51 protein-coding genes and 1 pseudogene (2 of these 52 only partly in view) are annotated in these 57,322 nt (G+C 73.8%); 27 read left to right on the top strand and 25 right to left on the bottom strand.

The window, feature by feature from the left end:
• Both RB614_RS16800 and RB614_RS16795 read right to left on the bottom strand, forming a co-directional pair.
• Positions 1-1,270: the 5' portion of a dynamin family protein gene (locus tag RB614_RS16800; protein WP_308713443.1), read on the bottom strand. The gene continues 584 nt to the left of window position 1, outside the view; only the first 1,270 of its 1,854 coding nucleotides appear in the window; the start codon lies at positions 1,268-1,270; the stop codon falls past the left edge of the window.
• A 76-nt stretch (positions 1,271-1,346) separates the two neighbouring features.
• Entirely contained in the window at positions 1,347-2,849 is a 1,503-nt protein-coding gene (locus RB614_RS16795) for a dynamin family protein (RefSeq protein ID WP_308713442.1), read from the bottom strand.
• A gap of 157 nt (positions 2,850-3,006) precedes the next feature.
• Here RB614_RS16795 and RB614_RS16790 point away from each other — a divergent pair, with 157 nt between their 5' ends.
• Entirely contained in the window at positions 3,007-5,448 is a 2,442-nt protein-coding gene (locus RB614_RS16790; protein WP_308713441.1) for a helix-turn-helix transcriptional regulator, read from the top strand.
• A 67-nt stretch (positions 5,449-5,515) separates the two neighbouring features.
• The gene (locus RB614_RS16785) at positions 5,516-6,040 is read left to right on the top strand and encodes a LuxR family transcriptional regulator (protein ID WP_308713440.1); all 525 of its coding nucleotides are present in this window, start codon (positions 5,516-5,518) and stop codon (positions 6,038-6,040) included.
• 68 nt (positions 6,041-6,108) lie between these two features.
• On the opposite strand, the gene RB614_RS16780 is transcribed toward RB614_RS16785, so the two are convergent.
• Positions 6,109-6,774 carry a lysophospholipid acyltransferase family protein gene (locus RB614_RS16780; RefSeq protein WP_308713439.1) on the bottom strand — a complete coding sequence of 222 codons (666 nt, stop codon included), beginning with the start codon at positions 6,772-6,774 and terminating at the stop codon, positions 6,109-6,111.
• A 75-nt stretch (positions 6,775-6,849) separates the two neighbouring features.
• On the opposite strand from RB614_RS16780, the gene RB614_RS16775 reads away from it, so the two are divergent.
• Both RB614_RS16775 and cydB read left to right on the top strand, forming a co-directional pair.
• Positions 6,850-8,211, top strand: coding sequence for a cytochrome ubiquinol oxidase subunit I (locus RB614_RS16775; RefSeq protein WP_308713438.1), 1,362 nt, complete (start codon positions 6,850-6,852; stop codon positions 8,209-8,211).
• On the top strand, positions 8,211-9,206 hold the full coding sequence (gene cydB / locus RB614_RS16770) for a cytochrome d ubiquinol oxidase subunit II (protein ID WP_308713437.1): 996 nt from the start codon (positions 8,211-8,213) through the stop codon (positions 9,204-9,206). Before RB614_RS16775 ends, cydB begins: the two co-directional genes overlap by 1 nt.
• A gap of 453 nt (positions 9,207-9,659) precedes the next feature.
• Here the strand turns inward: cydB and RB614_RS16765 are convergent, their stop codons facing one another.
• From RB614_RS16765 to RB614_RS16750, 4 genes are all read right to left on the bottom strand, one after another.
• A complete protein-coding gene (locus RB614_RS16765; protein ID WP_308713436.1) occupies positions 9,660-10,118 on the bottom strand; it encodes a pyridoxamine 5'-phosphate oxidase family protein in 459 nt (152 codons plus the stop codon).
• A 13-nt stretch (positions 10,119-10,131) separates the two neighbouring features.
• Positions 10,132-10,845: a hypothetical protein gene (locus RB614_RS16760; RefSeq protein ID WP_308713435.1), complete on the bottom strand. Its 714-nt coding sequence runs from the start codon at positions 10,843-10,845 to the stop codon at positions 10,132-10,134.
• A gap of 207 nt (positions 10,846-11,052) precedes the next feature.
• Positions 11,053-11,922 (bottom strand): phytanoyl-CoA dioxygenase family protein, encoded by an 870-nt coding sequence (locus tag RB614_RS16755; protein WP_308713434.1) that lies wholly within the window; start codon positions 11,920-11,922, stop codon positions 11,053-11,055.
• Positions 11,923-12,140: 218 nt separating this feature from the next.
• A complete protein-coding gene (locus RB614_RS16750) occupies positions 12,141-14,918 on the bottom strand; it encodes an Hsp70 family protein (protein ID WP_308713433.1) in 2,778 nt (925 codons plus the stop codon).
• Positions 14,919-15,125: 207 nt separating this feature from the next.
• Here RB614_RS16750 and RB614_RS16745 point away from each other — a divergent pair, with 207 nt between their 5' ends.
• Genes RB614_RS16745 through RB614_RS16735 form a run of 3 tightly spaced genes read left to right on the top strand, consistent with a single transcriptional unit; the run spans position 15,126 to position 19,320 of the window.
• Entirely contained in the window at positions 15,126-16,595 is a 1,470-nt protein-coding gene (locus RB614_RS16745; RefSeq protein ID WP_308713432.1) for an IucA/IucC family protein, read from the top strand.
• A 21-nt stretch (positions 16,596-16,616) separates the two neighbouring features.
• Positions 16,617-18,191, top strand: coding sequence for an IucA/IucC family protein (locus RB614_RS16740; RefSeq protein ID WP_308713431.1), 1,575 nt, complete (start codon positions 16,617-16,619; stop codon positions 18,189-18,191).
• Entirely contained in the window at positions 18,181-19,320 is a 1,140-nt protein-coding gene (locus RB614_RS16735; RefSeq protein ID WP_308713430.1) for an alanine racemase, read from the top strand. Before RB614_RS16740 ends, RB614_RS16735 begins: the two co-directional genes overlap by 11 nt.
• Before the next feature lie 84 nt (positions 19,321-19,404).
• Here RB614_RS16735 and RB614_RS16730 read toward each other — a convergent pair whose 3' ends face one another.
• Both RB614_RS16730 and RB614_RS16725 read right to left on the bottom strand, forming a co-directional pair.
• A complete protein-coding gene (locus tag RB614_RS16730; protein WP_308713526.1) occupies positions 19,405-20,061 on the bottom strand; it encodes an HAD family hydrolase in 657 nt (218 codons plus the stop codon).
• A 114-nt stretch (positions 20,062-20,175) separates the two neighbouring features.
• Positions 20,176-20,874 carry a neutral zinc metallopeptidase gene (locus RB614_RS16725; RefSeq protein WP_308713525.1) on the bottom strand — a complete coding sequence of 233 codons (699 nt, stop codon included), beginning with the start codon at positions 20,872-20,874 and terminating at the stop codon, positions 20,176-20,178.
• Between the two features lie 68 nt (positions 20,875-20,942).
• On the opposite strand from RB614_RS16725, the gene RB614_RS16720 reads away from it, so the two are divergent.
• Positions 20,943-21,479, top strand: coding sequence for a GNAT family N-acetyltransferase (locus tag RB614_RS16720; protein ID WP_308713429.1), 537 nt, complete (start codon positions 20,943-20,945; stop codon positions 21,477-21,479).
• On the opposite strand, the gene metH is transcribed toward RB614_RS16720, so the two are convergent.
• Positions 21,466-24,981: a methionine synthase gene (metH, locus tag RB614_RS16715; RefSeq protein ID WP_428983028.1), complete on the bottom strand. Its 3,516-nt coding sequence runs from the start codon at positions 24,979-24,981 to the stop codon at positions 21,466-21,468. The two genes, RB614_RS16720 and metH, sit on opposite strands and share 14 nt — an antisense overlap.
• A 115-nt stretch (positions 24,982-25,096) precedes the next feature.
• Between metH and RB614_RS16710 the strand changes: the two are divergent.
• Together RB614_RS16710 and RB614_RS16705 are read left to right on the top strand one after the other, a co-directional pair.
• Positions 25,097-25,957: pseudogene (locus RB614_RS16710) on the top strand (PAC2 family protein); the annotation flags it as partial.
• A gap of 151 nt (positions 25,958-26,108) precedes the next feature.
• Complete coding sequence (locus tag RB614_RS16705; protein ID WP_308713427.1) at positions 26,109-26,900, top strand: GntR family transcriptional regulator; 792 nt, start codon at positions 26,109-26,111, stop codon at positions 26,898-26,900.
• Positions 26,901-26,982: 82 nt separating this feature from the next.
• Here RB614_RS16705 and mshC read toward each other — a convergent pair whose 3' ends face one another.
• The 6 genes from mshC to RB614_RS16675 all read right to left on the bottom strand — a co-directional run bounded on the left by mshC (position 26,983) and on the right by RB614_RS16675 (position 33,132).
• Positions 26,983-28,230 (bottom strand): cysteine--1-D-myo-inosityl 2-amino-2-deoxy-alpha-D-glucopyranoside ligase, encoded by a 1,248-nt coding sequence (gene mshC, locus RB614_RS16700; RefSeq protein WP_308713426.1) that lies wholly within the window; start codon positions 28,228-28,230, stop codon positions 26,983-26,985.
• Between the two features lie 761 nt (positions 28,231-28,991).
• Positions 28,992-29,810 carry an SCO1664 family protein gene (locus tag RB614_RS16695; RefSeq protein ID WP_308713425.1) on the bottom strand — a complete coding sequence of 273 codons (819 nt, stop codon included), beginning with the start codon at positions 29,808-29,810 and terminating at the stop codon, positions 28,992-28,994.
• A gap of 4 nt (positions 29,811-29,814) precedes the next feature.
• Complete coding sequence (locus RB614_RS16690) at positions 29,815-30,411, bottom strand: DUF3090 domain-containing protein (RefSeq protein WP_308713424.1); 597 nt, start codon at positions 30,409-30,411, stop codon at positions 29,815-29,817.
• Positions 30,412-30,454: 43 nt separating this feature from the next.
• Positions 30,455-31,150 (bottom strand): MSMEG_4193 family putative phosphomutase, encoded by a 696-nt coding sequence (locus RB614_RS16685; RefSeq protein WP_308713423.1) that lies wholly within the window; start codon positions 31,148-31,150, stop codon positions 30,455-30,457.
• A gap of 28 nt (positions 31,151-31,178) precedes the next feature.
• The gene (locus RB614_RS16680) at positions 31,179-32,012 is read right to left on the bottom strand and encodes an undecaprenyl-diphosphate phosphatase (protein ID WP_308713422.1); all 834 of its coding nucleotides are present in this window, start codon (positions 32,010-32,012) and stop codon (positions 31,179-31,181) included.
• Positions 32,013-32,079: 67 nt separating this feature from the next.
• Positions 32,080-33,132, bottom strand: coding sequence for an LLM class F420-dependent oxidoreductase (locus RB614_RS16675; RefSeq protein WP_308713421.1), 1,053 nt, complete (start codon positions 33,130-33,132; stop codon positions 32,080-32,082).
• A gap of 85 nt (positions 33,133-33,217) precedes the next feature.
• Between RB614_RS16675 and RB614_RS16670 the strand changes: the two genes are divergently transcribed.
• A complete protein-coding gene (locus RB614_RS16670; RefSeq protein WP_308713420.1) occupies positions 33,218-34,189 on the top strand; it encodes an aldo/keto reductase in 972 nt (323 codons plus the stop codon).
• A 62-nt stretch (positions 34,190-34,251) separates the two neighbouring features.
• Positions 34,252-34,953 (top strand): DUF6082 family protein, encoded by a 702-nt coding sequence (locus tag RB614_RS16665; protein ID WP_308713419.1) that lies wholly within the window; start codon positions 34,252-34,254, stop codon positions 34,951-34,953.
• Between the two features lie 20 nt (positions 34,954-34,973).
• On the opposite strand, the gene RB614_RS16660 is transcribed toward RB614_RS16665, so the two are convergent.
• The gene (locus RB614_RS16660) at positions 34,974-35,222 is read right to left on the bottom strand and encodes a hypothetical protein (RefSeq protein WP_308713418.1); all 249 of its coding nucleotides are present in this window, start codon (positions 35,220-35,222) and stop codon (positions 34,974-34,976) included.
• Between the two features lie 366 nt (positions 35,223-35,588).
• Here RB614_RS16660 and RB614_RS16655 point away from each other — a divergent pair, with 366 nt between their 5' ends.
• From RB614_RS16655 to RB614_RS16640, 4 genes are all read left to right on the top strand, one after another.
• On the top strand, positions 35,589-36,287 hold the full coding sequence (locus tag RB614_RS16655) for a sigma factor-like helix-turn-helix DNA-binding protein (RefSeq protein WP_308713417.1): 699 nt from the start codon (positions 35,589-35,591) through the stop codon (positions 36,285-36,287).
• Between the two features lie 14 nt (positions 36,288-36,301).
• Entirely contained in the window at positions 36,302-38,626 is a 2,325-nt protein-coding gene (locus tag RB614_RS16650) for an ABC transporter ATP-binding protein (protein WP_308713416.1), read from the top strand.
• Positions 38,626-39,645, top strand: coding sequence for an ABC transporter transmembrane domain-containing protein (locus tag RB614_RS16645; protein WP_308713415.1), 1,020 nt, complete (start codon positions 38,626-38,628; stop codon positions 39,643-39,645). The genes RB614_RS16650 and RB614_RS16645 overlap by 1 nt, the downstream gene beginning before the upstream one ends.
• A 121-nt stretch (positions 39,646-39,766) precedes the next feature.
• Entirely contained in the window at positions 39,767-39,961 is a 195-nt protein-coding gene (locus RB614_RS16640; RefSeq protein ID WP_308713414.1) for a DUF5703 family protein, read from the top strand.
• A 58-nt stretch (positions 39,962-40,019) separates the two neighbouring features.
• Here RB614_RS16640 and RB614_RS16635 read toward each other — a convergent pair whose 3' ends face one another.
• From RB614_RS16635 to RB614_RS16625, 3 genes are all read right to left on the bottom strand, one after another.
• Positions 40,020-40,688 carry a hypothetical protein gene (locus RB614_RS16635; protein WP_308713413.1) on the bottom strand — a complete coding sequence of 223 codons (669 nt, stop codon included), beginning with the start codon at positions 40,686-40,688 and terminating at the stop codon, positions 40,020-40,022.
• Positions 40,689-40,716: 28 nt separating this feature from the next.
• Positions 40,717-42,021 carry a M20/M25/M40 family metallo-hydrolase gene (locus RB614_RS16630; protein ID WP_428983027.1) on the bottom strand — a complete coding sequence of 435 codons (1,305 nt, stop codon included), beginning with the start codon at positions 42,019-42,021 and terminating at the stop codon, positions 40,717-40,719.
• 203 nt (positions 42,022-42,224) lie between these two features.
• Positions 42,225-43,097, bottom strand: a complete 873-nt coding sequence (locus RB614_RS16625; protein ID WP_308713411.1) for a GDSL-type esterase/lipase family protein — start codon at positions 43,095-43,097, stop codon at positions 42,225-42,227.
• A gap of 175 nt (positions 43,098-43,272) precedes the next feature.
• On the opposite strand from RB614_RS16625, the gene RB614_RS16620 reads away from it, so the two are divergent.
• From RB614_RS16620 to RB614_RS16610, 3 genes are all read left to right on the top strand, one after another.
• Entirely contained in the window at positions 43,273-43,869 is a 597-nt protein-coding gene (locus RB614_RS16620; RefSeq protein WP_308713410.1) for a hemerythrin domain-containing protein, read from the top strand.
• A gap of 101 nt (positions 43,870-43,970) precedes the next feature.
• On the top strand, positions 43,971-44,942 hold the full coding sequence (locus RB614_RS16615) for a LysR family transcriptional regulator (RefSeq protein ID WP_308713409.1): 972 nt from the start codon (positions 43,971-43,973) through the stop codon (positions 44,940-44,942).
• A gap of 131 nt (positions 44,943-45,073) precedes the next feature.
• Positions 45,074-46,549: a S1 family peptidase gene (locus RB614_RS16610; RefSeq protein ID WP_308713408.1), complete on the top strand. Its 1,476-nt coding sequence runs from the start codon at positions 45,074-45,076 to the stop codon at positions 46,547-46,549.
• 86 nt (positions 46,550-46,635) lie between these two features.
• On the opposite strand, the gene RB614_RS16605 is transcribed toward RB614_RS16610, so the two are convergent.
• The gene (locus RB614_RS16605) at positions 46,636-46,866 is read right to left on the bottom strand and encodes a hypothetical protein (protein ID WP_308713407.1); all 231 of its coding nucleotides are present in this window, start codon (positions 46,864-46,866) and stop codon (positions 46,636-46,638) included.
• Positions 46,867-46,972: 106 nt separating this feature from the next.
• Between RB614_RS16605 and RB614_RS16600 the strand changes: the two genes are divergently transcribed.
• From RB614_RS16600 to RB614_RS16575, 6 genes are all read left to right on the top strand, one after another.
• Positions 46,973-47,194: a hypothetical protein gene (locus tag RB614_RS16600; protein ID WP_308713406.1), complete on the top strand. Its 222-nt coding sequence runs from the start codon at positions 46,973-46,975 to the stop codon at positions 47,192-47,194.
• On the top strand, positions 47,191-47,565 hold the full coding sequence (locus RB614_RS16595) for a PIN domain-containing protein (protein ID WP_308713405.1): 375 nt from the start codon (positions 47,191-47,193) through the stop codon (positions 47,563-47,565). The genes RB614_RS16600 and RB614_RS16595 overlap by 4 nt, the downstream gene beginning before the upstream one ends.
• A 248-nt stretch (positions 47,566-47,813) precedes the next feature.
• Positions 47,814-48,074: a hypothetical protein gene (locus RB614_RS16590; protein WP_308713404.1), complete on the top strand. Its 261-nt coding sequence runs from the start codon at positions 47,814-47,816 to the stop codon at positions 48,072-48,074.
• 7 nt (positions 48,075-48,081) lie between these two features.
• The gene (locus RB614_RS16585; protein WP_308713403.1) at positions 48,082-48,963 is read left to right on the top strand and encodes a hypothetical protein; all 882 of its coding nucleotides are present in this window, start codon (positions 48,082-48,084) and stop codon (positions 48,961-48,963) included.
• Positions 48,956-51,646, top strand: a complete 2,691-nt coding sequence (locus RB614_RS16580; RefSeq protein WP_308713402.1) for an FtsK/SpoIIIE domain-containing protein — start codon at positions 48,956-48,958, stop codon at positions 51,644-51,646. The genes RB614_RS16585 and RB614_RS16580 overlap by 8 nt, the downstream gene beginning before the upstream one ends.
• Positions 51,643-52,293: a hypothetical protein gene (locus RB614_RS16575; protein ID WP_308713401.1), complete on the top strand. Its 651-nt coding sequence runs from the start codon at positions 51,643-51,645 to the stop codon at positions 52,291-52,293. Before RB614_RS16580 ends, RB614_RS16575 begins: the two co-directional genes overlap by 4 nt.
• 96 nt (positions 52,294-52,389) lie before the next feature.
• On the opposite strand, the gene RB614_RS16570 is transcribed toward RB614_RS16575, so the two are convergent.
• The 4 genes from RB614_RS16570 to RB614_RS16555 form a co-directional block, all read right to left on the bottom strand.
• The gene (locus tag RB614_RS16570) at positions 52,390-53,649 is read right to left on the bottom strand and encodes a cupin domain-containing protein (RefSeq protein WP_308713400.1); all 1,260 of its coding nucleotides are present in this window, start codon (positions 53,647-53,649) and stop codon (positions 52,390-52,392) included.
• Positions 53,649-53,903 (bottom strand): BatC protein, encoded by a 255-nt coding sequence (locus tag RB614_RS16565; RefSeq protein WP_308713398.1) that lies wholly within the window; start codon positions 53,901-53,903, stop codon positions 53,649-53,651. The genes RB614_RS16570 and RB614_RS16565 overlap by 1 nt, the downstream gene beginning before the upstream one ends.
• A gap of 197 nt (positions 53,904-54,100) precedes the next feature.
• The gene (locus tag RB614_RS16560; protein ID WP_308713397.1) at positions 54,101-54,241 is read right to left on the bottom strand and encodes a hypothetical protein; all 141 of its coding nucleotides are present in this window, start codon (positions 54,239-54,241) and stop codon (positions 54,101-54,103) included.
• 158 nt (positions 54,242-54,399) lie between these two features.
• Positions 54,400-55,413: a LacI family DNA-binding transcriptional regulator gene (locus RB614_RS16555; protein WP_308713396.1), complete on the bottom strand. Its 1,014-nt coding sequence runs from the start codon at positions 55,411-55,413 to the stop codon at positions 54,400-54,402.
• A 187-nt stretch (positions 55,414-55,600) separates the two neighbouring features.
• Between RB614_RS16555 and RB614_RS16550 the strand changes: the two genes are divergently transcribed.
• A complete protein-coding gene (locus RB614_RS16550) occupies positions 55,601-56,734 on the top strand; it encodes an endo-1,4-beta-xylanase (protein ID WP_308713395.1) in 1,134 nt (377 codons plus the stop codon).
• Between the two features lie 96 nt (positions 56,735-56,830).
• Positions 56,831-57,322, top strand: partial view of a glycoside hydrolase family 43 protein gene (locus RB614_RS16545; protein ID WP_308713394.1) — the start only. 978 nt of this gene lie beyond the right edge of the window; only the first 492 of its 1,470 coding nucleotides appear in the window; its start codon is at positions 56,831-56,833; its stop codon lies beyond the right edge, outside the window.

Raw genomic sequence — 57,322 nt, 5'->3', positions numbered from 1 at the left:
ACTGCAGCTCGTGCGGCCCGAACACCTGGGTCAGCGTCCGCTCGGCGACCTTGCGGAAGCGGAACTCCAGGTCGTGCGAGAGCCGCACGGACAGGGCGTGCAGGGCGCGGTCGACCTCCTGGGGCAGCGCCTTGATGTCGTCGCCCTTCGCCTTCTCGATCTTGTTGAGGTACTCCTCCTGCAGCGCGGTCACGTAGTTGCGCAGCCGTCCGGTCGCCTCGACCCGGGCCCGCTGGGTCTCGGTGTTGAGCGCCAGGCTCCACTGCCGGGACTCGGTGCGCTTGCGGGCGGCCAGCGCGGCCCGGTCGGCCTTGGCCCTGGCCATGTCCTGCGGGTCCGGGTCGGTGGCCTTCATCCTGTCGCCGACCTGCAGGTCGAGGCGGATGTACTCGGAGCGGACCGCGCGCAGCACGTTGGCCTGGCCGAGCAGGTGACCCTTGCCGGCCAGGTCGATGAGGGCGTGCTGCAGCTCGGCGATCCGCGACTCCTTGATCAGCTCCGGGGCGGCCTCGCGGGGCAGGGTCATGGCCAGCTCGGCCAGCCGCGCCGAGACCGGGTACCAGGGGGCCGAGCCGAACCGCGGGGCGTGCGCCTGCAGCTGCGCGCGGTCGTCCTCCCAGATGGTGCGCCAGCCGGGGTAGGCGTCCACCTTGGTCAGCGCGAACACCACGAAGTTGACCCGCTTGGAGGCCTCGATGAGGAACTCCAGCTCCGGCTTGGCGAACGGGGCGGCCGCGTCGACGACGAACAGCAGCGCGGTCGCCTTCTCCACCGCGTCGAGGGCCACCTCGGCGTGCACGGGGTCGAGGCCGCCGGTGCCGGGGGTGTCCACGAGGGACAGGTACTGCAGCAGCGGCGCCGAGTGGGTGACCTCGATCCGCCGCGGCGGGCGGGCCCCGTCCGGCAGCCGCCCGAACGGGGTGGCCCAGTCACGCAGGTCGGCCTGGCGCAGCGGCACCGGATCCTCCCGGCCGGGCAGCCACGCCTTGGCGGCGTGCTCGGCGCCGTGGCTGAACTCCAGGTAGGCGGCGGTGGCCACGGCCGCGTCGACCGGCGAGAGCCCGGGTACGCCGATGAGGGCGTTGACCAGGGAGCTCTTGCCGCGCTTGGTCTCGCCGACGACGACGATGGCGGGGCGGCCACCGTCGCGGCGGCGGACCGCGTCCAGGTCGGCGGCCGCGTCCGGGTCGGTCTTGCGCAGGAACGCCAGGGACGTGTCGACCGCCCCGGTGAGCAGCTTCTGCAGCGCGTCGGGATTGGGGGAACTCACGGCCGCCCTCGCTTCGCTGCGGGCGGCCGCGAGCCATAGAACGCGCTGTATCTGACGATTCGCTCGCTCCGCTCGCTCATGCCGTACCCCGGACTTTCTGGCTGAGCAGGTAGAAGCCGCGGTGCGCGACCAGGGCGACCCGGGACTGGGACGGGCTGGCCCCGGCGACCGCGTACACCCGCCATCGGGTGGCGGCGTCGAGGGCGGCCTTGACCAGCTGCTCGGTGCCGGCGGTGGGCAGGTTGAGGATCCACTGTGGATCGTTGGACAGGGCCAGGCGGGTCAGTTCCTGCTCCATCGGCTCGGGCAGCTCGACCGACCCGGTGCTGACCAGCTGGGCGACCTCCAGCAGCCGCAGCCGGTGGTAGTCGGGCTGCTGCAGGACCCGTTCGATCGCGTCGCGCAGCAGCTCGCGGTCGTTGGGGCGTTCGGTGTGGCTGGCGACCTTCTCCAGGCTGGACAGCGCCCACCCGGCCTTGATGGCGTCGGTGCGCCACCGGAACGCCTGGTCGAGGGTGTGCCGCAGCCGCGGGAAACCGGAGGCCTGGAACAGCATCCGGACCAGGTCGCCGGAGGCCAGCTGGGGGCGGGCGGCGAGCTGGGCCATGGCGAACCCGATCCCGTACAGGTCGAGCAGGCGCAGCAGCCGTTCGCGCTGCTCGCGGGGGACCTTGCAGTCGCGGGAGGTGAACAGGTCGACCGAGGCCATCAGGACGAGCCGCTCGGTCTCCGGCAGCTGGGCCAGCGAGCGCAGGGCCTCGCAGTCGGCGGCGGTGAGCCGGCCGGCCTCGGTGGTCTCGGCGAGCAGCCCGACCACGGGTACGACGTCGGAGACGACCCGGCGCAGCACCTTGGTCTGGTCGGCGGCGAGCGGCCCGGCGACCGGCCACGGGTCGGCGACGCCGGCGACGAGCTTGTCCACCTTGTTGAACAGGCCCAGCGAGTTGATCGGGTTGGAGGCCAGCCGGGCGGAGATGGACCGGAACGCCTCCAGGGCCTGCAGGTCGTCGTCGCGGACCGACTGGGTGAACACGTAGATGATGGCCTCGGCGCCGGAGATCGCGCCGACCGAGTCGTCGTCGATGTCGTCGTCGATGGGTGCCTCGTTGAACAGGAAGCGCCGTGCCCCCGCGCTCACCGAGGTGTTGGTGGAGGAGAGGCCCGGGGTGTCGACGACGGTCAGCTCGCGCAGGTGGTCGCTGGTGAGGGTGACGTCCACGTACGAGATGTCGTGGCGGGGCACGCCGAGCCGCTGCGGGATCATCCCGGACTCGTCCAGCGGCAGGCTGGAGCGGGAGCCGTCGCGGCGGACCACGTCGACCCGGTCCGCGGTCCCGTACCGGAACTGGGTCACGATTCGGGTGCATTCGCCGACTTCGGTGGGGGCGACCCTTCGGCCGATGAGCGCGTTCACAAGTGTCGACTTTCCGGCTTTCAGTCGTCCGGCGATGGCCACCCGGAGGGGTTCGTCGAGCCGTCTGCGCACGCCGAGTACCTGCGTCTGGGCCGCGGGACCCACCCGCGGGCCGACGTCGTCACACAGCGCTGCCACCCGGGCACTGAGCGGACCTGGTCCCATGACTCGTCAGCCGGCGGTACGGTCGGCGACAATGGCGTGGTTCCAGCGGTCGTGCTCGCTCATCGTGTCGGTGTCCCTCCTGCCGGATCCACACTATGAATATCCTGCCGGCGCAGGATCCCATGTTCGTGCCACGGTCTGACGCGGGAGGCTCCAGTTGCGTCACGCGCCCGCCGCCACGGCGCCCGGCGCCCTCGTCGAGGAGGCGACCGCGCTGCTGGCCGCGCCCGCGCTGGTCGTCGTCGCCGGCGGGCCGGGCAGCGGACGCTCCACGGTGCTCGCCCAGCTCGGCGCCGCCTTCCGCGGCCCGGTCCTGGCCGGTGGCGGGCTGGCGATGCTCCAGGCCGTGCCGGCGTTCGCCCTGGCCCGCGCGGTGCGGGTGCGGCTGCCGGCCGCCGACCCGGCGCTGCTCGCCGAGGCGGTCCGCTCCCGGGTGCGGGGCGGGCTGCTGCTCCTCGACGACCTGCAGTGGGCCGACCCGGCCACCCTATCGGCCCTGCCGGCGATCGCCGCGCACTGCCGCGTCGCGGTCGCGCTGCGCACCCCGCACCGGCTCCCGCCGGCCACCGTGGCGGCGCTGCGGGCGGCCGCGGCCGGCTGGCTGGCGGTGCCGCCGCTGCCCGCCCGGGACGCCGCCGACCTGGCCCGCCGGGTCGCGCCAGGCCTGGACCCGGCGGCGGTCACGGCCGTCGTCGCCCGCGCCGGTGGGGTGCCCCTCGCGGTCGAGACCCTCGCCCGCCACGCCGCTTCCCGGGGTACCGCCGACGTGGCCGAGGACGCCGCCCAGGTGGAGTACGCGGTGGCCGCCGCCCTGGCCGACCTGACCCGCCCGGCCCGCACCGCGATGGCGGCGCTGGGGCTGCTCGGCCGCCCGGCCACCGCCGCGGTGCTCGGCGCCGGCGTCGAGGAGCTGCTCGAGGCCGGCCTGGTCACCGCCGTGGACGAGGAGCTCGCCCCGGTCTCCGCCTACCTGGCCGAGGTGGCCGCGGGGCTGCTCGACCCGCCGGGGCGGCAGGCGCTGCACCGGCGGCTGGCCGGCCTGGTACCGCCCCGGGAGGCCGCCCGGCACCTCGCGGCGGCCGGGGACGGGCCGGCCGCGTACCAGGTGGCCGTCGCCGCGGCCGGCCGGATGACCACCGCCGGCGAGCGTGCCGAGCTGCTGCTGCTCGCCTGCGACCTGCCCGGCGTCGACCCCGACCCGCAGGTGCGGGTGGCCGCCGCCTCCGCCGCCCTCGCCTGTGGACGGCCCCGCGCGGCGGTGAAGGCGCTGACCGGCGGGCCGCCGCTCGGCGTCGACGCGGCCGTGCTGCGCGCCGAGGCGCTGCTGCAGGTCGGTGACGTGGCCGCCGCCCGGGCCGCCGCCGCCCCGGTCCCGGACGGCGCGGCCCGCGACGTCGTCGCCGCCCGCGACCGGATCCTGCTGCTGGCCCGCCTCGCCGAAGACCCGGCCGAGGCGACCGCCGCGGCCGCCCGGATCGCCGACCGGCACGGCGACCCGCCCGCGCACGCCGGCCTGCGCGCCGCCCTCGCCGCCGTCCGGGCCCACGCCCGCGCCGACGGCTGGGAGTACGGCCTGGCCTCGGCGACCGCCGCCGCGGGCGCCGCCGGTGACCTGCTCGCCGCCAGGTGGAGCGCCTGGCTGCTGGTGGAGACCCTCGCCGCCGACGGCCGCCTCACCGAGGCCGCGCAGGCGGCGGGCAGCGCCGCCCAGGCCTGCGCCGCCGACCTCGCCTACAGCTGGCAGACCCGGTTCCTCGCCGCCGAGCTGTGGTGCGTGGCGCTGCGCGGCGCCGCGACCGACGACGTGGTCCGCCGCGCCGGCGACCTCACCGACCGCACCCTGCCGGCCCTGGCCTGCGGGTACGCGACGGCGGCCGCCAGCCTCGTGGAGGCCGACGGCGGGCTGCTCGCCCCGGCCCGTTCCCGGCTGGCCGGCGTCTCCGCGCCCAGCGTCCTGCTCGACTGGGTCGGCCGCGAGGCGGCCTGGCTGGACGGGCAGCCCGACCTGGCGCTGCGCCCGGCCCACGCCGACCTGGGCCGGGCCGGCGCGCTCGTGGCCGGGCTGCACGAGATCACCGCCCGGTGGGCCTGCGCCGACCTGGGGCTCGCCCCGCCGCCGGGCAAGGCCGCCGTCGACCGGGCCGCCGCGGTCGCCGCCACCCTGGCGGCGTGGACCGCCGCCGGCGGCTTCGACCGGGCCGCGGCCGCCTGGCACGACCTGGCCGTGCGGGAGGAGGTCCGCTGCCTGCTCGCCCAGGGCCTGCACGAGACCGACCCGGCGCTGGCCGTGCCGCCGCTGCTGGCCGCCGAACGCCTCGCCGAGCAGGCCGGCCTCGTCGTGCTGCTCGGCCGGGCCCGGCGGGCGCTGCGCCGCCACGCGGTCCGCCGCGACCAGCGCGGCCCCCGCGCCGGCACCGACCTCACCGACCGGGAACGGGACGTGCTGCGCCTGGTCGCCGCCGGCGAACCGACCCGCCGCATCGCCGGGCAGCTCGGCATCTCCGGCGAGACCGTGGAGACCCACATCCGCTCGGGCATGCGCAAGCTGGGGGCGCGCACCCGCACCGAGGCGGCCGCCCGGCTGGGCCAGCTGACATGAGCGGGCGAATCATCCGGCACAGCGCGCCCGGAGCCTCATGCCCGCCCGCGGCGAAGCGAGGACGGGCATGAGCGACACCCCGCGGTACGTGGTGCCGACCTCGGCGGACGCGACCAGCGTGCTGCGCCGCCTGGCCCGCTCCGGCTGGCACACCCGGGAGGGCTTCGCGCTGGCCGAGGCGGCGTGGGACATGGCCGAGGCGCGGCTGGTGCTGTTCGGGCGCGTACCGGACACCGAGACCGCGCACCTGGCCGTGCTGGCCGCCGCCCGGGGCACCGGGATCGTGGCGATCACCGACCCGGCGGGGGAGCTGGGCCGGGCCCTGGTGGCCGACCTGGGGCGGCTCGGCCCGGTCTACGCCGACCCGGACGCCGAGCCCGAGCCGGACGGCGACGACCTGGTCGGCCAGCTCGTGCCGGAGCAGCGGGCCCTGCTGGAGCGCCTGGCGAACGGTGAGACGATCGCCGCCGCCGCCGCGGCCGAGTTCCTTTCCCTGCGCACCGCCAACCGCAGGATCGCCCAGGCCCGCGACCTGCTCGGCGTCCGCACCACCCGCGAGGCGGTGCTGGCCTACCTGCGCCAGCGCGGCTAGCCCCGCTCGCTGTCGATCAGGGACGTCGTGGCGTGACCCGCCGTCCGACCCGCCCATCAACTCCCTGATCAACGGCGCGGGGAGCGGGCCGTGGAGATCGGGCGGGTGGGGTCGGTGTGCCGGGGACGGTCGGGTTCGTCCTCGCGCAGCGGCGCCAGGGTTTCCGTGATCGCGGACATGATCTGCTCGGTGGCCTGCCGCGGGGTGCCGGTGACGCGGATCGGGGCGCCGAAGCGGACGTGGACCGCCGGGCGGCGCAGCAGCGCCCGCAGCAGGCCACGGGCGGCTCCACTGGGTGCCGAGTAGGGGACCACCTCGTGCGTACCCCACTGGGCGACCGGGACCACGGCGGCGCCGGTCATGGACGCGAGCCGCGCGGTGCCGGTCTTGCCTTTCTCCGGCCAGAGGCCGGGGTCCAGGCCGATGCGCCCCTCCGGGTAGACCAGCACGACGGCGCCGGCCTCGACCGCGGCGGCCGCGTGCGCCAGGGCCGCGGTGACCGTCGCGGTGCCGCGGGCCACCGGGACGTGCCCGGCCCGCCGCATGATCCAGCCGATCGTGCGCATCCGGAACACCGCCGTGTCCGCCAGGAACGTCGGCACGACGCCCCGCGCCCGGCAGGCGGCCATCAGCACGGCCGGGTCGATCGGGCTGACGTGGTTGGCGGCCAGGATGACCGGGCCGGCCGGCACCTGGCCCGACACGCGCAGCCGGGTGAATGGGACGAGCGCCACTCGGGCGACCCCCAGGAGGAAGGGCCACCACGAACTACGATCTACTACGGGACGTAGTAATGATGGAGGTCTCGCATGGACGCGCTCGACGTCGCCCGCTGGCAGTTCGGTGTCACCACCGTCTACCACTTCCTGTTCGTCCCCCTCACGATCGGCCTGTCCGTGCTCGTCGCGGTGCTCCAGACCATCTGGGTACGCACCGGCGACGAACGCTACCTGCGCCTGACCAGGTTCTACGGCAAACTCTTCCTGGTCAACTTCGCCATGGGCGTGGTCACCGGCATCGTGCAGGAGTTCCAGTTCGGGATGAACTGGAGCGACTACTCCCGCTTCGTCGGCGACGTCTTCGGCGTACCCCTCGCCATCGAAGCCCTCTTCGCCTTCTTCCTCGAATCCACCTTCCTCGGCCTGTGGATCTTCGGCTGGGAACGCCTCCCGCGCCGCCTCCACCTCGCCTGCATCTGGATCGCCGCCGCCGGCTCCACCGCCAGCGCCTACTTCATCCTCGCCGCCAACTCCTGGATGCAGAACCCGGTCGGCTACCAGGTCGACGCCGCCGGCCGCGCCCGCCTCACCGACTTCGGCGCCGTGCTCACCAACAAGGTCACGCTCGTCACGTTCCCGCACACCCTCGCCGGCTGCTTCCTGGTCGCCGGCGCCCTGATGACCGCCGTCGCCCTCTGGCACCTGGTCAAGCACGGCACCGAGACCTTCCGCCCCGCGCTGCGCCTCGGCGCCTGGGTCACCCTCGCCGCCGCGGCCGCCGTCGCCGTCACCGGCGACACCCAAGGCAAGATCATGACCGAGGTACAGCCGATGAAGATGGCCGCCGCCGAAGCCCTCTACCAGACCGAACAGCCCGCCGCGTTCTCCGTCCTGACCATCGGCACCCTCGACGGCGGCCAGGAGGTCTTCGCCATCAAGATCCCCTACCTGCTGTCCTGGCTCGGCACCGGCGACACCCACGGCCGCGTCGAGGGGATCGACGACCTGCAGGCCCAGTACGCCGCCCAGTTCGGCCCCGGCACCTACAACCCGGTCATCCCGGTCACCTACTGGAGCTTCCGCCTGATGATCGGCCTCGGCATGCTCGCCGCCCTCGTCGCGCTCGTCGCCCTCTGGTCCCAGCGCCGCGGCCGCACCCCCACCTCCAGATGGCTCGCCCGCGCCAGCCTCGCCCTGCCGCTGCTACCCCTCGCCGCCAACATCTTCGGCTGGATCTTCACCGAGATGGGCCGCCAACCCTGGCTCGTCTTCGGCGAGATGCTCACCCGCGACGGCGTCTCCCGCAGCGTCTCACTCACCGAGGTCCTCACCTCGTTCACCGCCTTCACCCTCGTCTACGCCGCGCTCGCGATCATCGAGGTGCGGCTGCTCGTCCGCTACGCGCGCGCCGGCCTGCCGGCCGCACCCGACCGCGTCCTGGAGCACGCCTGATGGAACTCACCACCGTCTGGTTCGTCCTCGTCGCCGCCCTCTTCACCGGCTACTTCGTCCTGGAAGGCTTCGACTTCGGCGTCGGCGCGCTACTACCCGTCCTCGGCCGCGACGAACCCCAACGCCGCATGCTCCTGGGCACCATCGGCCCGGTCTGGGACGGCAACGAGGTCTGGGTGATCACCGCCGGCGGAGCCATGTTCGCCGCGTTCCCCGCCTGGTACGCCACCCTCTTCTCCGCCCTCTACCTGCCCCTGCTGCTCATCCTGCTCGCCCTCATCCTGCGCGGCGTCGCCTTCGAGTACCGCGGCATGCGCGACCACCCCACCTGGCGCGCCCGCTGGGACGCCGCCATCGTCTTCGGCTCCACCGCACCCGCCTTCCTGTGGGGCGTCGCCTTCGCCAACATCGCCCGCGGCCTGCCCCTGGCCCCGGACGGCGACTACACCGGCGGCCTGCTCGACCTGCTCCACCCGTACGCCCTGCTCGGCGGCGTGGTGACCCTCAGCCTCTTCGTCACCCACGGCGCCGTCTTCCTGGCCCTGAAGACCGAGGCCCCGATCCGCGCCCGCGCCGCCCGCGCCGCCACCCGGGTCGGCCCGCTCGCCCTGGCCGCGCTGGCCGCGTTCGCCGTGTGGACCCTCACGACCCGCTCCGCACCGGCCGCGGCCGTCGCCGCCGCCGCGTCGGTGGCAACCCTGTGCGGGGCGCTGGCCGCCAACCGCGCCCGCCGCGAAGGATGGGCCTTCGTCGGGACCGCCCTGACGATCGGGCTGCTCGTGGTGACCCTCTTCACCGCCCTGTATCCGGCCGTGCTCCCATCCACGCTCCCGACCGGCGACCTCACCGTGACCAACGCGGCCTCGTCCCCGTACACGCTGCGCCTGATGACCTGGGTGGCGGCCATCTTCGCGCCGCTCGTGCTGCTCTACCAGGGCTGGACCTACTGGGTCTTCCGCAAACGCGTCACCACCGCCGACAACGGCTACCACTGAGGGCGATCGCGCGCGGGCCGCTGGCTCTCCCTTGATCTGGGATCGCGACGCGTCCGTCGGGATCGCGGCGCGTCCGTGGCGAAAAGCCGCCCCGCCTGGGGCAGTGATTCGCCACGGGATCCGTGGATCCCAAGGTCGATGCTGTGGTTGGGAGATCGTGGTGGTTCGGTGCCCCTGGAAGGGCACCGGACGACCACGATCACCGGGCTGACCCGGTGTGTCGCCATCGATCATGGAGTTGGCGCGGGCCTCAGCGTCTGCGCTCGGCCTGGCCCGAACGCAGACGGGCGGTGACCAAGCCCGCGTGCCCGACCGATCGCGCAGCTGGCGCCCACACCGCGGCGCGGGGTCGAGTGCCGACACCGCCCGCGGGCGGCAGACGAGGCAGTGGGCAGTGTCGGGGACACTGCCCACTCACCCCAGCCGCCACCCACCAAGGGGCGGGAGGCGGGGTCAGCGTTTGAAGCGGCGCAGGCCCTCGCCGGCGCGCCACAGGTCGATCAGCAGGTGGTCGGCGGGAGTGCCGACCCTCGTCCAGACCACCTCGTCGATGTCGGCGCGGAACAGGTGACTGCGCTCATCGCCGCCCGCGGGCGGATGGCCGGACTCCACCGCGCGCCCGGACAGCTTGGCGTCGCCGGACCAGGTGGACGGGTCACCCTCCGGCGGGTCCTCGCTGCCGCTGTGCAGCGCGAACCGCGGGTCGCGGAGCAGGTCGACCGCCTTGCGGGCCATCCACATGCTGCCGAACCACAGGTCGCCGTCGCGGAACTCGGTCTCGATGCCGCTGATCCGCGGCCCGCCGTCCCGGCGCAGCGTGGCGATCGTCTTGTGCCGGTGCGCGTCGAGCAGCCGACGCACCGCCGCCGCCAGCTCCGGCGCCTCGCCCTCGAACTCCTCCCACCTGGCCACCGCGCCCCCCTTCTCAGCCGACGTCGCGGAGCTCGGCCAGCCGCGCCTCGATCTCGGCGAGCTCGGCCCGCAGCTTTTCGGCCTGCTGCTCGGCCTCGCTGCGCTCCACCGCCAGGATCTGCTCCACCGCCTCCTGCACCCCGGGCACGTCGACCAGCGCCACCATCTTCAGCGCCTCGGACGGGCGCACCACGTACGGCTTCGCCAGCGACTTGGCGCCCTGCGTCGCCGCGACCGTCCACTCGCCCTCGGTGTAGGAGAGGGTCACGGTCAGGCCGGGCGGGGCCTTCGGCTTCGCCGCCTTGGCCGTCTTGCGCGTGGCGGGCTTCTCGACCGCCGCCGCCGCGGGTGCTTCGTCCACAGTGGTCACTTTCGCCTCCTCGCGCGGCGCCGGCACCGGCGACCTCGTGATCTTCAGCTCTGGCTGGGGAGCGGCGGGCTCGGGCGGCGGCGCCGCCTTCTTCGCCGGTGCCGCCTTGGCACCCTTGGGCGGGATGATCAAATCGGTGGGGGAGAAGGGCAGCTCGTCCTTGCCGAACCGCACCACCACCCAATCGTCGGACAGCTCCGGGTCGGTGAGCTCCAACACCTGCCCGATCTGCCCGGCGATCTGACCGGCCGCCTCGGTGAACATCACCCGCGGCTTGCGGCCCGCGGCGAGCGTGTCGCGGATCGACTGCAGGTCGTCGGTGGACAGTCCTCGAACGGCCGAGCGCGCGGGTGCCATCACGAACCTCTTCCGTACACGTGTTTGATGACAGCTTCCTACCAGCCCCGTACGACAACGTCCACCGACACGCGGTCGACACGCCACAAGGGACGGATACCCAGGTGTTCGATAATGCACATTATGTCAACTAGAGCGCGGGCGGAGGCCAGCGAAAGGCCCGGCGCCCCCACACGGGGAAGCCGGGCCCGGCGAAGACGCGCGCCGCTACGGCTTGAGCGGCGGGTGCTTCGGGTCGAGCAGGTCGTTCTCCTTCAGCAGCCCGTACAGCGGGACCTGCTCCGGGTAGTGACCCCACGCGTGGTCACCGTCGCCGTCCTCGAGCCCGATCAGCTGCCGCTGCACCGGCGTCAGACCCGGCAGGTCGTCGGTCGTCTCCCGGGTGTGCACCCACCGGTACGTGTACCCGAAGAAGACGCCCTTGCGGGTGATCTGCGAGTAGTTGTTGGACCGGGCGTGCCAGATCCGCCGGTCGAAGAAGACCGCGTCACCGGGGTTGGCGGTCACCTCGATCGCGCCCTCCGGGTTGGGCCACTCCACGTCGCGGCGCGGCGGCCCGGCGATCCAGTTGGTGAGGTGGCTGCCCGGCACGACCTGGAAGTTGCCCCGGCCGGCCTGGGACACGTCCGACAGCCAGTACGCGATCTTCACCGACATCCGCGGGCGCGGGTCCGACTCGATCTCGCGGTTTTGCCGCCCGCCGTCCTGGTGCCACTCGAACCGGAACGGCTTCTTCTCGGTCAGCGGCGGGTGCACGTCCAGGTGCGAGTGGTACACGTGCACGTTCCAGCCGAGCATCGACCACACCAGGCCGAACACCTTCGGGTGGTCCAGCAGCGGCGCCAGGTCGTTGCAGCTGCCGACCGCGTTGAGCTTGTGCAGCGACCGGTCGGCGGCGAGCTTGCCGGCGGCGGCGTGCTCCTCGTAGACCCGGTCAACGGCGGCCGCGTAGTGGGCGACCTCGTCCTCGGAGAGCACGCCGGGCACGACGATGAAACCGTCCCGCTCGAAGTTGGCGCGCTGCTCGTCGGTCATTGCGGTGCCCGGATGGGGACGGGCCGAGACAGGGGTGGTCACGAAGGGGTCCTTTCCTCCCGTGGACAGACTTCTGCTGCACGTACGACGGGGCGACCCCGCCGCCGCGTTGCCCCGAGAGCCCGGCGGATCGCCGGAGGGGTCAGGCAACGATCCGGAACAGTACTCGCATCATCCAAACGTCGGTGACCCCAGGCGACGATCTAGCCGGAAACCCCACGGACCAACCACCACAAGCCCGGTAAACCGGACGGGCGTCGTCACTCAACGCTCTGAACCCGTAACACCAACACCCGGCGGTCCTTGGTCACCACACCCAGCACGTCACCAGCCAGCGCCAACTGCTCCGGCGGATCCGCGCCCACCTCCACCGCCCTGGTCGCCTTACCGTCACCCGCGTCCGCCACGAACACCTGCCACGCCACGTCCGTGCCCTTCAGCCCCGCCGCCCGCAGCGCCATCCGTCCACCGTGGACAGCCTCCACCGACGCCCCGTCCGGCAACGGCCACAACACCTTACCGTCCGGAGCCAGAACACTCCCCTCCGTCACCGCCGCGAACGTCGCCTCCCCCAACACCAGCCCCGCCGCCGTCACGTACCAGCCCGCGTCGTCCCCCGACTCCACCGGCGCCTTCCACGCCTCCTCGCCACTACGCACGTCCACCGCCACCACCCGGCTCTGCTCCCCCGCCTCGATCGCCGCGCACACCAGGAACTGCCCGCACGGCTTGACCCGCTCCACCTCCTGCCCCGCCGGCAACGGCATCGACCAGGCCAACCCGAAGCCCGACAGCTTGTACCCCGCCAGCACATCCCGCGCCTTGCCCACCGCCTCGTTCTGCACACCGACCACCTGACCGCCGAACACCGTCCAGAAGTCGTCCCGCAGCGGCAGCGGCCCGGTCGAGCGCGGCTTGCCGGTCACGGCGTTCACCACCGCACCGGTCCCCTCGCCCTCCTCCAACTCCACCACCGAATCCGTACCGGCGGTCAGCGCGTCGTACAGCACCCCGTCCACCCCCGGCAGCACCCCACCCTTGACCCCCACCCACTGCCGCACCGGCTCCACCCGATGGTCGTCGATCGTCAGCGTCTGCTCACTACCCGGCACCCGCTTCCACTTCTGCCGCCCGGTACGCAGATCCACCCGCAGCAACTGATGCCCGTCGAACGAGTCGTCCACGTCCACCACCACATCGGTGCCCAGATACGCGACATCGACGCGCCCCTCCCACACGTTGCGCCACAACAGCTTCCCGCCGGCGGCCGCCAGCACCGCCCGCACGTCGTCACCGCCGTCCGTCGCCGAGTTGTCGCCGTCGACCACGATCAGGTCACCGACCGCGGTCAGCTTCACCCCCTCCGGCTCGACCGGCACCCGCGTCGTCCAGCGCGCCTCTCCCCCACCGCTCGGCAACGCCTTCACCTCGGTGAAACCACTGCCCACCGCGGCCACCACCACGTCCTGCCCGGAGACCGCCACCGCCGCCGCACCCGGCTGCGACAGCGGCACCGCGGCCGCCGTCACCAACTCCCCCTTGCCACCCGCCGCCGTGCCACCCGGCTGCCCGAACTGCAACCCGCTGCCCAACCCGTCACCCGCGCCGTCGATCGTGCGCCGCAGCCACCTGCCGCCCTGCACCACACCGGCCACCAACGCACCGACCAGCACGAACACCACACCCGCGAACACCGCCCGGCGCACCGGCCGCCGCCTGCGCGGCGCCGGCCTCACCACCGGCGGGCCCATCGGCGGCCGCGGCGGCGCCATCATCCCCGGACCGCCACCCGGCGGCGCAGACGCGGGAAAGACCGGCGCCGGCGACGCCGGAATCGGCGCCGACACCACACCCACCGGGAACGGCGACGACACCGGATACGGCCCCGCCGGCGACCCGAACGGGCCGGACACCGGAAACGCCGCACCACCCGCCGTACCCGTCACCGGGCCCGTGGCCGCGGCGGCCGCCATCGCGTACACCAGCGCCCCGTACGCCACCGGCAGCTCCGGCTGCTCCGGCACCGACGGCGCCACCCCCAACCGCGCGTGCAACCGGCTCGCCACCAGCGGCATCCGGCTCGAACCACCCACCAGCAACAGACCCGCCAGCTGCGCCGGCTCCACACCCGCCCGCTGCAACACCCGCCGCGTCTCGTCCACCGCCCGCGCCACCAGCGGACCACCGACCCGCTCCAGCTCGTCCCGGGTCAGATGCATCGGCTCCACCCGCCCCGGCACGTGCACCGGCGCCGTCGACGAACGCGACAGCATCTCCTTCGCCGCCCGCACCTCCGACCAGAACGCCTGCCGCTCGCGCCGCTGCTCCCCGTCCGCCGGCTGCTCCAGCCGCCGCCACAGCTCCGGATCCCGCACCGCCACCAACTGACCCAGGTGCGCCACCAACGCCGAGTCCACGTCCAGACCGCCCAGGTCGTCCAGGCCACCGGTCGCCAGCACCCGCAGCCCGGCCGGCTCCCTTCGCACCACCGCCACGTCGAACGTGCCGCCGCCGAAGTCGAACACCCCGAGGCAGCCACCCGGCGGCACCTGCTGACCGAGCACCTGCACGCAGTACGTCGCCGCCGCGATCGGCTCGTCCAGCAGCGTCACCTGACCCAACCCGGCCCGCCACGCCGCCGCGCGCAGCACGTTGCGCCGCGGCTGCCCCCAGTCCGCCGGGCAGGTGAGCACCGTCCCGCCCGCCGGCGACACCCCGGCCGTACGGGCCTCGTCCGCCACCCGCCGCAGGCTCGCCGCGAGCAGCTGCTCCACCGGCACCTCGTGCTCGCCGAGCAGCACCGTGCCCTCGTCGACCCGGCGCTTGGGATGCGGCTCGAACCGCTCCGGCGACGCACCGCCCAGCCGGGTGCCGTCCCGGCCGGTGTGTAGCCCGCCCTCCGCGTCCACGAACACACCCGATGACAGCAGCGGCGTGCCGTCGAACAGCAGCGCCCGCGGCTCCTGCCCACCCCGCCGCACCACCGCCACCGTGTGCGTCGTACCCAGGTCCACCGCGAGGCGTACCGATCCGTCCACGCCGACGCTCCTCCCCTGTCGCGCCGCGGAAGGCACGCCACCGCCCCCGCGAGCGCGCCGCCGCCGGATGCTACCCGTGCGCCTCAGGTTGCCGGTGATCAGCCTCTCGCCTGCCCTGTGACGGTAGGCACAACCCGTAAGGCGTCCTAGGATGCTAGGTGGAGCCCCGGAGCGGGACGCGGTGGCGGCACCCCGAAGAATGGGCGGGTGCACGCCCCCGACCCGGCCGCCACCCTGGCCGCGCTCCGCCGCGACCGGCCGGACCTGGTCACCCCGTTCGAGCGGGCGCTGCCCGGCGCCCGGGCCGCGGTGCTCGCCCGCCTCTGGGGCGCGTACGCCCGCGAGCCGATCCCCGGCGTCCTGCGCCGCGAACGCGCCGGCGGCCGCCTCACCGTCCACACCTCCGCCGGGGCGCTGGCCGGGCCGGCGGAGGCGGCCGAGGCGTACGCGCCGGCACCCGACGGCCTCACCCTGCGCCTCGGCACCACACCGCACACCGACCCGGGCACGCTGGCCCGGGCGCTGGGCCACCCCGGGTTCGCCGTCGAGGTCGACAACAGCGTCGCCAACCTCGCCCTGGCCCGCACCGCCCCCCAACCGGAGCCCACCCTCACCGGCACCCTCCCGCGGCTGGAACAGTCCGTCGTGGACGGACACCCCCTGCACCCCTGCTGCCGCACCCGCCTGGGCATGTCCACACTGGAGGTGCTCCGCTACGCGCCCGAGCACCGCCCGGTCGTCCGGCTGCACGTGGTGCGGGTGCCGCCGGCCCGGTGGTGGGGCGACGGTCCGCCCCTGCTGCTGGTCCACCCCTGGCAGGCCGAGCACGTGCTCGACGCGTACCCGTGGCTGCTGCCGGTGGGACGCGTGCCGGCGCGGCCCCTGATGAGCCTGCGCACGATGGCGCCGGTGGGGGGTTTCGACCAGGTGAAGACGGCGGTGGACGTGCGGATGACCTCCGCGGTGCGGACCGTGTCGCCAGCCGCGGTGCGCAACGGGCCGGCGGTGACCGCGCTGCTACGCGCCCTCGCCACGCCCGGCCTCGAAGTGCTGGCCGAGGAGCGGGCCGGCGCCGTCCTGGTCGACGGGGAGCCGTCCCGGAGCCTGGCCTACCTGCGCCGCCGCGCCCCCCGCCTGGCCGCCGGGGAGGTCGCCGTCCCGCTCGCCGCGCTCGCCGCCGCGGTGCGCGCCGGCCACCCGCTGCCCGACCCGCTCGGCTTCTTCACCGCCCTCGCCGGCGTGCTGCTCGACCCGCTGCTGCACCTGCTGCGCCGCGGCGTCGCCCTGGAAGCCCACGGCCAGAACAGCCTCGTCGTGCTCCGCGACGGCCACCCGACCCGGCTGGTGTACCGGGACTTCGGCGGCGTGCGGATCAGCCCGGCCACCCTGCGCGCCCACGGCCTGGAGGCGCCGCCGCTCCTCGGCGACCTGGTCACCGACGACCCGCGGGACCTGCGCGCCAAGCTCCTGGCCGCCGCGGTCAGCGGCGCGCTCGCCGAGCAGGTGGCCGCCTTCTCCCGCGCCTACGGGATCACGCCGGCGCTACTGTGGAGCCGGGCCGCCCGCCCCGAGCTGCGCGACGGCCCGCTGCCGGTCAAGGCGACCACCGCGATGCGACTGGCCACCGACCCACTCACCGACGTGTGGGCGCCTCTCCCCAACCCGATGGCTGGTTAACCCAATGGCAGAGGTTAAGAGTTGACCGATCTGACCGTGTGCGCTTACTCGCCCGGCACCGTCCGCGACGCGGCCGCCCACACCGAGAGCCACCTGGCCGTGCACGCCCCCCAGCTCCGCGCGGCGTTCCGGGCCGCGCTGCCACAGGCCGCGGCCGCCGTCGGGCGCCGGCTCCTCGGCGCGCTCTGGCGCGAGGACTTCGCCGACACCCGCATCCGGTACGACGGCCGCGGTCACCGGCACGCGTTCGACCGGGTCGAGTTCGAGGCGGTGCCGGCGGACGACCCGGTCGACCTGCTCCCCTCCTCCATCGTGGACGGTCGCGGGTGGACGCTCGCCGCCGAGCTCGCCAACGCGGTCGCCAACCTCGCGATCGCCTACGCCCGCCGGTCCTCGGTGGACCCCGCCGGCGACGGTCCCGACGCCGAGGCCGTGGCCCTGGAACGGCTCGCGATCGACGGCCACAACCTGCACCCCTGCGGCCGCACCCGGATCGGCTGGAACGTCGACGACGTGCTCGCCCACGACCTGGAGGCCGGCACCACGAGAATCGGGTTCGTGGCCCTGCCCCGCGACGCCCACGTCGGCGACGACCTGGGCGCGTTGCTGGGGGTCGACGCTCCTCGCGGCTTCGTCGCGCAACCCGTGCACGCCTGGCAACGCGACGCCGTCCTCGCCCGCCGCCACCCCGAGGTGCGGATCCTCGACGGCGACGTCCCGGCCGTACCCACCGCCGCCCTGCGCACCCTGCTGCTGCCCGACGGGCGCTACCTCAAGCTCTCCCTCGACATCCAGGTCACCTCCAGCCGGCGCAGCATCTCCGTCGCCAGCACCCACAACGGCCCCGCCCTCTCCACCCTCCTGACCCGCCTCCTCGCCGCCGAGGAACGGGTGACGCTGCTCGCCGAGACCGCCGGCGCCGCCCTCGACGGCAGCCGCGACGCCTCCGCGATCCTCCGCGACGGCCTCACCGCCCACCTCGCCGGCGGCGAACGCGTCGTCCCCGGCAGCGCCCTCCCCCTGCTCGCCGGCGACCTGCTCGACGAGCACGGCGGCGGCCCGCTCGCCTTCCTCACCGACTACGCCCGGCTGGTGCTGCCGCCGCTGCTGCGCCTGGCCACCCGCCACGGCATCGCGCTCGAAGCCCACCTGCAGAACTGCCTGCCCACCTTCGTCGCCGGCGTCCCGCACCGGCTCGTGCTGCGCGACCTGGCCGGCCTGCGCCTGCACCGCCCCCGCCTGGCCGCCACCGGCGCCCAGCTCACCCTCTGGCCCGGCTCGGTGATCGGCACCGACGACCTGTACACGATGCGCGCCAAGCTCGGCTACACCGCCTTCCAAGCCCACCTCGGCGAGCTCGTCATCGCCCTGACCCGCCACGGGCTGGACGAGGCGGCCGCCTGGCGGGCGGTACGCGAGGTGGTCGACGAGACGTACGAGCCGCTGCGCGCCGACCCGGCCACCGCCCGCGCCGCGGCCGCCGACCACGCCGCGTTCACCGCCCCGCGGGTGCCGCACAAGGCCCTGGTCCGGATGCGGCTGACCGGCGCCGGCGACGTGTACATCCCGGTCCGGAACCCGCTGCATGCTCCCTGAACCCGTCCACGCCGCCCTCGCCGGCCGCCCCTCACCGGTCTGCGCGTACGTCTACGACACCGGCACCCTGCGGGCCACCGCCGCGGCCCTGCGCGCGGCACTCCCGCCCGGCGCGACCCTGCTGTACGCGATCAAGGCCAACGGCCACCCCGCCGTCGTCTCGGCGCTGGCCGGAGCCTGCGACGGGCTGGAGGTCGCCTCCGGCGGCGAGCTCGCCCAGGCGGTGGCGGCCGGCGCCCGCACGATCGCGTTCGGCGGCCCGGCCAAGACCGACGACGAACTGCGTGCCGCGATCCTGGCCGGCGCGCTCGTGCACGTGGAGGGCGTCCTCGAACTGCGCCGCCTCGCCGCCCTCGCCACCGCCCCGCTGGACATCGCGCTACGGGTCAACCGGGCCGGCGGCACCCCCGGCGGCACCCACCGGATGACCGGCGCGCCCACCCCGTTCGGCATCGACGAGGCCCAGCTGCCCGCGGCCGCCGCCCTCGCCGCCACCCTGCCCCGGCTGCGGGTGGTCGGCTTCCACCTGCACGCCGTCTCCAACAACCTCGACGCCGACGCACACACCGCCTTCGTCGACGACGCCGTCCACTGGTCGGTGGCGGCCGCCGCGCGCCTCGGCATCCCACTGTCCTATGTGAACGTCGGCGGCGGGCTCGGGATCGACTACACCTCCCAAGCGGCTCTCGAGCTGCCCCGCCTGCGCGCCCAGCCACCACCGCCCGGCGTACGGCTGGTGTTCGAGCCGGGCCGCTTCCTGGCCGCCGGCGCCGGCTGGTACGCCGCCGAGGTCCTCGACCTCAAGCACACCCACGGCCGCTGGTTCGCCGTCCTGCGCGGCGGCACCCACCACTTCCGGCTACCGGCCGCCTGGGGCTACAGCCACCCGTTCACCGTCCTGCCCCGCGACCCGTGGCCGTACGACTTCCCCCGCCCCGAGGTCGGCGACGTCGAGGTCGACGCGGTCGGGGAGCTCTGCACCCCCCGCGACGTGCTCACCCGCGCCCAGCGCGTAGACCGCCTGCGGGTCGGGGACGTGCTGGTCTTCGGCAACGCCGGCGCGTACGGCTGGGACATCTCCCACCACGACTACCTGCGCCACCCCCACCCCGACTTCCTCGTCCTCTGACCGCACCCCGCCGGTGATCGAAGCTCCCCTGAAGTCGTTCTAACGACTTCAGGGGAGCTTCGATCACATCGACTTCCTCGCGGGTCAGGGGCGGGCGGCCTCGGCGCGGGCGAGGAGGTCGCCGAGCAGGGCCAGGTCGACACCGGCCAGCGTCTCCAGCAGGTGCAGCCCCTCGACCGGGTCGAGCGGGACCTCGCTCGGCACGCCCAGCACCGCCGCACCCGACGCCAGGGCGCTCGCCACCCCGGCGCGCGAGTCCTCGATGGCCACGCAGCGTTCGATCGGGACGCCGAGCAGCCGCGCGGCCAGCAGGTACGGCTCCGGGTCGGGCTTCGGGGCGCGCACCTCGTCACCGGCGACCACCACGTCGAAGTTGTCGCGCCCCAGCGTCTCCAGCGCGATCTCGACCAGCGGCCGCGCCGTCGACGTGACGAGCGCGGTCGGCAGGTCGGCGGCCCGCACCGCCAGCAGCAGCGCCAGCGCGCCCGGCCGCCACACCAGCCCGGTGCGAAACAGCTCGCCCATCCGCCGGGCGACCCACGCCTGGCTCGTCGCCAGGTCACGCCACTGCTGGCCGAGGTCGGCGTGCAGGATCCGCATCGACGTCGTGGCGTCCCCGCCCACCATCGCCACCCGGGCGGCGTCGGACAGGCTCCCGCCGTACTCGACGGCCAGCTCGCGGAGGGCGACGTCCCACAACCGCTCGCTGTCGACGAGCGTCCCGTCCATGTCGAACAACACGGCGGCCAGCCCCGGCCTGCTCTGCGTCACAGCCACGATCCTCCCCGATCCGCCGCCGGGACGGCGGCGGCGACCCGGCGGCTGTGGCCGACGCCTCACCCGACGCGGCCCGGCTCAGCCGACGTCGCAGGGGGCCAGCGACCCCTCGTACCCCTCGAAGAACGCGTCCGTGCGCTGCCGCGCCGTGCCGTGCGCGCCCGGCGCGAACCACGGCTGGCTCGGGTCGTCACCCACCGCCAGCAGCCCCTGCCGCAGCTCGTCGACGTCACCCCGGTCAAGCGTCAGGGTGCCGTCCTTCACCGAGTCACCGATGTACGCGCCGGCCATGCAGTCGGCCTGCAGCTCCTGCTGGATCGTGAACCGGTTCTGGATGCCCAGCCGGGCCTGCACCGCGTGCGCGTACTCGTGGCCGAGCAGGTAGAAGACGAACGCGTCACCGATCTGGCGGAAGGCGCCGACCGCCCAGTTCACGTCGTACGCGATGAAGTCCCCCGCCGAGCAGTACGCCGCGTTGTTACGGGTCAACGGCTGGCCGCCACAGGCGACGTCCCCCTCCTGCCGGTACGGCACGATCCGCCGCACCGGCTCGAAGCCGCGCACCCGCTGCCCCCAGTACCCCTCGGCCACCTCGACCGCGCCCTCGATGTCCCGCTGGAACTCCTCGACGGTCATCGTGCCGTCCTCCTGCCGCCCCGGCGTCCCCGCCGACGCCGGCGGCGCCTCGGGCGGCGGCTCACCCCCGTCGTCGGTCCCCACGAAACACGCCGCCGCGAACAGCGCCAGCACCAGGCCGCCCAGCCGCACCCACCGCATCGTCACGGTCCCGTTTGTACCCTCGCGCCGCAACCGCCAAGCCCCGCCCGCGCGTCTACGCTGTGCCCGTGGACGAGGCGCGGGTGCTGCTCAGGCCGGCCACCGCGGCCGACTTCTGGCTGTTCGAGCGGCAGGCGGTGGAGCCCGAGGCGGGCGGCGACTTCAACTGGTCGGGCTTTCGCGACGTCCACGCCATCCGGCGCCGCTTCGACGAAAACGGCCTGATCACCCCGGACGGCGGCTGCCTCATCGTCGTACACGACGGCGCCGCCGCCGGCAACGTCGTCTGGACCAAGACGCGGTACGGCGCACCGGACTGGTGGTGCTGGACCATCGGCATCGCCCTGCTCCCCGAGCACCGCGGCGCGGGGGTCGGCACGCTGGCCCAGAAACGCCTGGCCGCGTACCTGCTCGACACCAGCCCGTCCCCCCGCGTCGAGGCGTACACCGACGTGGAGAACCTCGCCGAGCAGCGCGCTCTGGAAAAGGCCGGCTTCGCCCGCGAAGGCGTCCTACGCGCCACCCAGTTTCGCGGCGGCCGCTGGCGCGACATGGCCATGTACAGCCTGGTCCGCCCCCAGCAAACCCCCGCTACTTGGCGTTGAAGTAGTTGGCGTCGGGGTGGTGGACGACGATCGCGTCGGTGGCCTGCTCCGGGACGAGCTGGAACTCCTCCGACAGCTGCACACCGATCCGGTCGGCGCCGAGCAGGTCGACGACCTTCGCCCGGTCCTCCAGGTCGGGGCAGGCCGGATAGCCGAACGCGTACCGGCAGCCGCGGTAGTCGGTGCGCAGCAGGCCGGCCAGGTCGGTCGGGTCGCTGTCGGCGACCGTGCCGCCGCCCGGCAGCGCCAGCTCGGTGCGGATGCGCTTGTGCCAGTGCTCGGCCAGCGCCTCGGTCAGCTGCACCGACAGGCCGTGCACCTCCAGGTAGTCGCGGTACTCGTTGCGGGCGAACAGCTTCGCCGTGTACTCGCTGATCGGGTGCCCGACCGTGACCAGCTGGAACGCCACGACGTCCAGGTCGCCGGGAGCGGACGCCGAGCGGGGGCGGAAGAAGTCGGCCAGGCAGAGCCGCCGCTCCTGCCGCTGCCGCGGGAACGAGAACCGGGCCCGCTCGGCGTGCCCGTTTTCGTCCAGGACGACCAGGTCGTTCCCCTCCGAATAGGCGGGGAAGTAGCCGTACACCACGGCCGCCTCCAGCACCTTGTCGGAGATCAACCGGTCCAGCCAGTACCGCAGCCGCGGCCGCCCCTCGGTCTCCACGAGCTCCTCGTAGCTGGGGCCGGAGCCGCCGCGGGAGCCGCGCAGCCCCCACTGCCCCAGGAACGTCGCCCGCTCGTCCAGCAGCGCCGCGTAGTCGGCCAGCGGCACCCCGCGGACGACCCGGGTGCCGAAGAACGGCGGCGTGGGCACGTCGACGTCGCTGGCCACGTCGGAGCGGACCGAGTCGTCGCTCAGCTCCGGCAGCGACTCGCTGACCACCGCCCGCTGCCGCTCCCGGCGCGCCTTCCGCGCGGCCAGCGCCGCCTCGCGGGCCGGGTCGACCATCGGCGCCTCGCCGCGCTTGGCCGCCATCACCCGCTCCATCAGCGACAGCCCCTCGAACGCGTCCCGCGCGTAGTGCACCTCGCCGGCGAACATCGAGCGGAGGTCGTCCTCCACGTACGCGCGGGTGAGCGCCGCACCGCCCAGCAGCACCGGCCACCGGCCGGCGACCCCGCGCGCGGCCATCTCCTGGAGGTTTTCCTTCATGATCACGGTGCTCTTGACCAGCAGCCCGGACATGCCGATCGCGTCCGCCTGGTGCTGCTCGGCCGCGTCGAGGATCGCGTTGATCGGCTGCTTGATGCCGATGTTGACGACCTCGTACCCGTTGTTGGAGAGGATGATGTCGACCAGGTTCTTGCCGATGTCGTGCACGTCGCCGCGGACCGTGGCCAGCACGATGCGCCCCTTGCCACCGTCCTCGGCCTTGTCCATGTGCGGCTCCAGGTAAGCCACCGCGGTCTTCATCACCTCGGCCGACTGGAGCACGAACGGCAGCTGCATCTGCCCCGACCCGAACAGCTCGCCGACCACCTTCATCCCGTCGAGCAGGATGTCGTTGATGATCACCAACGCCGAGCGCTCCGACAAAGCGAGATCGAGGTCGGCCTCCAGGCCGTTGCGCTCGCCGTCGATGATCCGCCGCTTGAGCCGCTCGTCGAGCGGCAGCGCCGCCAGCTCCTGCGCCCGGTTGGCCCGCGCGGACGCCACGTCGACGCCCTCGAACAGCTCGATGAACCGCTGCAGCGGGTCGTACCCCTCGCGCCGCCGGTCGTACACCAGGTCGAGCGCGACCGACCGCTGCTCCTCGGGGATCTTCGACATCGGCAGGATCTTGCTGGCGTGCACGATCGCGCTGGTCAGCCCCGCCTCGACGCACTCGTTCAGGAACACCGAGTTGAGCACCTGCCGGGCGGCCGCGTTGAGACCGAAGGAGACGTTCGAGATACCCAGGGTGAAGTTGACCCCCGGGTACCGCTTGGCGATCTCCCGGATCGCCTCGATCGTCTCGATGCCGTCGCGGCGGGTCTCCTCCTGCCCGGTCGAGATCGGAAACGTCAGGCAGTCGACCAGGATGTCCGTGACCGGCAGCCCCCACCGGCCGGTCAGGTCGTCGATCAGGCGGGAGGCGACCCGCACCTTCCACTCCGCGGTGCGCGCCTGCCCCTCCTCGTCGATGCAGAGCGCCACCACACCGGCGCCGTGCTCCTTGACGATCGGCATCACCCGCGCGTACCGCGACTCGGGCCCGTCACCGTCTTCGAAGTTGACCGAGTTGACCACGCAGCGGCCGCCGAGCATCTCCAGCCCCGCCTCGATCACCGCCGGCTCGGTCGAGTCCAGCATGATCGGCAGTGTGGAGGCGGTCGCGAACCGGCCGGCCAGCTCCCGCATGTCCCGGGCGCCGTCGCGCCCCACGTAGTCGACGCAGAGGTCGAGCAGGTGCGAACCGTCCCGCGCCTGCCCCCGGGCGATCTCCACGCAGGCCTGGTAGTCACCGGCGAGCATCGCCTCGCGGAACGCCTTCGACCCGTTCGCGTTGGTCCGCTCACCGACCATCAGCACGCTCGCGTCCTGCTCGAACGGCACGTGGTGGTAGATCGACGACACCCCCGCCTCGACCGCCGGCCGCCGCGCCGCCGCGCGCGCCCCGGCCAGGCGCTCCGACACCACCCGCACGTGCTCCGGCGTGGTGCCGCAACAGCCGCCGATCAGGGAGACGCCGTACTCGTTGACGAACCTGTCGAGGGCCTCCGCCAGCTCCCGCGGGGTCAGCGGGTAGCGGGCACCGTCGGCGGTCAGCTCGGGCAGGCCGGCGTTCGGCATCACCGACAGCGGCACCCGCGCGTGCTGCGACAGGTAGCGCAGGTGCTCGGTCATCTCCGCCGGGCCGGTGGCGCAGTTGAGGCCGATCAGGTCGACGCCGAGCGGCTCCAGCGCGGTCAGCGCCGCCCCGATCTCGCTGCCCAGCAGCATCGTGCCGGTGGTCTCCACGGTCACGTGGCAGATCAGCGGGAGGTGCCGGCCGGCCTCCGCGGCGGCCCGCCGTACCCCGATCACCGCCGCCTTGGTCTGCAGCAGGTCCTGGCAGGTCTCCACGATGAGCGCGTCGGCGCCGCCGGCGATCAGCCCGGCCGCGTTCTGCTGGTACGCGTCGCGCAGCGCCGCGTACGGCGCGTGGCCCAGCGTCGGCAGCTTGGTGCCCGGCCCGATCGACCCGAGCACGAACCGCGGCCGCTCCGGCGTCGAGAAGCGGTCGGCCGCCTCCCGCGCGATCCGCGCCCCCGCCTCGGACAGCTCGAAGATCCGGTGCGGGATGTCGTATTCACCGAGAGCCGCGAGGTTGGCGCCGAACGTGTTCGTCTCGACACAGTCGGACCCGGCCGCGAAGTATGCCTCGTGTACCCCCCGCACCACGTCCGGACGGGTCACGTTGAGCACCTCGTTACAGCCCTCCAGACCCTGGAAGTCGTCATCGACGTCCAGGTCAGCGGCCTGCAGCATGGTGCCCATCGCCCCATCGGCGATGAGGATGCGGTCGGCGAGCGCGTCAAGCAGCGAGTTCGGCACGGTCCAAGGTTAGTGCCCCAGGCCGCCCGGCGGCGCGGCCCCCGACCCGCCCGGACGGCACGCCATCGGGTATGCGCACGCTCCGACACGTAGTCTGAGACATGTGACCGAGTTTGACGGCCTGCCGGTGCTGCGCTCGCCCGTGGCCATCGCCGCGTTCGAGGGGTGGAACGACGCCGCCGACGCGTCCACGGCGGCGGTCGAGCACCTGGAACAGGTGTGGGAGGCCAGGCAGATAGCGGCGCTGGACCCGGAGGACTTCTACGACTTCCAGGTCAGCCGCCCCACGATCACCATGGCGGACGGCGAGACCCGCCGCATCGAGTGGCCGACCACCCGCTTCATGGTCGCCAAGCCCCCCGGCACCGAGCGCGACGTCGTGCTCATCCGCGGCATCGAGCCGAGCATGCGCTGGCGCACCTTCTGCGAGCAGGTGCTGGAGCTGTGCCACAGCCTGGAGATCGAGCGGGTGGTGCTGCTCGGCGCGCTGCTGGCCGACGTGCCGTACACCCGGCCCCTGCCGATCAGCGGCAGCGCCTCCGACAAGGACGCCGCCGAGCGCTACCGCCTCACCCCCACCCGCTACGACGGCCCCACCGGCATCGTCGGAGTCCTGCAGGACGCCTGCACCCGCGCCGAGGTCGACGCCGTCTCGTTCTGGGTGCACGTCCCGCACTACGCCAACAACCCGCCCTGCCCCAAGGCCACCCAGGCGCTGCTGCACCGGGTCGAGGACGTCCTCGACCTGCCGGTCCCGATGGCCGACCTGGCCGAGGAGGCCGCCGAGTGGGAGCAGCGGGTCCGCGCGGCCGCCGAGCAGGACGCCGAGCTCGGCGAGTACGTCCGCGAGCTCGAGGAGCGGGTCGGCGACGCCGGCATCCAGCCCCTGACCGGCGACGAGATCGCCCAGGAGTTCGAAAAGTACCTGCGCCGCCGCGGCGGCTCCGCCGGCCCGACGGCCGGCCCCGGGTCGCCCCGCCCACCCGTTCGTGATCGAAGCTCCCGCCACGCCGTTCTAGCGACGTGGGGGGAGCTTCGATCACGGGCGGAAGCCTGTGTCCTCGCTTGGCGTGTCGCGTGCGGCGCGGCACACCCGTAAGGCATCCTAGGAAACTATGAGTATCAACCCGGGGGCGGCGGAGTTCCCGCATCGGCAGATCGCGGCGCAGCTGCGGGAGCGGATCCGGCGCGGCGACTGGGCGCCCGGCGAGCGGCTGCCCAGCATCCCGGCCATCGCGGAGATGTTCGGGGTGGCGAAGCAGACCGTGCAGCGCACCGTGGACCAGCTGCGGGTGGAAGGGCTGCTGATCACCAAGCCGGGCTCCGGCACCTATGTACGGGGCACCCGGCGCCGGCTCAACCGCCTCTCCCGCGGCCGCTACGGCGTGCACCGCGGCTACCACGCCGACTTGGCCGCCCGGTACCGCCAGCACCTCGCCGACGTGGGGCGGGCACCGGCGCCGCCCGAGGTGGCCGACGCGTTCGGGGTGCGCGACGGCACCGAGCTCGTCGTGCGCCGCTACGTGGTGCGCACCGACGACGTGCCGGTCGAGGTGGGCGCGTCCTGGTTCCGGGTGGACGACGCGGGCGGCACCAGCCTGGAACGGCGGGAGGCGTTCGGGCGGCCGCTCTACCAGGAGGCCGAGGAGGTGACCGGCCGGCGGTACGTCTCGGCGAGCGACACGATCAGCGCCCGCCAGCCCAGCCGCGAGGAGGCGGAGATCCTGCAGATCCGGCCGGACACGCCGGTGCTGCACCTGCTGCACGTGGCGTTCGACGAGCGGCACAAGCCGGTCGAGGTGGCCCAGGCGACCTGGCCGGGGCCGATGACGACGCTGACCGAGGAGTACAGGATCCCGGCGCCCACGCCCGACCCCGACCCCGATCCAGGCCTCGCGCTCGGCTGACGCCACCCCCTTTCGTGATCGAAGCTCCCCCCACGTCGCTAGAACGGCATGAGGGGAGCTTCGATCACGAAGCGGGCGCCGGCTAGAGGCGCACCCCGAGCAGCGCGTCGACCGTGCGGGCCATCAGCTGCGCAGCGTCCGCGTCGTCGGCGGAACCGCCACCGGCCAGCGCCCGGTCGGCCCACTCGTCCACCAGCGCCAGCGCACCGGGAGTGTCGAGGTCGTCGGCGACCCTCGCCCGTACCCCGGCCAGAAGCTCCGCCCCCGACGGGCCGGACGCCGCCGCGGCGGCCGCGCGCCACCGGGCCAGGCGCTGCTGTGCGGTCTTGAGCAGGTCGTCGGTCCACTGCCGGTCGGCGCGGTAGTGGTCGGCCACCAGCGCCAAGCGCACCGCCATCGGGTCGACACCGTCGGCCCGCAGGCGGGAGACGAAGACCAGGTTGCCCTGCGACTTCGACATCTTCTCGCCGTCGAGACCGATCATGCCGGCGTGCACGTAGTGGCGGGCGAACGGGGCGACGCCGGTGAGCGTTTCGGCGTGCGCCGCCGAGCACTCGTGGTGCGGGAAGAGCAGGTCGTTGCCGCCGCCCTGCACGTCGATGGTCTGGCCGAGCAGGTCCAGCGCGATCGAGGCGCACTCGATGTGCCAGCCCGGCCGCCCCGGCCCGAACTGCCCGCCGGCCCACGCCGGCTCGCCGTCCCGGGCACCGAGCCACAGCAGCGGGTCGAGCGGGTCGCGCTTGCCGGGGCGCTCCGGGTCGCCGCCGCGCTCGGCGAAGAAGGCGAGCATCTGCTCGCGGGAGAGGTTGGACTCGTACCCGAAGTCGGGCGCCGCGGCCACGTCGAAGTAGACGTCGCCGGTGCCGTCGTCGAGGCGGTACGCGGCGCCGCGGTCGACCAGGGCGGCCACCTTCTCCACGATCGCCGGGATCGACTCGACCGCGCCCACGTAGTGCGCCGGCGAGATCATCCGCAGCGACTCCATGTCTTCGCGGAAGAGGGCGGTCTCGCGCATCGCGAGCACGATCCAGTCCTCGCCGTCGCGGGCGGCCCGCTCCAGGAGGGGGTCGTCGATGTCGGTCACGTTCTGCACATAGGTGACGTCGTGCCCCGCGTCCCGCCACGCCCGCTGCACCAGGTCGAACGTGATCATCGTGGCCGCGTGCCCCAGATGCGTCGCGTCGTACGGTGTGATGCCGCACACGTAGATCGTCCGCGCGCCGGACGGGCCTCCGGTGAAGTGCACGGCCTGCCGCGCCGAGTCGAACAACGCGAGCGGCTGGCCGCTGCCGGGCAGCCGCGGCACCTCGTGGCCGGTCCAAGATTCCATGCCGGCCAGCCTATCCAGCGGCGGGACCGCCACCGCCGCGACCGACGTCCCGCCGACCGCAAACCAACCGAACAGCCGAGACCGAGATTCTTCGAGCCACCGCGACGCCCGCCGTGGTCCGGACCGTCGCGCGGGGCCCCCAAGAGAACGCTCCGCTGCGCTCCACGTTTTCTTGGGGTGCTTTCCCGCAGCCTCACCCTCCGCGTCTGGTCCCGCCCCACCCCATCGACCGGCCCGGGCGGCCGCCGAGATCGTGGTACGCAGTTGCCCCTGGGTGGGCGGATCCGTACCACGATCTACCGGATCGTGGTGCTTGGCTGTACCAGATGACCTATTCCAAGCCATCAGGTACCGCAACGTCCGCGGACGGGTCCGAACCCAACGCCAAACCCGCGTCCTGCCCACCGAGTCACGCGGAGAACGGGCGAACGATCACTGCCACCCCTGCGGCGCGGCCCGAACCCGACTTCAGCCGGCGATCGTGGTATTCCACTGCCCCCCTGAGGGCACCCAGGTACCACGATCCGATCCGCCACCCGACGCCGAACCCAACCCGCCGCGGCAACCAGGCCGGACCACCAGCCACAGACGGCGAAGCCACGAGAACGCACCCGCGCAACCGCCCGGACCACCGCGGACGTCGCGGTAGCGGCGGGATCGGCGCGCGTGCGTGCCTGGAGCTGTCGATCGAGGAGGCCACCGTCCCGGTCGTGCGTGGCGCACAGTCGCCTGACCTGGAGGCCGGGGAAGTCGGCGAGGGCCTAGATGGGGGGCCAGGGGACGGCGGGCCAGTCCTCGGACGGGCCGGGGAAGCGCCCCGCGGCCAGCAGCGTGCCGACCCGTTCGCGGGTGCGGCGGACCTCGGCGAGGGTGAGGTGGACGGCGAGTTGCTCACCCAGCGTGGTGTCGAGGGCCGGGCCGAGCCGCTCCAGCACCTCGACCGCCTCGTCGGGCAGGCGGGCGTCGGTCCAGCCCCACAGCACGGTGCGGAGCTTGTCGTCGACGTTGAAGCTCACGCCGTGGTCGACGCCGAACACCTGCCCGTCCGCCCCGACCAGGACGTGGCCGCCCTTGCGGTCGCCGTTGTTGATGACCGCGTCGAAGACGGCCATCCGGGCCAGGCGGGGGTCGTCGGCGTGGGCCAGGGCGTAGGCGTTGCCCTCCTCGTCGCGCGCCGACGCGATCCGGAACCAGCCGATCGGCAGCTCGAACGCCGGCACGAAGCCGACCATCTGCTCGCCGTCCTCCGGCTCGTCGATCCAGAGCTGGCAGGCGCCGGCGCCGAGCGGCCCGTCGCGCAGCACGGTGGGCGGGACCAGGCGCCAGCCGGTGGCGCGGGAGACGAGGTAGGCGGAGACCTCCCGCCCGGCCAGGGTGCCGTCCGGGAAGTCCCAGAGCGGCCGCTCGCCGCGGACCGGCTTGTACACGCAGCGGGCGGTCACCCCGTCGAGGGTGAGCAAGCCGCGCAGCGTGGTGTTGGAGGCGTCGACCAGCCGCCCCTCCAGCTCGAACTCGCCGTGCCGCAGCAGCCGCAGCGCGTCCGCCTCGTCGAGCACCGGCTGCACGTCCAGCTCGGTCATCGACTCAGCGGTGGTAGCCGTTGTGCCGCGGGCAGAGGTGGCCGCGCGGGTCGAGCGGCTGGCCGCAGAGCGGGCAGGGCGGCCGCCCGGCCGCGAGCACCCGCCGGGCGCGGTCGATGAACGCCCGCGCGGCGGCCGGTGTCAGCCGCACCCGCAGCCGGTCGAGGTCGTCGTCGGGCTCCTCGTCGTCGTCCTCGTCGTCCTCGTCCTCGTCGGCCAGCTCCGCGCCGCCGCCGAGCTCCAGCTCGACCTCCGACTCGCCGGCCGCGATCGCCTCGATGACCACGGTGGCGGTGTCGACGTCGTAGGCGAGGCCGAGCGTGCCGACCCGGAACTCCTCGTCCACCGGCGTGTCGAGCGGCTCGTTGTCGGACAGGGCCGCGGGCGCCTCGGGCAGCTCCGCGCCGAACCGGCGGTGCGCCTCGGCCAGCAGCTCCTCCAGCTTTTCGGCCAGCAACGTCATCTGCACCTTTTCCAGGGCGACGCTGACCAGCCGGCCACCCCCGCGGGCCTGGAGGAAGAACGTCCGCTCCCCCGGCGGGCCCACGGTCCCAGCGACGAACCGCTCCGGCGGCTCGAAGGCGTGCACCTGGTGGGTCATACCTAAGACCCTATCCGTAGGGCGGTCGGTCTGTGCAGTGCGTTCAGCCACCGGCCCGGCCGCCCACGGCGGCGTCCGAGTCGGCCGGCCGGGCGCGGCGCGGCCGGCGCCGCTTCGGGGGGACCAGGCCGGCCAGATCGCCGCCGGTGTCGTTGAGGCGGAGCAGGAACGGGCGCGTCGGGGTGAAGCTGATCGCGGTCAGCGAGGCCGGGTCGGCCACGATCCGTTGAAACAGGTCCAGGTGTACGCCGAGCGCGTCCGCCACGATCGCCTTGATCACGTCGCCGTGGCTGCACGCCAGCCAGAGCGCGTCCGGCCCGTGCTCGGCGCTGACCCGGGCGTCCCACCGGCGGACCGCCGCGGCCGCCCGCGCCGCCATCGCGGCCATCGCCTCCCCGCCCGGGAAGACGGCCGCGCTCGGGTGCTGCTGCACGACCGGCCACAGTGGATCCTTGGCGAGCCGTTTGAGGGGCTGGCCTTCCCACTCCCCGTACCCGCACTCGGTCAACCCCTCCTCGACCGCGACCTGCGCCGCGGGCAGCGCGATGTCGAGGGTCTGCCGGCACCGGACGAGCGGGCTGCTGACGACGGCGGCGAGCGGCACCGCCTCGAGCCGCTGGCCCACGGCGGCGGCCTGCGCCCGGCCGGTCTCGTCCAGCTCGACGGGACGGCGCCCGGCGAGCCCTCCGTCCGCGTTCGCCGTCGTGCGCCCGTGGCGCAGCAGCAGCACAGTAGCCACGATCCCCCACCCTACGACCCGTCGCGCGCTACGTAGCGGTGATCGTGCCGGCGGCGAGGAGGCAGAGGACGAGGCTGCCGAGCGCCACCCGGTACAGCACGAAGGCGTACAGGGTGTGATGCGCGACATAGCGCAGGAGCCACGCGATCGAGGCGTACCCGAGTACGAACGCGATCAGCGTCGCCACGACCATCTGCGCCCCGGACGGGGTGAGCCCCTCCCCGCTTTTGTCGAAGACGTCCGGGATGGAGAAGACGCCGGACATCACCACGGCCGGGATGGCCAGCAGGAACGAGTAGCGGGTGGCGGTCTCCCGGGTCAGGTTGAGCAGCAGGCCGGCGGTGACGACCCCGCCCGAGCGGGAGACGCCGGGGATCAGCGCCATCGCCTGGGCGAAGCCCATCACGACGCCGTCCCTCATCGTGAACTGCTCGATCGTGCGGGTCTTGCGCCCCCAGTACTCGGCGAACGCGAGGATCAGCGCGAACACGATGAGCGTGGTGGAGACCAGGTACAGGTTGCGCGCGGCGGAGCGGATCTGGTCCTTGAACAGGAAGCCGAAGATGCCGATCGGGATCGAGCCGATGATCACGTACCAGGCCATGCGGTAGTCCAGTGTGGAGCGCACCGAACGGTCCCACAGCCCGACGATCCAGGTCCTTGCCAGCCGGTAGATGTCCTTGGCGAAGTAGATCAGCACGGCCGCCTCGGTGCCGAGCTGGGTGACCGCGGTGAACGACGCGCCGGCGTCCTCGTCGAAGAAGAGCGCGGAGGTGATCCGCAGGTGCGCCGAGGAGCTGATCGGCAGGAACTCGGTGAGCCCCTGCACGATCCCCAGCACGATCGCCTCGACCCAGGTCATGCCCGTCCTCGCTTCGCTCCGGGCCGGCACGAGGCACCAATCGGGCTGAGCCTGGTGATTCGCTCGCTCATTCGCCGACCCCCGACAGGTCCAGTGCCTCGGCGACGGTCTCGAGGGTCTGGATGCCGCTCTCCGCGTCACCCGCGAAGAGCGAGACGGACAAGGTGGTCACCCCGGCCTCCGCGTACGCCACGAGCCGCTCGGCGACCCGCTCCTTCGGCCCGAGCAGCGAGGTGCGGTCGATGAACTCCAGCGGCACCGCCGCGGCCGCGTCCCGGTGCCGCTTGGCCAGGTACAGGTCCTGCACCTCGCGCGCCTCGTCCGGGTACCCCATCCGGGCGGCCAGCTGGTTGTAGTAGTTGGTCTCCCGGCTGCCCATGCCGCCGACGTAGAGGGCCGCGTACCAGCGGACCAGCTCGGCGCAGGAGGCGACGTCGTCACCGACCGCCGCGGGCACGCTGGGCACCACGTCGAAGCCCTTGAGGTCCAGCCCCGCCTTCGCCCGCCCGGCGGCCACGGCGGCCAGCTGCTCGGCGGCGGCGTCCGGGGCGAAGAAGACGGCCAGCCACCCGTCGGCGATCTCGCCGGCCAGCTCCAGGTTCTTCGGGCCGACCGCGGCGAGGTAGATCGGGATGTGCGAGCGGGGCGGGTGGAAGCCGAGCTTGAGCGCCTTGCCCGGGCCGTCCGGCAGCGGCAGCGTGTAGTGCCCGCCCTGGTACGAGACGGTCTGCCGGGCGATCGCCATCTTGACGATCTCCACGTACTCCCGGGTGCGGGCCAGGGGCTTGGCGAACCGCACCCCGTGCCACCCCTCCGACACCTGCGGCCCGGAGACGCCCAGGCCGAGGCGGAACCGGCCGCCGGAGAGCGAGTCGATCGTGGCGGCGGTCATCGCGGTCGCCGCCGGGGTCCGGGCCGGGATCTGCATGACCGCGCTGCCCACGTCGATCGTGGTGGTCTGCCCGGCGATCCAGGCCAGCGTGCTGGGCGAGTCGGACCCGTAGGCCTCGGCCGCCCACACCACCGAGTAGCCGAGCCGCTCGGCCGCCTGGGCCATGGCCAGGTGGTCGGCGGGCGTCGTCCACGCCGTCTGGTACCCGAGAGTCAGTCCTAACCGCACAGCGCCCCCAACGTCGAAGTCGCACCAGGGTACGCAATCAGCCGGTGCCTCTGGACAGTGACACGGGACTGAATAAGGTTCACCCATGCAGCAGCGACCGCTCGGGCGCAGCGGGCTGGCGGTGTCCCGGCTCGCGCTCGGCACCATGACGTGGGGTCGGGACACCGACGCCGACGACGCGGCCGCACAGCTCAAAAGCTTCCTCGACGCGGGGGGCAACCTCGTCGACACCGCCGACGTGTACGCGGACGGCGAGGCCGAGGCGGTGATCGGCGAGCTGCTCGGCTCGCTGGTCGCCCGCGAGGACCTGCTGATCGCCACCAAGGCCGGCCTGCGCCCGGGCACCGCCCGCCGCCGCGACGGCTCCCGCGGCCACCTGCTGGGCAGCCTCGACGCGTCGCTGCGCCGGCTCGGCACCGACCACGTCGACCTGTGGCAGGTGCACGGGTACGACACCGAGACGCCCCTGGAGGAGACGCTCACCGCCCTGGACCACGCGGTCTCCAGCGGCCGCGTGCGGTACGTCGGCGTCTCCAACTTCTCCGCCTGGCAGACCGCCCGCGCCGCGACCTGGCAGGCCGCGTTCCCCGGCCGGGCCCCGATCGTGGCCACCCAGATGGAGTACTCGCTGCTGGAACGCGGCGTCGAGCGCGAGGTCGTGCCGGCCGCCGCCACCCTCGGGCTGGGGCTGCTGCCCTGGTCACCGCTGGGGCGCGGGGTGCTGACCGGCAAGTACCGCAACGGCCGCCCCGCCGACTCCCGGGCGGCGAGCCCGCACTTCGAGCCGTTCGTCGCGCCGTACCTGGAGCCGCGCTGCTCCAGCATCGTCGAGGCGGTGGTCACCGCCGCGGGCGGGCTCGGCGTGTCGCCGCTGGAGGTGGCGCTGACCTGGGTGCGCGACCGGCCCGGCGTGGTCGCCCCGATCCTCGGCGCCCGCACGGTCGGGCAGCTGCTGGGCGCCCTCGCGGTGGAGCAGATGACGCTCCCCGCCGAGATCACCCAGGCCCTGGACGACGTGTCCGCGATTCCGCTGGGTTATCCCGAACGCGAGGGCTAGCTTCCCCCTTGCCCTTCGTCCTCACACTGGTCGATATCGCGAACAGTAGCGAGGCGACCACCATGAGCGACGACACGGACCCTCCCAGGCGAGTACGGATGCGGACCGCCGCTGCGGTGACCGCAGCCGCCATCACCGTCACCCTCATGGCCGCGCTCCTCGCGGCTGGTGTGATCGCGGTCGCCGCGACCGGGGCGATCGAGAGCCCCGAGGTCTGGCGCCGATGGGCCGACGTCGGCGCCGCGTTCGGGGTGCTGAGCAGTGTCCTGTCCGGCATGGCCTTCGTCGCGCTAGTGGCGACGCTCTGGATCCAGTACCGCGAGCTCAATCTGCAACGGACCGAGCTGCACCTGCAGCGGAACGCGATCGAGCGGTCCAGCGAGGAGCTGCGCCGCAGCGCCGACGCTGGCATGCGGATGCTGCATTTCGAGCTGATCAAGATGAGCATCGACGACCCCATACTTGCGGACGTTTGGCCCGACCCGGACACCGCTGGCGACGATCGCCGCCGGCAGTTGCTTTACGCCAACCTGGTCTTCCAGCACATGTCCCTCTCGATGGTCGTCGGCGGCTACACGGATGAACAGGTCAGGGAGCTTCTGCGCTACCTCTTCGCCAACCCGATCATGCGGGAGTACTGGCTCGCGCCGGCCTCGGCGCGGCGACGAATCCAGGTGCCAGGCACCGACCCGTGGCGCATCGGGCGGATCGCCGACGACGTGTGCGCCGAGTACGAACGCGGGGCGGGCGGACCGGCCTCCTGACCTCCCGCCCCGCTGGCTCGTCACGCGAAGGGGATCTCCGCCCGCGCCATCACCAGCGTGTCGCGGCTGATCACGACGATCCGCTCGTAGTCGGCACGGCCCGCATCCGCCGGCAGCGCGCCGTCGAGCTCGCTGGTCATGTCGGTGCCGATGACGGCGAAGCGCCCGTCGCCCAACTCGAAGATGTCGGGGCAGGTGTGCTCGTCGATGCTGCCCCGCGATCTGGGTGACGGGCCCAGCCGGCGCGCGATGGTCAAGATCTTGGCCATGGGTTCGGGCTCTCCGATCGGTTGTGGTGGACGCCGGCACCGCCATGGTCGAGCGGTGTTCGGCATTGTCGTCGTGCACCCAAGATCTAGGTACCGGCGAGGCGCGTCCCCCGCGCCGGGTGGCACAGGTCACAATGGACGCTCTGACCGTGACCCACGTCACTTCTCGGCCCTACCCGTGGGTTAGCGCCGACGGCCGGCACCTAAGGCCTGACATGCATCTCCCGACGCTTCCGGGGTTTCCGAGACCCGTGCGCGTCACCGCCGGGTTCCCCTCGCCCAGCCGTCATTGCGGAATGTTCATGAGCACGAAGGGTGTCGCGTGGACAGCTGTGACTCTCCCGCCGACGCGGCGCGGGCGCGCCGGTGACCGGCCCTGTCCGCATCAACGTGATGCGGATTCCGCAGATCATCAACGAGAAGGGCGGCAGGGAGCACACCCTCTGGGCCCAGGTCCGGGACGAAGGCTTCGCGGGCCGGACCTACGAGGCTGTGGCGACGGAGCTGGCCAAGCACAGCGCCAAGGTGTTGCTCGGCTTCATCTACAGCGGCCACATCCATGTCGTGCTCCAAGAGGTTGGCCGCCCGGTGCCCGGGCTCACCCAGACGCTGCACGAAATGACCCGCGACGAGATCGAACATCTCGTCGGGCTGACCATCACTCATGCGCTCAGGCTGTTTCGCCGCAATGCGCTCGAGGGGTACGGGTGGCGCCCCGGCGGCGAGACCCGCATGGCGACGTACTTCGTCAACACCTGCAAGTTGTGCTTCAGCAACGCCTACCGGGAAGCGGTCAACCACCGCCGGCCGAAGGAGGAGACGCCGGTGGATTCCATACCGGACCAGGCCGGCATCACCACAATCGACGTCGGGGAGCGTCCCGGCGCGCTCCGTGAGGTCATGGACGAGAGAGGCATCCGTGGCGTACAGGCCACTATCACCGAACTGACGATCGAGGGCTACACGCAGGAAGAGATCGCCGACAAGCTCGGCACCACGCCCAGGGCCGTCGAGGGAAAGCTGCGGCGCCTGCGGGAAAAACTGCGAAGGCGGGGGGATTCGTGACCAACGAGGAAACTATGACACCAGGACATTCACCCGACGTTGTCGACCAGCGCCGGCCTCGTGGGCGCGGCCAGGACTCCCCGCCCGCGGCCGTGGCCGCCCGCGCGGTCGCCGCGGCCATGGACCGCGGCGATGACGCCCGCTACATCGCCTACCTCACCGCTCTCGGCCTCGTGACCAGTCCGCACCCGCGTGACCAGGACGTCGGGGTCGCTGACATGGTCGAGCTCGCCCGCGACCCCGACTACGAGGCGCAGGCGCGGGCCACCCTCCGCGAGTTCCTAGAAACGGCCGCCGAGCGGCGCGGCCGCCCGGCCTGGTTGCCCACCACCGGCCGCCGGCTGTCGGGCGCGGCGGTCCTCGCGGCGCGGGAGGCACTGCGGGCCGCCGGGGAGGACGCCGTCGCCTCGGCGCCACCCGCCCCGACCCGGCCGGCAAGGGCCGCGCGCCCTCCCCTAGTCGACGGGGTACGGCTGCTCTGCCGGGCGGTCAAGGGCGAGCCGCTGACCTTCGCACTGGTCGTCGTCGGCGCGGTGGTGTTCGGCCTCTCGTCCGCCGCGATCGCCGGCGTCCTCAACGCCGTAGTCGGCGGCGTCTGGCAGCCGGCCGTCGCCAGTGGGCACATCGATCCATCCTCGGCCGCGATGACGGCGGTGACCGCGCTCGGTGTGTTCGCGGCCCGGGCCGGTGGGCTGTTCGTGCACAGAGTGGCGGTGCGCACGATGCGGGTACGGCTCCAGGCTACCCACCAGCGCGCGCTGCTGGACCGGTTCCTGAGCCTCCCCGTCACCTGGCACCAGCGGCAGTCGCCGAAACATCTCGTGGCGACAACGGACGTGGCGACCAAGGCAGCCTGGCGGCCGCTCGCCCCGCTCCCGCTCGCGGTCGGCGGCCTTGTGCTCCTCGTCGCCGCTGCGGCGGGGCTCTGGCTGCTGGACTGGCTATTTGCACTCATCGGGGTCGGCCTACTGGTCACGCTCATCGCCGTCAACGTGGTCTTCCTGCGCCGCGTCGGCCCACACGTACGCCTGGCCAAGACGCTGCGCGACCGGGTCTTCGAGATCACCCAGCAGACCTTCGCCGCGCCGGGTCCCGGGGTCCGAAGCGGATCGCCTACCCGCGACGTCGTACCCACGTTCACCGCGACCTCTGAGCAGCTCCGCGAGGTGATGATCCGGGTACGACGGCTGCGCGGCGCGTTCCTCCCAGTACTAGACGCGCTCCCCGCCATTGGCGCCCTGGCCGCGCTCGCCGCCAGCCTGGGCCGGCCGCCGAGCGCGGACAACACTGCCGACCTGGTCAGCGCGGTCTTCCTCTTCACCTCGCTTTCCTGGCCGATCCTCGCCGTGGGCTCGGTGCTCGCCGAGGTCCCCCGGGGCGTAAAGGGCTGGGAGCGGGTACGGCGGATCTTCGACGTCCGCGGCGACATGACCTACGGCCCGGGCGCGATCCAGGCCGGCGCGGCCACGGTCCGCTTCGAGGACGTCCACTTCGCCCCGCGCAAGGGAATGCTCCTGCGGTCGGTGAGCCTGGACGTGCAGGCCGGTAGCCTCGCCGTGGTCGTCGGCCCCTCCGCGGCGGCGGCATCGGCCATCGGCCGGCTCGCCGCCCGCCTGGTCGACCCCGAGCGGGGCGTCGTGGCGGTGTCTGGTTTGGACATACGTGCGGCGAGCCGCGACTCGATCAGCTCCAGGATCGCCTATGTGCCGCGAACCTCCGGCCCGCCCTCCGGTTCGCTCAGGGACTACCTCGCCGCCGGACGCCCAGACGCCCGCGAGGAGGCACTCTGGCGTGCGCTGCGGCTCGTCACCCGTGCCGTGGACCTCCGCCTGCCGGACGGCCTGCACACTGACATCCGCAGTCCGCTGCTAGAGCACCTCGGCTACCCACTCGCGCTGGCCCGTGCGATGGTCAGCCGGCCCGGGCTGCTGGTGCTGGAGCTGCCGACCGAGGGCTACTGGTCCGGCGCCTTGGCGGAGATCCGGGCGACCAAGGAAACCACGCTCGTCGTCGTGGCTGGCCCCCCGCCGCTGCTGCGGACCGCTGACACCGTCGTCTACGTGCGCGCCTCGGGCGAGGTCACCGCCGGCACCCACCGGTCACTCATCACGGACGAGCCGTCGTACGCGGAGATGTTTCGCCGGACGCCTTCCGCGACGCCCGGCCGGCCTCGCCCGACGCGGCGCGCGACGGCCACCCGTGCCGCGTTGTCCCCGGTGAGCGCGTGGCCAATCACGCGACACGGTCCGGTCGAGGAACTCGAAGCAGCGGCGTCCTACATGTGGTCGCCCGACCATACTGCGAACGCCACCTCCATAGGCGCGAAGGCGGGGACGTGATGGGTGTCCGGCACGGCTCCAGGCGGGGTGACAGCGGCGGCATCTGGGCCGCGCCGCTGCTCTGGCTCGGCGCGGGCGTCGCCGGTGCCGTCGGCACCGTGTTGGTCGCCACCTCGGCCGCGACTGGCACGATCGCCGTACCGGTCGCGATCCAGCAGCTCCTCGACCGCCACCGGACCGGGGCGGGCATATCGGACGCCGGCCTCGTCGGCTTGGTCGTCGCGCTCGCCGCGCTCGTCCTGACCGTCTCGGCGCTGAGCGCGTACCTGCTGACCTCCCGTCTCGTCCGTCGCAGCGAGGTGCTCCTCGACGACGTCCGAGTACGGGCGTTCCGCCACCTGGCCGAGCAACCGGCCGACGCGCCCGCCCATCCTGAGACGGCGCGACGGATGGTCGACGACATCGAGCGGGCGAGCCATTTCATCCGGTGGGGCGGGCCGTCGCTACTGACCAACGCCGCCCAACTCGCCGTGGCGCTGGTCGTGATGGTGCTCTACTCCTGGAAGCTCACTGCGGTCGCCGCCACCACGCTCCTGCCGATCCTCGCCTGCCTCCACATCTACCGGCGATCCTCACACAGCGGCTTCTTCGCGATCCGGCGGCGGAGCCTCGAGGTACGCGCCGCGATCACCGAAGTGGTCATGCGGTCGCAGTGGGCGCACACCGACGAGGAACGCCGCGTGGTGCAGGCCCGCGCCGAGCACGCGGCCGGGCTCCGCCGTGCCAGCCAGGTACGGTCCTCGCGGATCAAGGCGCTCGCGCTGGCCGCCGGCGAGGTGACCGCGGGAGTAGCGTTGACCGCCGTGCTCGTGGCCGGCGCCGCGCTCGGTGCTGCGAGCCAGATGACGCTGGGCCAGCTGGCGGCATTCCTGCTGGTCATGGTCGCGACGATCGCGCCGCTCCAGGTGGTCCTGGGTGCGTTAGGCGAGGGTCGCCGGGCGGTCGCGGCATGGCGGCGCGTCGGCCGCCGCTGCTTCGGTAGCGTGGTCCGCCCGCCTGCCGCGCGGCAGGAGACATGACAGCCGCGAGGGGTGGGCGGCGGGACATCGTGGTCGCGGCCCAGTGGCGCGCCACCGCATACGCCACGAGTGCGGGCTCAGAGGGTGGTGCCGTTAAGGCAATATGTGCAGGATGGGTCGCATGGACTACGAATACGCGCCGCTGCGGTTACCACCGAATGTCGACCGGCTGGCCGCCGCGGCGCAACTGGCGATCCAGGCGGAGTTCTCCGGATGGGAGCTCGCCCGGGTGCGGCTCTTCCGCGACGGCACCCGGCAGGTGATGCTCCGCCGCCGGCGGATGGCGAGCGAGCCGCAGCCGGGCCTCTCCTACTGAGCGCCCCGCCGGCCCCACCCGCGGCCGGCGAGTGGGGCGGCTGCCAGCGGCCAAGGCCCTACGAGGAGTGCTCCACCTCGTCGTCGAGCGGCATGAACGGGTGCTCGTCCAGCCGGCCGACCAGGCGGTCCTCGCCGGCGGGCGCGAACGGGCCGGCGGCGTCCTCCTCGCCGTACGACTCCAGGTCCAGCGGGGCGGCGACCTCCGAGACCATGACCACGCCGTCGAGCGGGTCGAGCTCGGGGATGTCCAGCGCCCCCAGCGAACCGTCGCCGGCCTGGAGCAGCTCCAGCACCGCCTCGCCGACGGTCTCCACCGGCTCGGCGTCCTCCTCGTCCTCGGGCAGGCCGGATCGGCGGGCCGCCTCGGCCACCCGGACCAGGGCGGCCACGCTGGGCACGCGGTAGTCGCGGCGCTGGCGTACCGAGACGACGTGCGGGTGCGGGTCTTCGGGCTCGGTGCCGTCGACGCCGCCCAGGCCCACGCCGAACCGCTCGTCGGCCTCGTCCGGGTCGATCGACTCGACGTCCCAGGGTGTGACCTCGCCGAACGCGTCGAGCAGCAGCTCGTCGTACTCGTAGGAGGCGTTGTTGAGCGTGACGTACGCCTGCCAGACGTCGTCGTCGTCGATGCGGCCCTCGGCGGCCTTGACGGCGGCGAGGTGGCCGCGCGCGGCTTCGATCACCCGCTCGAGAGCGGCGTCCAGCTCCGCGTGCTGGTCGGTCATGGTGAGGAGGGTCCCTTCAGCGGGTCAGTCAGGAGGTGCGTAGGAATCGGTCGAGTACACGCACGCCGAACTGTAGTCCCTCGACCGGGACCCGCTCGTCAATGCCATGGAACAGCGCGGAAAAGTTCAGGTCGGGCGGGAGCCGCAGCGGCGCGAAGCCGAAACAGCGGATGCCGAGCCGCTGGAAGGCCTTGGCGTCGGTGCCGCCGGAGAGCATGTACGGCACGGGGCGGGCGCCCGGGTCCTCGGCCCGCAGCGCGGCGGCCATCGCGTCGACCAACGCACCGTCGAACGTGGTCTCCAGCGCCGGCTGCCGCTGCACGTGCTCGATCTCGAGGTCCGGGCCGATCACCTCGCGCAGCTGCTCCAGGAAGAGCTCGGCCTGGCCGGGCAGGGTACGGCAGTCGATGGTGGCCGAGGCGCGGCTGGGGATGACGTTGTCCTTGTACCCGGCTTCGAGGCGGGTCGGGTTGGCGGTGTTGCGCAGGGTGGCGCCGATCAGGTTGGCGATCGGGCCGAGCTTGGCGATGGCGATCTCCGGGTCGTCCGGGTCGAGGTCGACGCCGAGCGCGTCGGAGAGGTGCTCCAGGAACGCCCGCACGGTCGGCGTCATCACCATCGGGAAGCGGTGCCGGCCGACCCGGGCGACCGCCTCGGCGACGGCGGTGACCGCGTTGTCGTCGTGCACCATCGAGCCGTGGCCGGGGCGGCCGCGGGCGTGCAGCCGCAGCCAGTTGATCCCCTTCTCGGCGGTCTCGACCAGGTAGAGGCGCAGGTCCTCGGTGACCGTGTAGGAGAAGCCGCCGACCTCGCCGACCGCCTCCGTGCAGCCGTCGAGCAGGTCGCGGTGCTTGTCGACGAGGAAGTGCGCGCCGTACCCGCCGCCGGCCTCCTCGTCGGCGGTGAAGGCGAGCACGATGTCCCGCGGCGGCCGTACGCCGGTGCGGGCCCAGTCGCGGGCCACGGCGAGGACCATCGCGTCGAAGTCCTTCATGTCGATCGCGCCGCGCCCCCACAGGAAGCCGTCGCGAAGCTCGCCGCCGAACGGGTGCGCCGTCCACTCGTCGGCCTGCGCCGGTACGACGTCGAGGTGGCCGTGGACCAGCAGCGCGTCGCGGCTCGGGTCGGTCCCTTCGAGGCGGGCCACGACGCTGGCCCGGCCGGGCGCCGACTCGTAGATCTCGGCGGCGATGCCGACCTCGCCGAGCTTGCCCGCCACGTACTCGGCGGCGGCCCGCTCACCGGCGCTGGTGGCGTTGTCGCCGGTGTTGGTCGTGTCGATGCGCAGCAGGTCGCGGCAGATGTCGACGACCTCGTCTCCGGGGTCGCCCATGGCCGTGCTCGCTTCGCTGACTCGCTCGCCGCGCTCGCTCATCCGCCTTTCATACCAGGCGGCGCGGCCGATCCCACCGCCGCCACAGCGACGCCTCCGCCACGGCGTCGGCGGTCGTCCGCACCGGCGCGATCCCGCCGGTGATCGAAGCTCCCGTCAAGTCGCTCCAACGACATGGTGGGAGCTTCGATCACGGCTGGTCGCTAGACCGGGGCCGGGGTCCAGGCGAAGCCGGCGGCCCAGGTCGTCGCGGCGAGCACGGTCTGGCCGTCGGTGTCCGGGTGGAAGTAGTCCCAGCCGGAGACCTGCGACAGCGTGAACGGGTAGTTGAAGATCGCGCCGCCGTCGTAGCGGCACAGCGACCCGTACGCGGCGCAGGCGGCGGCGAGCTGGGCGTTGTAGTCGGCGACCCGCTGCCGCACCCGGTCGCGTCGGGCGACGTCGGCGGCGGCGGTCGAGGTGGGGTTGGCGAGCATCGACTGGCAGATGCCGAGCAGGGACCAGGCGCTGCGGGCCAGGAAGTTGCCCTTGCCGACCTCCCACAGCCGCTTGAGGTCGGGGATGCTCATGACGAACACCCGGGCGCCGGGCCGGCCGGCCTTCAGCCGGGCCAGGGCGGTGTCGATGTGCCCGCGGTACGTGGCCACCGGGGTCATCCCCGCCTCGGAGCCGGCGCACGCGTCGTTGGCGCCGATCAGCACCGTCACGTAGTCGACGCCCTGGCCGACCGCGAGGTCGATCTGGCCGGGCAGGTCGGCGGCGGTGGCGCCGCTCTCGGCGTCGTTGAAGTTGCGCCCGCTGACCGCCGGGTTGGCGGCCAGGACGCGCCGGTAGTGGCTGTTGACCCCGGTCTCGGTGCCGGTGCTGAACGAGCGCGAGGGGCAGTCGACGTAGAAGCCGCAGGCGTTGAAGCCGCGGGTGATGGAGTCGCCGGTGCTCGCCATCGAGGACGGGTACGGGTCGGCGGCGGCGGCCGGCGCGGCGGCGACCAGGGTGGCGGCGAGGGTGGCCGCCACGGTGGCCGCGAGCAGGGGCAGCGGGCGGAGTCTGGGCAGGGTGCGACGCGGGAGTGACATGGGTGAGCCTCCGGGACGCGGGATGACGAAGTTGCAGGGGGTGATCAGACGGTAATCTGTGAGTTACATCGGTGGCAATGGTTAAGCGGCGTGTCTCAGCGAAAGCCCTACAAAATGGTGAGACCTGGCAAAACAGGCGGTTTTCCGGAACCCCGCACCGGGTACCGCAGACGGCGTGGCACTCGGCCTCCCGCCCCTGCCCCCGGCCCCGGGCTCACCGGCCGGCCGCGGCGCCGCCGACGTGCTCGCCGAGGAGCACCGGCGGCTCGCCGCGCTCTGCGCCGCCCTCGCCGAGCCGGACCTGCCGCCCCGCCGCCGGCGTGACCTCGCCGACGTGCTGGCCGCGACCGCCACCCGGCACCTGTCCGCCGAGGCGCAGTACCTCTACCCGGCCGTCCGCTCCGCCGTACCCGATGAGGGGCCGGCCCTCGCGGACCGGGAGGTCGCCGCGACGCGCGACCTGCTCGCGGCCCTGCGCGCCGGGGAAGGCGCGGAGGGAAAGCTGCGCCGGCACGCCTACGCCACCGCGGACCTGCTCGACCGGCTCGCCGCGGTCGCCTCCGCCGAGGACCTCGTGCGGCTCGGCAACCGGATCGAGACCGCCGAGGAGGCCGCGCCGACGCGGCCGCATCCGGGCACGCCGGCCACCGCGCCGTGGAACAAGATCACCGATCCCGCGATCGGGCTCCTCGACCGGCTCCGGGACGCGGTCACCGGCCGTCCCACCCGGGCCGAAGACCTTACCCGCCGGTACGCGAGTCGGCTCTTTTGATCATCCCGTTAACCAATCGGTTACAGTCGGCCGGGCGTTTGGGTGAGCTTTCACAAGCCGAAGGTCTTCCGAGGATCCCACGTTGGTCCTACCGTCACGCTATGAACCTGGAGTTGCGGCACCTCAAGGTGGTCGTCGCGATCGCGGAGACAGGCAGCGTCACCAAGGCTGCCTCGCAGCTGGGGCTGGCACAACCGGCACTCACGGCACAGCTCCAGCGCATTGAACGCACCCTCGGCGGCCCGCTCTTCGAGCGCGACCGGCGGGGCGCGCGCCCGACGGCCCTCGGCGAGCTCGTGCTGGCCCGGGCCCGGGTGTTGCTGCCGGCGATGAAAGGGCTGCAGGACGAGGCGGCCCGGCTCGCCGGCACGGGGGACGTGATGACCCGCTACCGGGTCGGCGGGGCCAACAGCCCGATCGTCGGCGGCCTGGTGCACCGCCTCGCCGCCGCGCAGCCGGAGGCGCAGATCAGCACCTATGCCTCGTGGTACGCGGACGAGCTGGCGCAGATGGTGCTCGGCGGGCGGCTGGATTACGTACTCGTGGGGGTCTGCGGCGACGCCGCGCCCTCAGCGGCGCACGGCCTGGCCTGGCGGGTGGTCGCGGTCGACGCGGTCTTCGTCATGCTGCCCACCGCGCACGCGCTGGCCACCCGCGACGAGGTCGACCTGGCCGACCTCGCCGAGGCCCAGTGGGTCGCCGCGCCCGGCGACGGCTGCTTCGCCGACTGTTTCGCCGCGGCCTGCGCGCGGTCCGGTTTCACCCCCCGGAAGGTGTACGAGACGGACATCCGCGGATGCATCGACATGGTCGAGTCGGGCGAGGCGGTGGCGCTGTGCCAGGCCACGTTCCGCCCGGTCAGCGGCCTGGTCACCCGCCCGATCGCCGGCGCGCCGCTGCGCTGGCGGCTGGTGCTCGGCTGGCACCCCGAGTCGCTGGCGGCGAAGTTCGCCGACGACGTGCTCGGCCACGCGGTCGCCGCCTACGAGGACATGGTCGGCCGCAACCCCCTCTACCAACGCTGGCTCACCGACAACCCCCCATTCGGCGCCCAGCAGGTCGCCCCCATCTGACCTCCCCGGACACAGCCGGCTCTCCGGAGCGGTACGGCGCGGTATTACCCACCTGATATCTGCCGCGATCAATTGAACGGCCGTTAGGGTCGCGCCGTACCACCTCACTCCAAACCCCCAGGAGAGCCCCCATGAAGCGAAGACTCGCCATGCTGGCGGCGGCGCTGCTGCTGCCGGCGGGCGCCGTCGCGCTGCCGGCCGCCCCCGCGGCCGCCGCGCCCGGCCCCGGCACACCACCCGCCGGCGGCGCCGCCTCGACGCGGATGCTCGGCGCCCTGCAGCGCGACCTCGGCCTCACCGCGGACGAGGCGCGGGCCCGGCTGGCCCGCGAAGACGACGCCGCCCGCACCGACGCGCGGCTGCGCGAGGAGCTCGGCGCCGCGTACGGCGGCGCCTGGCTGACCGCCGGCGCCACCTCACTGGTCGTCGCGGTCACCGGCGCGGCGCACGCCGCGAAGGTCACCGCGGCCGGCGCCACCGCCAAGGTGGTCACCCGCGGCCAGGCCCAGCTCGACGCGGTCAAGTCCACCCTGGACCGCAACGCCGCCAAGGCCCCGGCCGCCGCCGTGCCCGGCTGGTACGTCGACGTGGTCACCAACACCGTCGTCGTGCTCGCCCGCGGCGACGCCACCGCGGCCCGCGCCTTCGCGGCCACCGCGCGGTCCGGCGCGGTACGGGTGGTCGCCACCGGCGAGACCCCGGTGCCCCTGTACGACGTGCGCGGCGGCGACGCCTACTACATGGGCGGGCGCTGCTCGGTCGGCTTCTCGGTCGCCGGCGGCTTCGTCACCGCCGGCCACTGCGGCACGCCCGGCACCGCCACCCAGGGGTACAACCAGGTCGCGCAGGGCACGTTCCGCGGCTCGTCGTTCCCCGGCAACGACTACGCCTGGGTGCAGGTCAACTCCAACTGGACGCCGCAGCCGTGGGTGAACGACTACGCCGGCGGCAACGTCACCGTCGCCGGCTCCACCGAGGCGGCCGTGGGCGCGTCGATCTGCCGCTCCGGCTCCACCACCGGCTGGCGCTGCGGCACGATCCAGGCCAAGAACCAGACGGTGAACTACGCGGAGGGCACCGTCACCGGCCTCACCCGCACGAACGCCTGCGCCGAGCCGGGCGACTCGGGCGGCTCGTGGCTGTCCGGGCAGCAGGCGCAGGGCGTCACCTCGGGCGGCTCGGGCAACTGCACCTCCGGCGGCACCACGTACTTCCAGCCGGTGAACGAGATCCTCACCGCGTACGGCCTGACGCTCACCACCAGCGGAGGTGGCCCGGGTGAGCCGCCGCCGACCGGGTGCGGCGGGTACGAGTTCACCCGCGCCGGCTCGCTCGCAAGCGGCGCCAGCGGGTACCAGCCGGACGGCGGCTACTACTACTCGTCCGCCTCCGGCACCCACCGGGCCTGCCTCGACGGTCCGTCCGGTGTGGACTTCGACCTGTACCTGCAGAAGTGGAACGGCAGCGCCTGGTCGACCGTCGCCAGCGGCACCACGCCCAACCCGGACGAGACGGTCAGCTACAGCGGCACGGCCGGCTACTACCGGTACCGCGTGCACGCGTACAGCGGCTCGGGCAGCTACACGCTCGGCTTCAGCAACCCCTGAGAGCCAGCCGGCCGGGGGGGGGGGGGGCCCCCCCCCCCCCCGGCGGGGCGGGGGGGGGGGGGGGCCCCCCCCCCCCCCGGGACCCCCTAGACCGGATGGCTGATCGCGTAGTCCGCGTACGCGTCGGGCAGCCGCGGGTCCTGGTCTCCCGTGGGCAGCGAGACGAGCGCGCCGAGCTCGGCGAGGCGGGTCGCCAGCGCCAGCGGTATCTGGTAGCTGCCGGCCACCGCCGCCTTGATCGTGGCCCGCTCGTCGTCGTCGGCCTCCCCGTCCCACCAGCGCGCGAAGCGGTCCAGCGCCGGGTCGCGGTCGTCCACCACAAGATCACCCCCAAGGGTTCCATCGTCCCACCGCTTCGCATTGCCGGCAGGCGACCGCGCCAAACCCGTGTGTTCCGCGCCGGCATCGGATATCAACGTGGACATGACTGACGACGACACGCTGCGCCGGGCGCGGGGCGCGGCGCAGCGGCACACCGCGGCGGTACGGGACATGGAGCGGTTCGTCGAGGGCTTCGCCGGTACGCCGGACGCGGCCGCCCTCGCCGAGTACGCGGCGCTGCTGGCCCGCGAGGAGGCGACCCTCGCCGACCGGCAGGAACTGCTTGCCGCGCTGGCCCTGGAGGCACCGAGCGTCGAGCCGTGACGCCGCTCCTGGTCGTCGACGGCGCGAATGTGGTCGGCTCCCGTCCGGATGGCTGGTGGCGCGACCGGGCCGGCGCCGCCGTGCGCCTCCGCGACGCCCTGCTCCCCCTCGCCGCCGGCGGCCTGCCCGACCTGCCGGCCCCGCTGGAGGTGGTCCTCGTGGTGGAGGGGCGGGCGCGGGGCGTGGCCAGCGCCGACGGGGTACGGGTCGTCGCCGCCCCCGGCTCGGGCGACGACACGATCGTCGACCTGGTCGCCGCCGCCCGCCCCCGCCGCACCGTCGTGGTCACCGCCGACCGCGGGCTGCGCGAGCGCGTCGCGGCCCTGGGCGCCGAGGTCCGCGGCCCCCGCAGCCTAAGCCCGGTGTATTAGGTCACTCATGCTCATTCGCGTCCGCCGCGGGGGCCGGTCGTGCCTACGCCGCGCGACCGGCGGGGCCTGGGCCGCCGAGCCGATCACGTGCGGAGAGATCACACAGGGCGTGCGACGACCCCGTCCAATATCGGCGCAGCGTAGTCGTTCATTCGCGCTGAGCGGCAAAACGGTAGGGGGCCGCGAAGCGGGCATCCGGTTTACCGTGATGGAATAGCGTCCTCCCCCGCCCCCCAGGAGGTCCCGCCGTGGCCAGCGTCGCCGAGGTCAAGTCGGCCATCGATGCCGCGATCCAACAGGTGAACGAGGGGCAGGCAGCGGTCCACGCGGCGAAGGAGAAGCTCGACGAGGCGCAGCAGAGCCTCGCCGTCGCGCTGGACGGCAGCGGCCACGACGCTGTCAACACCGCCCGCGCCTCCCTGCAGCAGGCCACGCAGGAGCTCGAGGACTGCCTCGGCGCCACGATGGCCGCGGTGGAGCAGGCACAGCAGTACTCCGCAGCGCTGTAGCGACGCCATGTCCCTGGTCCAGGAGCTCGGCGCCCAGGTCCGCGCGACATCGGACGACCTACCGGTCGGCCTGGTCGCGGTCGCCGTCGACAAGCTGCGCGCCGCCGGCGAGCTGCTGATGTGGGTACGCCAGGAGTCCGTCGACCCGCTCGGCGTGCCGCGGCTGGCCGGCGCGATGGAGCACGCCGAGCAGGCCGCCCAGGCGCTGCGGGTCGCGCAGGACGCGCTGCTGGCGTACCTGACCTCGATCGGCCTCGCCCACGACGGCGCCGCCGGTCCGGACGGCACCTGGCGCACCGCCCTGGAGGAGCCGGAGGGTGGGCGGCCGGCGCACCCCGCGCCCGGCGCGGCCCCGCCGCCGCTCGGCCGGTGGTGGGCCGAACGGGTCGCCGAGCTGACCGGCCACGGCAGCCCCGCCCCGCGCGCCGACTCGGCCGCCACCGAGGGCCCCGACCTGCTGCGCCGGGTCGCCGCCGGCGTGCGCGCCGAAGACCGCGACCGGCTCCACCGCGAGCTGGGTGGCGTCGAGCCGCCGGTCGGGCTGGGCCTGTCCGCGCTCACCCCGACCGTGCTGTACCGCCTCGCCAGCGACCTGCTGCGCCACCTGCCCCGCGCCGAAGACCTGCCGGCGCTCACCAAGGCGGTCGAGCCGCGGGTACGGCAGCTGCTGCCCGGCCTGCCCCCGGAGATCCTCGACATCCAGCTGCGGCGGATCTGCCGGGTGCCGGTCGAGCGCCGGGACGGCGACGAGCCGCCGCCGCACCCGGCCGACTTCGCGGTGACCGGCAGCGTGGTCACCGGCATCCTCCTGCGGCTGCTCGACCGCGAGCCGGACTCGCTGGACCCGGCGGCGCCCGAGCCGGTACCCGACGCGGAGACCCATGCCTGACGTCCGGACATCGGTCGTCGAGACGGTCCGTGCCTACCTGTCGCGCGCCCGCGCGGCCGCGCGGATCCACCAGGACGGGGCGAAGGCCGACCTCGCCGCCACCCAGGCCCGGCTGGAACGGGTCCGGCAGGCGGCCGCCCAGCGCCCGGCCCGCGCCGCCGCCGAACGCGACCGGCGCCTCGCCGAGCTCGACGCGCGGCACACCGCCACCCTCGCCGACCTGGCCCGGCGCGCCTCCCTCGCCGGCGGGATGCGCGCCCCCGGCGCCGCCGGCGAGCCGTGGGCCACCTGGCACCCCACCCCGGCCGCCCGCGGCGAGCCGCCGGACCTGCTGCGCGTCGGCGAGATACGGATCCCGCGCGCGGACGCCGGCCGCCCGCGGCCCCGGCCGGGCACGTTCGACACGGCCCCGGCGCTCGTGCCGCTCCTCGACCGCGGGCACGTCGCGCTCGTCGACAACGTCCAGCAGGGCGGCGACGCCGTCGTGGCCAGCCTCCTGCTGCGCGCGCTCGGCCGCACCGCGCACGGCCAGATCGACATCACCGGGTACGACCCGGAGCGGCTCGGCGGCGGCCTGGCCGGCTTCGCCCCGCTGGCCCCGGCCGGGCTGCTGACGTTCGTCGGGCCGGGCGGGCTCACCCCGCTGCTGGACGGGCTGGTCGACCACATCCGGCGGATCAACGAGACGGTGCTGGCCGGCGACTACGCCTCGTTGGCCGAGATGGCCGCCCGTACCGGCCGGCGCCCCGAGCCGTGGCGGGTCGCGGTGCTGCTCGGCGGCGACGAGCCGTCCCGCCACGAGCGGGCCCAGCTGGACCGGATCCTGCGCACCGGCGCGGCCTGCGGCGTACACCTGATCGTGCGCGGCATCGCGGTGGCCGAGCACGAGACCGTGGAGGTCATCCGGGTCAACGGGTACCGCGCGGAGATCTCCGGCTGCGGGCCGCTGCCGGTACAGCTCGACCCGCCGCCCCCGGCCGAGCTGGTCACCGCCACCTGCCGCAAGATCGCCGACCGGGTGTCGGTCGGGCCGGCGCCGGCCGTCTTCGCCAACCTGATCCCGGACGCCTTCTGGACCGAGCACTCCGCCGCCGGCCTCACCGCCCCGGTCGGCGACAGCCCGGAGGGGCGGCCGGTCGACGTCACGCTCGCCGACTACCCGCCGCACGCGCTGATCGCCGGCCCCTCCGGCACCGGCAAGACCAACCTGATCTACGCGTGGATGGGCGCGCTCGCCGCCCGGTACTCCCCGGAGGAGCTCGCCTTCTACCTGCTGGACTTCAAGGAGGGGGTGTCGTTCGCCCGGTTCGCGCCGGGGCGGCGGGACCCGAGCTGGCTGCCGCACGTACGGCTGGTCGGCGTCAACGTCAACACCGACCGCGAGTTCGGGCTGGCGCTGCTCCGCTTCCTCGGCCGCGAGCTGCGCCGCCGGGCCGACGCGGCCAAGGAGCACGAGGTCACCAAGCTCTCCGAGCTGCGCCACGAGGACCCGGAGGGGCATTGGCCGCGGGTCGTGGCGGTGATCGACGAGTTCCAGATCCTGCTCACCGGCCGCGACGCGCTCGCCCAGGAGGCGGCCACGCTGCTGGAGGACCTGGCCCGGCGCGGCCGCTCGCAGGGCATCCACCTCATCCTCGCCTCGCAGGACGTCTCCGGGATCGAGGCGCTGTGGGGGCGGCCGGCGCTGGTCGCCCAGTTCACGCTCCGGATCGCCCTGCCCAAGGCCCGCCGCATCCTGCACGAGGCGAACCTCGCCGCCGAGACGCTCCCCCGCCACCACGCCGTGGTCAACGCCGACTCCGGCGCCCCGGACGCCAACCGCGTCGTGCGCATCCCCGCGGCCAGCGACCGTCGCGTGTGGAGCGAACTGCAGCACAAGCTCTGGCAGGACCGCCCGCCGTGGCTCGGCCCGCCCCGCCTCTTCGACGGCGACGCGGTGCCGCGGCTCGCCTCCTCGCCGGACTTCCTGGCCCTCGGCCCGGACGTCCGCGACCCGGTGGCGCTGCTCGGCGAGTCGATCGACGTACAGGCCCGCTCCGCCCGGCTGCCGCTCACCCGCTCGCCCGGCCGCAACCTGGCCGTGCTCGGCACCCGCGTCGACGAGGCGTGCGCGGTCCTCGCCGCCGCCGCCCGCTCCCTGGCCCGCCAGCACGCCGACGGCGACGCCCGCTTCTCGGTCGCCTGCCTGGATCCGGACGCCGCCGCCACCGCCGCCGCGCTCCGGGCCGACCTGCCCGCCGACACCGGCTGGTACGACGCCGAAGGGCTGGCCGCCCTGCTCCCCTCGATCGACCCGTCGCTGGAGTCGGGCACCGCCCGTCCGCACTACCTGGTCGTCTTCGCCGCCGACGCCGCCGCGGCCCGGCTGGCCGTCCGCGAGGGCGGCCGCACCGGGCACGAGCACCTGCGCCGCGTCCTCAACACCGGCCCGGAACGCCGCACCCACGTCCTGGGCTGGTGGCGCAGCGTCAACCGGCTCCGCGACGACCTGGGCGGCACCGGCTCCCGCACCGACGCGATCGGCGCCTGGGTCGCGCTGGACGTGCAGGGCGCCGACCTGACCGGCTTCTTCCCCCAGCAGGGCGGCCCCGCCTGGTACCCGAGGCCGTGGCGCGCCCTCTACTTCGACCGCGCCCGCCACCGCACCCCGGAGGTCGTCATCCCGTACGGACTGGGCGGATGACCTACCACACCGCCATCGACAAGCTGGCCCGCACATACACCGAGGTCGACGCGCAGCGCACCGAGGCCGACGAGTGGTACGAGCGCCAGGTCGCCGCCGCCGCCCGCGCGGTCGACGAGGCCGCCGGCGCCGTCGAGGCCGCGCAGCGGGCCCTGGACACGGCCACCGAGCTGGTCACCCGGATCGACGCCGAGGCCGAGGAGGTCTGGCGCACGACGGTACGCCGCCTCGGCCCGCCCGCCGCCCGGTACGCCGCCGCACCGCCGCCGGGCCACCCGCACACCGACGAGGAGTACGACCCGGACCAGCTGATCGCGATGGCGTCCGAGCTGCTCGACAAGACCTGGCGGCCGGGCCGCATGCCGCAGGCCGCGTTCCCGACCCTGGTCGTGCTGAGCGCGCTCGGCGCCGCCGTGGCGTTCGCCCTCCGCGAGGCCGCGCTGTGGGCCGGCCGCTCGTACGGCGGCGACCTCGCCGTGGGGCTGCCGGTGCTGGCGCTGGTCGTGACGCTGGTGGCCCCGTTCGTCGGCCTGTGGCCGGCCCGCGTGGTCGCCGACCGCCGCCACGTGTCGCTGGACGCCACCACGATCACCGTCGTACTGACCACCGGCCTCGCCACGACGGTCGCCCTCTACCTGCTCACCTAGCGCCACTCCGCCCGCGGTCCGCGGTCCAGATCCAGGTCGTTCGCCGAGATCGTGGTACTCAGGTGCCCTCGGAGGGGCACTGGAATACCACGATCACTACGCGACCGGGGTCAGGATGGCTTCGCGGAGGAGGCGGCGGGTCAGGACCAGCCGGTCCTCGTCGCTGTCCAGGCCGGGCAGGTCGCCGACCCGGGTCACGCCGCCGTACAGGAGGGCGCGCAGCGCCAGCGCACACCCGGCCGGCAGCGTCAGCGTGCGGTCGAAGACCCGCAGCGCCACGCGTTCGTCGCCGTCCGGGGCCAGGTGCCAGCGCAGCCCCGCGCGGACCGTGACGCGGTCGTCCGGGGTCAGGGTGGCGATCGCCCGGGCCTGGGCGAGCGGGCGGATCGGGGCCGGGCGGGCGGCCGGCCACACCCGGGCGCGGAGCTTGTCGGCGACCGGGGCGGGGCCGGCGGTGGTCAGCCAGTCGCGGAGGGCCTCGACCGTCTCGGTCAGCTCGGGCTCGACCTGCTCGGCGTCGGCCAGGTCCAGGCCGTACGGCAGGGTGGCCCGCAGCCGCGGGTCCTCGGCGGCGAGCTCCAGCAGCGCCTCCACCAGCGCGTACCGGGTCAGCGCCTTGACGCCCACCGTGAGGTGCAGCGACGCCTCGTCCTGGGCCTGGGCGCGGTGCAGCCAGCCGCGCGGGAGGTAGAGCGCGTCGCCGGGTGCGAGGACCTCGTCGAGCGCCGGCGGGCCGTCCGCGACCGCGGATACCTCGTCGGCGTGGCCGCCCCAGGGCTGGCGTTCCAGCGGGTCCGGCAGGACCGGTTCGTGCACCCGCCAGCGCTTGCGGCCGTCCACCTGGAGCACGAAGACGTCGTGCGTGTCGTAGTGGGTGGCGAAGCCCTGGCTGGCCGGCGGCGTCAGGTAGGCGTTCACCTGTAGCGGCTGCCCCAGCTGGCCGCCGAGCTCGCGGGCGAACTCGACCAGCGGCGGCCAGAGCCGGTGCAGTCCCTGCAGGACCAGGGTGGCGCCGTCCGCGTAGAGGGCCAGCACCCGCTCGTCGAGCACCTGGTCAGCGACCTCCGCGCCGGCGCCGCCCCCGCCGGTGAAGCGGGCCGCCGGCAGCACCTGGCCCTCCTTGGCCACCCGCAGGAACGGGGTACGCAGGCCGCGCCGGCTCAGCAGCTCGTCCGCGTCCGCGGGGCTCAGCAGCTCGTGGAAGCCGCACGGGCCGGCGAGCTCGGCGGCGCGGGACAGCAGCGGCGCCCGGCCCCAGTACGCGCCGGCGAACTTCGCGGGCTCGACCGCAACGCAGCGCGCGAGCGCCGGGCGGGACGTCCCGCCCGGCGCGCCGGCCGTCGCCGGGGTGTCCATCAGAGCTCGGTCGCGCTGCCGTCGGCGCCGCCGTCCCGGCCGGCCGGGTTCGCGCCGCCGTCCGCCGGGCCCTCGCCGGCGCTGCCGTCCGCGCCGCCGTCGCGCCCCATCGGGTTGGCACCGCCGTCCGCGGGACCCTCGCCGCCGGCGGTACCGTCGGCGCCGCCGTCGCGACCCATCGGGTTCGCGCCACCGTCCGCGGGGCCTTCGCCCCGGCCGCCGCTGCTGGTGATGTCGTCGTCGTCGAGTCGCATCGGTGCCCCCTTTGTCGTGTCACCCTCGTGCCGGGCCCCCGAAGTACCCGGCCACACGCACTTCTAACGTGTGGCCGGCGCCCGGTTCAGACCGGCAAATCCGATATGGGCGCGGCCGACCTGGGGGTCAGGAGGCGAGCGGGAGCGGGAAAGGGGGCACAGCGCGGCAGCTGGGCAGTCCGCCGCGCTGTGCCCGGTCAGGAGGCGCGGAACCCGGAGCCGGCGTCGCGCGCGGTCGCCGCGCCGCCCGGCCGGGTGGCCGTCGCGTTTCCGATGGTCGAGGTGCCGGTCCCCGCCGCCGCGCCGGCGACGGCGGGCGTGGCGCGCGTTCGGCCCATGGCGAGCAACCCTCCCTGCCGACCAACATCAATGGAAGCGTTCCCAAGTATCGATGGCCCGCCACCGCACGTCAATGATGTACCGGTAATCTCCCGGAAATCGATCCGGGTCTACCGAGACAGGGCGCGCGGACCAGCGGCGCCAGCCGGCCCGGAAACTATCGGGCCTTGGTGCTGTCGCGGACCACGAGATCGGTCGCCAGCTCGACCCGCGGGGTCTCCACCGCCTCGCCCTGGGCCAGCCGCAGCACGGTGCGCGCGGCGAGCAGCCCCATCTCGGCGAGCGGCTGGCGGATCGTGGTCAGCGGCGGCGAGGACCAGCGCGCCTCGGGCAGGTCGTCGAAGCCGACCACGCTCACGTCGTCGGGCACCCGCAGCCCGCGCTGCCGCACCGCCTCGAAGACGCCGAACGCCATCTGGTCGCTGGAGGCGAAGATCGCGGTCGGCGGGTGGTCGAGCGAGAGCAGCGCCTTGCCCCCCTCCAGGCCGGACTCGTGGTAGAAGTCGCCGGGCTGGATCAGCTCCTCGTGCATCGGCAGGCCGGCCGCCTCCAGCGCGGCCCGGTACCCGTCGAGCCGGGCCCGGCTGCACAGCATCTGCGGGTTGCCGGCGATGAAGCCGATCCGCTCGTGGCCGAGCGAGAGCAGGTGCTCGGTGGCGCGCAGCCCGCCGGTCCAGTTGGTGGCGCCGATCGTCGGGATGTCGAGCGTCGGCACGCCGGCCGGGTCGACCAGCACCATCGGCACGTTCAGCCGGCGCAGCTCGGCGTGCACCGGCGGGGCGAGGTCGCTGGCGACCAGTACGACGCCGTCCGTCGCGCGGGTGCGCAGGTTTTGCAGCCACTGCCGGGTGGAGGCGGTGCGGCGGTGGATGGCGGAGACCACCGTGCCCACGCCGGCCGCGTGCGCCACGTCCTCCACGCCGCGGATGATCTCCACGGCCCACGGGCTGTCCAGGTCGTTGAAGACCAGGTCGATCAGGCTGGCGCTGACCCGCGGCCGGGCCGCGCGGCGCCGGTACCCGTGCCGGCGCAGCAGCTCCTCGACCCGCTCGCGGGTCTGCGGCGCCACGTCCGAGCGCCCGTTGAGCACGCGCGAGACGGTCGGCACCGACACGCCGGCCTCGCGCGCGATCGCCGTGATGGTGATCCTGCGCCCCTCGTCGACCGTCACGTTTCGCTCCTTCGTCTCAAGGAGGCCAGCCTACGACCGAAACACTTCCGAGCCGAACTCGACCCTCCGGCGGGCTTCCGTCGCCTATCTTGCCGCACTTCCAGGGCTTGACGCCCCGCATAGACGCGCATAGCGTTCCGAACAAGTTACGGAAGTGTTCCGGAAGCTTACTCCGAAAGGGATATCCATGAAGGTGACTCGCGTGGTCGCCGGCGCCGCCGTGGCCGCGGCCGTCCTCGTCTCTCTCAACGCGACGGGCGCGCCGGCCGCGCCCGTCGCTTCGGTCGCCCCCGTCCCGGCGGCCGTTCCGGGTGCCGCCGAGCTCACCGCCGCCCAAGCCGGTGGCGGCGCCGACACCCTCCGGGCGCTCGCCAAGCGCACCGGAATGAAGATCGGTACGGCCGTCGACATGGCGGCCCTGGAGAACGACGCCACGTACGCCGAGCGGGTGGCGGCCGAGTTCAACAGCGTGACCGCCGAGAACGTCATGAAGTGGTCGGAGCTCGAGCCCACCCGGGGCACGCTCAACTTCGGCCCGGCCGACCGGCTCGTCGCGTTCGCGAAGGCGAACGGCCAGAGCGTGCGCGGGCACACCCTGCTGTGGCACAGCCAGCTCCCGGCCTGGCTCACCGACGGCGTCGCCTCCGGCGACATCGACGCGGCCGAGCTGCGCCAGCTCCTCAAGCGGCACGTCTTCGACGTCGCCGGCCACTTCCGCGGCAAGCTCTACCAGTGGGACGTCGCCAACGAGGTGATCGACGACAACGGCAACCTCCGCGACACGATCTGGCTGCAGAAGCTCGGCCCCGGCTACATCGCCGACGTCTTCCGCTGGGCGCACCAGGCCGACCCGAAGGCCAAGCTGTACATCAACGACTACAACGTGGAGGGGCTCAACGCGAAGGCCGACGCGTACTACGAGCTGGTCAAGCAGCTGAAGGCGGACCGGGTGCCGATCCACGGCTTCGGCATGCAGGGCCACCTCGGCGTGCAGTTCGGCTTCGACGGCCGGGCCCTGGCCAACGTGCAGCGCTTCGAGGCGCTCGGCCTGGAGACCTCATTCACCGAGGTCGACGTCCGCATGGTCATGCCCTCCGACAACCCCAAGCTGCACGCCCAGGCCAACGGGTACGGCATCCTGCTGCGCGCCTGCCTGCTCGCCAAGCGCTGCACGTCGTTCACGGTGTGGGGGTTCACCGACAAGTACTCGTGGGTACCTGGCTTCTTCGAAGGTCAGGGCGCGGCCAACCTGCTGGACGAGAACTTCGGCCAGAAGCCGGCCTACCAGGCGGTAAGCCAGACCCTGGCCCTGGCCGGCTGAAAGCCGGGAGGCCAGACTAGCGAGGAGGCACCCACCCCACGGGGTGCCGCGTGACGCACCGGACGGGAGGATCCGATCGGCACCTTCGCCAACCCCGTGATCCCCGGTATGCACCCCGACCCGAGCGTCTGCCGGGTCGGGGGGCATTACTACCTCGCCTGCTCCAGCTTCGAGTACTTCCCCGGCGTACCGATCTTCCGCAGCCAGGACCTGGTCCACTGGGAGCAGATCGGCAACGCGCTGGACCGCACCACCCAGCTCGACCTGCCGCCGAGCACGCCCTCCTCCGGCGGCGTGTACGCGCCCACGCTCCGCCACCACGACGGCCGGTTCCACCTGATCACCTCGGTCGTCCCGCACGCCGGCACGATGGTGGTGACCAGCACCGACCCGGCCGGCCCGTGGTCCGACCCGGTGTGGCTGCCGGACGTCGGGATCGACCCCGACCTGGCCTGGGACGCGGACGGCACCGCCTGGTGCACGTACGCGGGCATCCGGCAGGTCCGGGTCGACCTCGCGACCGGCGCCGCGCTGGGCGGGACCCGCACGATCTGGTCGGGCACCCCGGGCGCGCTCTGGCCCGAGGCC

This window comes from Phytohabitans maris (assembly GCF_031085175.1).
GTDB lineage: Bacteria > Actinomycetota > Actinomycetes > Mycobacteriales > Micromonosporaceae > Phytohabitans > Phytohabitans maris.
The sequence above is the reverse complement of the archived record's forward strand: the minus strand, read 5'-3'. Positions and strand labels throughout refer to the sequence as shown.

Coding starts and splice junctions, on each gene's coding strand:
- RB614_RS16795 (WP_308713442.1), bottom strand. CDS start 2,849: ATGGGACCAGGTCCGCTCAGTGCCCGGGTGGCAGCGCTGTGTGACGAC.
- RB614_RS16785 (WP_308713440.1), top strand. CDS start 5,516: ATGAGCGACACCCCGCGGTACGTGGTGCCGACCTCGGCGGACGCGACC.
- RB614_RS16775 (WP_308713438.1), top strand. CDS start 6,850: ATGGACGCGCTCGACGTCGCCCGCTGGCAGTTCGGTGTCACCACCGTC.
- cydB (WP_308713437.1), top strand. CDS start 8,211: ATGGAACTCACCACCGTCTGGTTCGTCCTCGTCGCCGCCCTCTTCACC.
- RB614_RS16760 (WP_308713435.1), bottom strand. CDS start 10,845: ATGGCACCCGCGCGCTCGGCCGTTCGAGGACTGTCCACCGACGACCTG.
- RB614_RS16735 (WP_308713430.1), top strand. CDS start 18,181: ATGCTCCCTGAACCCGTCCACGCCGCCCTCGCCGGCCGCCCCTCACCG.
- RB614_RS16725 (WP_308713525.1), bottom strand. CDS start 20,874: ATGCGGTGGGTGCGGCTGGGCGGCCTGGTGCTGGCGCTGTTCGCGGCG.
- RB614_RS16705 (WP_308713427.1), top strand. CDS start 26,109: ATGAGTATCAACCCGGGGGCGGCGGAGTTCCCGCATCGGCAGATCGCG.
- mshC (WP_308713426.1), bottom strand. CDS start 28,230: ATGGAATCTTGGACCGGCCACGAGGTGCCGCGGCTGCCCGGCAGCGGC.
- RB614_RS16695 (WP_308713425.1), bottom strand. CDS start 29,810: ATGACCGAGCTGGACGTGCAGCCGGTGCTCGACGAGGCGGACGCGCTG.
- RB614_RS16690 (WP_308713424.1), bottom strand. CDS start 30,411: ATGACCCACCAGGTGCACGCCTTCGAGCCGCCGGAGCGGTTCGTCGCT.
- RB614_RS16680 (WP_308713422.1), bottom strand. CDS start 32,012: ATGACCTGGGTCGAGGCGATCGTGCTGGGGATCGTGCAGGGGCTCACC.
- RB614_RS16670 (WP_308713420.1), top strand. CDS start 33,218: ATGCAGCAGCGACCGCTCGGGCGCAGCGGGCTGGCGGTGTCCCGGCTC.
- RB614_RS16665 (WP_308713419.1), top strand. CDS start 34,252: ATGAGCGACGACACGGACCCTCCCAGGCGAGTACGGATGCGGACCGCC.
- RB614_RS16660 (WP_308713418.1), bottom strand. CDS start 35,222: ATGGCCAAGATCTTGACCATCGCGCGCCGGCTGGGCCCGTCACCCAGA.
- RB614_RS16650 (WP_308713416.1), top strand. CDS start 36,302: ATGACACCAGGACATTCACCCGACGTTGTCGACCAGCGCCGGCCTCGT.
- RB614_RS16645 (WP_308713415.1), top strand. CDS start 38,626: ATGGGTGTCCGGCACGGCTCCAGGCGGGGTGACAGCGGCGGCATCTGG.
- RB614_RS16640 (WP_308713414.1), top strand. CDS start 39,767: ATGGACTACGAATACGCGCCGCTGCGGTTACCACCGAATGTCGACCGG.
- RB614_RS16635 (WP_308713413.1), bottom strand. CDS start 40,688: ATGACCGACCAGCACGCGGAGCTGGACGCCGCTCTCGAGCGGGTGATC.
- RB614_RS16630 (WP_428983027.1), bottom strand. CDS start 42,021: ATGGGCGACCCCGGAGACGAGGTCGTCGACATCTGCCGCGACCTGCTG.
- RB614_RS16625 (WP_308713411.1), bottom strand. CDS start 43,097: ATGTCACTCCCGCGTCGCACCCTGCCCAGACTCCGCCCGCTGCCCCTG.
- RB614_RS16615 (WP_308713409.1), top strand. CDS start 43,971: ATGAACCTGGAGTTGCGGCACCTCAAGGTGGTCGTCGCGATCGCGGAG.
- RB614_RS16610 (WP_308713408.1), top strand. CDS start 45,074: ATGAAGCGAAGACTCGCCATGCTGGCGGCGGCGCTGCTGCTGCCGGCG.
- RB614_RS16600 (WP_308713406.1), top strand. CDS start 46,973: ATGACTGACGACGACACGCTGCGCCGGGCGCGGGGCGCGGCGCAGCGG.
- RB614_RS16585 (WP_308713403.1), top strand. CDS start 48,082: ATGTCCCTGGTCCAGGAGCTCGGCGCCCAGGTCCGCGCGACATCGGAC.
- RB614_RS16580 (WP_308713402.1), top strand. CDS start 48,956: ATGCCTGACGTCCGGACATCGGTCGTCGAGACGGTCCGTGCCTACCTG.
- RB614_RS16575 (WP_308713401.1), top strand. CDS start 51,643: ATGACCTACCACACCGCCATCGACAAGCTGGCCCGCACATACACCGAG.
- RB614_RS16570 (WP_308713400.1), bottom strand. CDS start 53,649: ATGGACACCCCGGCGACGGCCGGCGCGCCGGGCGGGACGTCCCGCCCG.
- RB614_RS16565 (WP_308713398.1), bottom strand. CDS start 53,903: ATGCGACTCGACGACGACGACATCACCAGCAGCGGCGGCCGGGGCGAA.
- RB614_RS16560 (WP_308713397.1), bottom strand. CDS start 54,241: ATGGGCCGAACGCGCGCCACGCCCGCCGTCGCCGGCGCGGCGGCGGGG.
- RB614_RS16550 (WP_308713395.1), top strand. CDS start 55,601: ATGAAGGTGACTCGCGTGGTCGCCGGCGCCGCCGTGGCCGCGGCCGTC.